The following is a 57,671-nucleotide window of genomic DNA, read 5'->3' as shown; positions in this document are numbered from 1 at the left end:
TGGGTAGTAACGAACCACAATCTATGGATTACGAACCTGATCCTGGTTGCGATGCCATTGTATTTACATCCTCTGATGGTGGCGATAACTTTAAAAAGACAATATTGGGTAAAGGGGTTTGTGAGCGCGTTGTATTTATTGATAGCACTTATTATATTACGGTTGCTACTGGTGATAAAAATTGGTCATCTTATTTGGTGAAGGCTGATGCTGATTTTAAAAAGTGGAAAATCGTAAGTAATTATGATAAGATAAATATAGATAACCTATTTTTTATAAATAAAAAGGTAGGTGTAGCTAGTTTTTTTAGTTTCTACAATCGAATCTCAGAAAATAAGTACACTTATGATGGTGGTGTGACTTGGCATGATTTTAAGTATAGTCCTGATTATTATATAAATATATCGAGATTGGTTTCAGAAACAGAAGTGGAGTATTTGCACAATAACAACTATATGAAATATGATTTTATTACCGGGGAAGAAGAAATTTTAGCTAAGGATATATACCCTAAAGGGTGTAAACAAAAGCTATCTGTTAATATTAGCACTTGCAAAAAGCAACTGTATGTAAGTTTCACAAAAGAACAATCGGATTACAAAACACATATTAAATTTATAAAAACCAACGAAATAATAAAACTACCAAAGGGCATAAAAATGTATACCTATGTAGCAGTGCATGGCGATTATATTCACGCCATGAATCACGATGGCCCTTGGTATAATTACATATATAGCACGGATAGAGGAAAAACCTGGCATACCGAAAAACTACGCGATTTCTTTGTTACGCCAAACCCTATCGCCTATTATGGTAAAGGTCAGGTTTATGCAGAAATTGATTACATAAGAGCCGAGCAAGAAGGCAGAGGTGCACGACTTGGTATACGCCAAATAACAGAATAATAAAAGTAGCGTCTATCTTAGTTAGTGGCTGCAAGGAAACGACTGTTTTTTCTGTCTTTGATAAGAAAGCTTCAAAGACAAGGCTTTCGATATTTTTGAAACCAAGGAGTTTACTGATTGTAAATGACTGTTTCAAAAATGAGAATAACGCAGTATTTGGAGTTTTCTTGCAAAGACTAGTTAAGATGGACGCTTTTTCCTGCTGATTAATACAAGATTTATTGCGTATTTTGGCTACACCCGAATTGAAGAAGTGGGAAGTCTATTATCTCTATTAATCGTTTGTGGAATTCAAATATACGTCATCTCTTTTTACGGTTCTTTATAAGTGTTCTATGTATATATTATTCAAGGCTCTTTTTTATTATTCACGCTGTTTTAATCACCTTGAATTTTAGTGCGTTAATTCATTTTTTCAGGTAAATTGCGCCCCTTGATCTGAATTAGCAATCTCTGGTTCACCTTGTTAAAATTTGTATCAATAATATAATAATAGCCGCATGACGGGGTGTTAATATGTAGGGTTCTGTGAGAGGCTTAGTGTGAAACTCCCTTTGTTTACTCGGCTGCGCGTACTTATACGCATGCATATAACCAATATAGTAACAACAGAAAATCATACTATCCTTTTTGACTGTTATTGTGTAATTTGAAAACTGTATATATTTTTGGCACTATAAAAATTATAGTTTAACATTAATTATTTACAGAAATGAAAAAAGGGATTTTAATTATAGCAACTATCGTGGGAGTCTTAAGTGCTTGTACTTCAAAAGAAAAAGAAGAATCATCAACGATTTCTCTGGATCATCAAATCATAGAAGACCTAAACCAACGCTATACAGCAAAGGCTTATGATAAAACAAAACGTGTTTCGCCCGAGAATTTAGCAACCATCGAAGAAGTGTTGCGTTTATCACCTTCCTCTATTAATTCACAACCTTGGAAATTCATCGTTATTAAAAGTGATGAAGCAAAACAACGTTTGGCCAAAACTTTTGAAAGTTATAAATTTAATCAACCACACGCTACCAATGCTTCAGAAATTATTCTTTTTGCCAATAAAGTTCATTTTGACAAAGAGGATTACAAAAAACGATTAGATGCGAGCGTAAAGGCCGGCCGCATGAATCAAAAAGGATATGACAAAATGCTAACAAATGCATTCAAATTTGCTGAAAAGGCGGCCGATGAAAACGGAAATAATAGTAACTGGACAAAAGCACAGTCTTACATTGCGTTAGGTAATGTGTTACACGCATTATCACGTTTAAAGATTGATTCCACACCAATGGAGGGTGTAGATGCAGAGGCGATTGGGGAGGAGTTTGCCAAAGAATTAGGCGATGATTACAAATGTACTTTTGCCTTAGCGATTGGTTATCATGATGATAAAAAAGATTACAATCGTAAATTGCCAAAAGCACGTATGGCAAAAGAAGATGTAATTATTGAACTTTAATTAGTTTTCATGACAAAAGGCACTTGGGAAATTAGCAAACTAATATGACACGAATAAAAATAACACTTGCTGCACTATTTATTTCCATCACAATAATTTGGTTTTTAACAAATACCTTACTGTATATTCCATTCGATTACGACTTATTTACCAAAAGTTTAGATCAATTTACTGGAGTTATTGCTTTTTCTGCGATGACGTTTTCAATGATATTGGCAACGCGTCACCTGTGGCTTGAAAAGCGTTTGAATGGGCTTGATAAGATCTATCGCTTACATAAATGGCTTGGTATTATTGCTTTTTCGTTTTCCATTATGCATTGGTTGGTAGCAAAGTTGCCGGATTGGTGGTTGCGTTTAGATAATCTCATAACTTTAGATGCTATCTCAGGTGCCACTGTTTCTGATACTGAACCCTCCGCATTCGAGCAGCTTTTAGAAACTCTTGAGGTTTCGGCTCACCAAGTAGGGGAGTATGCTTTCTATTTAACGGTCCTATTTCTTATTATGGCATTGCTAAAGAAAATACCTTATCACATATTTGCGAAAACGCATATTGTGATGGCGGTAATTTATTTGGCGTTGGTTTTTCATTCTTTTGCCTTAATGTATATTGAGTATTGGACGGAGCCTATTGGTATTACTATGGCAATTTTAATGGTACTAGGAACCGTTTCTTCGGTTATAGTACTTTTGGGACAAGTGGGTAAAAAACAAAAAACGGAGGGATTCATTCAATCTATCAAGTCTTATTCCGATATGAATATGTTTGAATTAATAGTAAGAAGCGATAAGTGGAAAGGACATAATGCGGGGCAATTTGCATTTTTAAAATTAGAAAAGAGAGAACCATCCCATCCTTTTACCATAAGTTCGGCTTGGGATAGAAACACCCCAAATATAAGTTTTACGATTAAGGCTCTTGGTGATTATACCAATACATTGGCTAATAAATTAAAAATCGGCGATTCGATAGTTGTTGAAGGTCCTTATGGTAATTTTACGTTTAACGATAACAAAGAAAGTCAAATATGGATAGGTGGTGGTGTTGGTATTACTCCGTTTTTGGCACGAATGGAAGGCTTGGGACAACTGAGTAATATGCAAAAAATTGATTTTTTCTACGCAGCATATAAATTAGATGCTACTTTAGAGGGACAATTACAGCAACTCGCAACAGCAGCTAACATCAATCTACATTTGTTTGAAGCCTCCAAATCTGCTTTAATTTCAGGAGAACATATCCGAAATACTATTTCAGATTGGGTGTCTGCCAGTGTTTGGTTTTGTGGTCCTTCGAAAATGGGGAAATCAATAAAAAAAGACTTTAAAACAAATGGATTTAAAGCAAAATTTCATCAAGAATTATTTGAAATGCGTTGATTTGATTTATCAAGAATGTAAATAAAACTAGGCCATAAAACGATAATGTGCCCCGTAGTTGTGGTTATACAGCAGGAGTAAATTATACCTAGCTAATTTTTATTTTGAAAAGCCATGCATTAGGATAGGAAAGTTTCCTTAAACTCATTTAATATGAGTGAGTGGTCAAATGCCAGTGTTGGTATTTTTTCCAATGAAAACCATTTCGCCTTGCTGGCATCGTCTCCAGGTTGAACCATTAGCACATCCTCTATAAAAGCATAAAAAACCACAGATATTGTTCTGCCCCTTGGGTCGCGCTGAACTCCACCGTAACTTTTAAATTGTTTTATTTGGATGTTTTGTATATGTGTTTCTTCTTGCAGTTCACGCAAGGCGGCTGTTTCCAGGTCTTCATCCATATCTAAAAATCCTCCGGGAAAAGCCCAGCACCCTTCGTAAGGTTCATGCTTTCTCTCGATGAGGAGTATTTGTGGCTGCTTACCTTTGGTGATTAGGATGACATCTACAGTTACAGCTGGGCGGGGGTATTTATAGGTGAAACGCATAGTTTTAAGCTGGTATGATTCGTTTGATGACTCTTAATTTATGAGAGTACTTATTGGTGTCATGGTTAAAGATACCTTGGTGATCCAAAGAATCCACTCTTACTTCGCCATGGGCATGGATGATTTTGCCGGAGCCCAAACAGATTCCTACATGAACAATATGTCCATCCTCATTGTCGAAAAAGGCGAGGTCACCAATTCTGGCTTCTTCCACAAAACTTACATTGGTACCTAGCTCCATTTGTTGATAAGCATCTCTGGGAATACGGGTTCCGTTAATTTTAAAAACTATTTGGGAAAGCCCTGAGCAGTCAATGCCAAAGTATGATCTTCCTCCCCATAGGTAAGGGGTGTGTAGTAGAGAGGTAGCTACTTCTCTAATGCCTAACTCTTTGTGGGATGGGATTTGACCGGAGATAAAATAGTCATTTTTTCCAATGGAAAAACTATTTCTATCGTGGCCATTAAAAACAATGCGACTGCCGGCAGGTATGGTAATAGTGGTACCAGAACCGTCTTTTACGATGTTTATTTTTGGTGTAGAAACCATCCATGCATCGGTATTTTTCCAAAGCTCATATTCTGTTTCGGCCATTGAAAAAATTAGTTTAGCATCAATCCAGCCCTCATAACCATCAAAATCCATCTTGATTCTTGCCCACTTTTTGTCTTTTTCAAGAACCACAAAGGTTTCTCCAAAAAGAATTTGTGTAACAAGTTCCGATGCTTCTGATGGTTCTTTCCTTACTGGAATAAAACTATATACGCTGATAGAACCGTTCATATACCTTAAATTTTAGTGCTGCGAATATACCAAAATATGCCTAAACAAAATTGAGCCTTGTGTAAAAATATCATTATACCATCATGAAGGCCTGATTATGTGACTGATTTTACGCATATTTGTTGTTGTATTATTTAAGTCATTTAGTATTTATGAAAGAGTTTCTTCAACGGTTAAAAAAATATTCTCAAGCATCCTATAGAATATTGTTGTTTTTGGCAGCTGTACTTATTATTGCCAACTTGATGCCTCGGGAACGAAAGTTTAGATATGAATATAGTAAAGGCGAACCGTGGCGCTATGAAGTGTTAATTGCCCCATTTGATTTTCGAATTTTTAAGACCAGCCAAGAATTGGATGTGGAGCGCGATAGTATACTTAAAAATTTTAGGCCGTATTTTTTGTATGATAGTACTGCTGTAAAAAAAGTAGCACAAAATTTTCATCTAACCTTTGAAAAAAAATTACCGGATTACATCAAGAAGTATAAGTTTTTAAAACGTAAAGTCCGTAATAAAGAAAATACAAGATTGGTGAAGGAATTGGTTGATACTGTTTTGTGGCAGGTGTATGATAAAGGTATTATTGCGATTCCTGAAGAGTATGCTTCAAGAAAAGAAAAGCTGGAGCTAATGGTGGTGAAGGAGAATCTGGCAGAACCTTTTATGGCTAATGAGTTTCTGACTTTAAGATCATCATACCAGTTTATAATTAAAGAGGTGGCCAAGGGATTGGCTTTTGCTACCAATGACTTTACGGGTGTTGAGAATTTTATTTCGGAACTGCAGCTCAATGAATTTTTGATCACGAATATTGTGCTTGACGAGGAAAGAACTGTGAAAGAGCGGGATAGAGTACTTAAAAATATGGCACTTACAAATGGTATTGTTTTAGGTGGGCAGCGTGTTATTGACAAGGGGGAAATCATTGATGAGAATGGTATTAAAAAATTGGACTCGTATAAACGAGAATATGAATCCCGGGTAGGAACTTTGTCGCAATATAACCAGATTTGGGCTGGGCATGTGTTGATTACACTTATGTTTATGACCGGTTTGTTTCTATTTCTCTATTTTTATAGAAAAGATGTGTTCTTAAATCTTAAGTATGTGACTTTTTTATTGTTGATGTTATGTACGGTGATTATGATGGCATTTATTTCTTATCGTATTGCTGATGTCCCTATTTGGGTTATTCCCTTTACCATATTACCACTGATTGTGAGAACTTTTATGGATTCACGACTTGGTTTCTTTATGTTCGTTGTGGCCATGGTATTGGCTTCTTTTTTTAGTGATAATAGTTTTGAATTTCTTTTCTTGCAAATTCCTGGAGGTATTGCGGCTATCTTTAGTTTGTATAAGATGGCCAGAAGGGCTCAGATTGTTCGTTCTGCTATTTTTATATTTCTTACCTACAGTGTTTTTTATACAGGACTGCATCTGATAAGGGAAGGGAATATTCAAACTATTAATTATAGGTATTTTATGTATTTTGGAATCAATGGAATATTGATTTTTATTGTGTATCCATTGATTTATATTTTCGAAAAGCTTTTTGGCTTTCTTTCGGATGTAACGTTGGTAGAGTTGTCAGATACGAATCATCCATTGCTTCGTAAGTTGGCAGAAAATGCTCCGGGTACTTTTCAGCATTCCATACAGGTGGGTAATTTGGCACAAGAGGTAGCTTATGAGATTGATGCGAACCCTCTTTTGGTAAGGGCTGGAGCTATGTATCATGATATTGGAAAAACAGCCACTCCATTGTATTTTACTGAGAATCAAACTTCGGGTATCAATCCGCATGATAATATGGATTATGAACAGAGTGCAAAATTAGTGATTGACCATATTGAGGGAGGTGTTAAAATTGCTCGGAAGCATAAATTGCCACAAAAAATTATAGACTTTATTGCTACACATCAGGGCACTACGAAAACAAGGTATTTTTATAATTCATTTATTAATGAGCATCCGGATAAAAAACCGGAGGAAAAGAACTTTACTTATCCTGGCCCAACGCCTTTTACCAAGGAAACCGCCATATTAATGATGGCTGATTCAATAGAGGCGGCCAGTAGGAGTTTAAAGAATTATACGGATGAGGCGATAGATAAATTAGTGGAGAATATTGTGAATGCTCAGATAAAAGAAGGTCAGTTTTTTAATGCGCCCATTACTTTTAGGGAAATCACTACGGCAAAATCTGTGTTTAAGAAAAAACTAAAAAATATATATCATGCCCGGGTTTCTTACCCTGAGGTAAAGAAGAAAAAATAGGTCAAGAAAAAAAGGATGGTATCTTGGTTCGCTGTTTGTTGATAAAGATACCATCCTTTTGTATTAAGTAGTGATGTGTTAGAATTTCTCGTAATCATCACCGTCTATGTCTTTCCCTAAGTCGATGATTGGTTTATTAGCAGAAATACCACCTGAAGTTTTTTGTTTTTTGTTGATGTGATTTTGTTTGTTTGTTGTTTTCGGTTGCGCATTTTGGTTGGTGTTGACTGTGTTTTGGTCATCAACATTGAAAACAGAGATGGATTTTTTTAGCATCATTGAAAGTTCTTCCAGTTCATGGGCAGCAGAGCTGATCTCATCTGAATTGGAAGCATTGCGCTGTGTTACTTGATTTAATTGTTGTACGGCATTGTTGATTTGTTCCACGCCTGATACCTGCTCCAGTGATGCGCTGGTGATCTCCTGTACCAACATGGCTGTTTTCTCTATTTCAGGAGTAATTTGTTTTAAGTTATCATTGGCTTCTTTGGAGCTGTTGATGGTGTTTTGAGAAGAGGCATTGATTTCGTTGGCTGCTTGTTGGCTTCTTTCGGCCAATTTACGTACTTCTGCTGCAACTACAGCAAATCCTCTACCTTCTTGTCCTGCGCGAGCTGCCTCAACAGCGGCATTTAAAGCCAAAATATTGGTTTGGAAAGCAATGTCACCGATGATGGATATTTTTTCGGTAATGGTATCTAAATGTTGTTTGGCTTCTTCAGAACTGGTGTTGCTGATTTTCATCCCTTCCACTGCCTGCACAGCAATTCGTTCTGTTTCTTTAGAATTTTCGGTGTTTTGCTGGATGTTCGCGTACATTTCTTCCATAGAGGATGAAACTTCTTCTGCTGCCGATGCTTGCTCACTGGCTCCTTCACTTAGTTCCATCGATTCTTTACTAAGCCTTTCGCTGGCATATACCATCTTATTGGCGCCAGCGCTTATTTCGTTCACTACATTTTTTATATTGCCTACCATGATGTTCAAGGCTGTAGATAGGCGTCCAACTTCATCTTTGCTGTTGGCCGCAAAAGAAACATTTAAATCGCCTTTGGCCGCTTGTTCAGCCATGGCGATACCTTTAACAAGTGGTTTGCTGATGGATGAGGCCAATAGGTAGCTGAGACTTATTCCAAAAACAAGAATCAGGATGATGGAGATAATGAGGATTTGCTTTTCCTGAGTAACAATATGTGCACTGTCTTCACCCATCTCCAATAAATAGTCGAGTCCTAGCTCTGATGATTTTCTAACTTCCCACATCAATTGTTGGGCCATCTGGTATTTTTTAAGTTCAAGCCTTCTGGTTAAACTGTAGTGGGGGATGAAGTCTGTGGCTGAAGTTTGGATCTGGTCAATAATTTCTTTTATCTCTCGTCTTACTCCTCGTATTTGTGCGAGCTGATCAAGGCTATTTTGTACGTCGGATAATAGAAGAACATTTTTGGAATGTATGCATTGTAGCAAATTTACCTGAAGTTGGTTGGCAGCAGCAAGTGCTTTTTGTGTGGCAAAAGAGCCGCTTGACTTTTTAGTAAGTTCGTTCAAGCTTGCAAAAAGACCATTTAACTTATTGATTTGTTCCCCCTGTTCTGTTTCTTTTTGTACAAATTCTTTTTTAATCTTTTTAAAGGAGTTGGCAAATTCTTGAAGTGTGACTAAATTAATGCCTCTGGACGCGAGTTTGTTGTTGGTGGTGTCAGACATTAAAATCAGTTTTTCCAAGGCCTGCATATAGCTTTCCAGTTGTTGATCAGCCATACTATTGTAGTGAGAATTGCCCGATAAATCAAAGGCATTCATATTTCCGTTGGCCCGCTCCCAATAGTGATCCATTTTTGATGATTCGTTCACCGAAGGAATGTATTGGTTGGACAATGATTTAATCTCCTTGTCCACCTTTAGCAGGTTTATAAGTAATATTGTGCTGGAAACAATCGTCATTAAGATGATAATACCAAATCCAGTTCCAACTTTGTTTCTAATTTTAAGATCTCTCCATTTCATGAAATAACAATTAAGAAGTAAGCTTGATTTATTTTCGCTATGCATCGGGTAGGGTGTATTGTTTAACGTATGATATGCATAAATGTTACTAAAAAAACATAAAAAGTAAAACATTTTTTTGTTAATAGGAGAGCTGTTAAAATAGTGTTTTTTTACTGAGTAAAATTATTAGCTTTGTAACAAATACAACCGTTTTTTTTGTCAAAATAATAATAATTTTGGAGATGAAACGAATCATAAGTAAGTCTTTCTCAAAAATGAAAAAGATGAAGGTGGCGCGTTTCTGATGGCCTTGAAAATTAATTATAATCATTATGAAAAATATTATTAGTGTCATGCTTCTTTCTGTCATCGTCCTTTTGGGGGGATGTAAAGAGAAAAAAACAATGTCAATCGGCTTTTTATATCCTTCTGATTTAACTGTGCGATTTAATAAGGAAAGTGCTTTTTTTAAAGACTATTGTCAAAAACAAGGTGTGGAAGTCATTGTTAAAACAGCATCTAACGATGAGTCTTTGCAGATAGAACTAGCCAATGAGATGATTGAACAAGAGGTGGATGCACTTGTTCTTATTGCTGCCAATGTTAATACTGCAGCTGTTATTGTTCGTAATGCGCATGCCGAAGATATACCTGTACTGGCATACAATAGGATGATAAAAAATAGTGATGTAGATTTCTTTGTGGCCAGTAATAATGATCAAATAGGTAAAATAATGGTGGATGCACTGCTCAAAGAAAAACCTTCGGGTAATTTTGTTATTTTGGGCGGAGATAAATTTGATAAGAATGGTGAGGAGTTACAGGCGGCCGTAAAAAAATATTTAAAACCTAAAATAGATCAGAAGCAAGTGGAGATAGTTTACGAAACATTTGTGGAGAAGTGGGATGCAAGTACAGCTGCTTTTGAAATGGACAAGGTGATATCTTTATATGGTTCAGATATTGATGCCGTAATTGCTGGTTATGATGGAATGTCTGCATCGGTGATTGATGTGCTTAGAGCCAATGGTCTACTGGGTAAGGTGGCCGTGACCGGACAAGACGCTGAATTGGCCGGGTGTAAAAATGTGATCGCGGGTAATCAGTGTGTTACCGTTTTTCACCCATTGAAAACCATTGCCGAAAAAGGTGCTGAGATCGCTATTGAAATGGCTCAGGGAAAAAATCTGGATCGATTTGTTAATAGCTCCGATTTTAACGGTTTAAGTGAAATTCCTACGCATAGGGTGAATTCTATTGCGGTTACAAAAGATAATATTGATCAGGTGCTGATAGGTTCAGGTTTTTATACGCATAAGGAATTGTATGAATAAATTTTAAATTAGACTCTCTTTGCATAGTCGGAGAGATCTTAAATAAAAAAGGGATGTTTCGTCAGAAACATCCCTTTTTTATTTATCATGATTGAAAATAGCAGGTAACTATTTTACCAATCCACTTCTTTCAAGCAATGCATCGGGTGTAGGTTCTTGTCCTCTAAAGGCTACATATAATTCCATTGGATGTTTGGTGCCGCCTTTTGATAATATGTTTTTTCTAAAGGACGCAGCTGTTTCTTTGTTAAAAATGCCGTTCTTTTTGAATGCTTTAAAGGCATCAGCATCCAATACTTCAGCCCATTTGTATCCGTAATAACCGGCTGCATATCCTCCCGAAAAAATATGGGAGAAGGCTGTGCTAAAACATGTACCTTCCACTTGAGGGAATAATTCTGTTTTTGCCATGGCCTCTTTTTCAAACTCAGTGACCAATCCTTTAAAGGGAGTGTTGATGGAGTGCCAAGCCATATCATTCATGCCAAATGATAATTGACGTACGCTGAGGTAGCCACTCTGGAAATTAGAGGATGCTAAGATTTTATCTACTAACTCATCAGGTATGACTTCTCCTGTTTTATAGTGTTTGCCGACCAATTTTAACCATTCTTTTTCGGTACCCCAATTTTCTAATAATTGTGATGGAAGTTCAACAAAGTCGCGATAAACATTGGTGCCGCTGAGGCTTTGATAGGTTGTGTTGGCTAACATGCCGTGTAAGCCATGACCAAACTCATGTAAAAATGTGGTTACTTCATTATGTGTTAGCAGAGAAGGTGTGTCTTCTGTTGGTCGACTGAAATTACATACCAAAGAAACAAATGGACGAATATTTTTGCCATCTTTGATGTATTGTTCTCTATAATTGGTCATCCATGCACCACCTCTTTTTCCACTGCGAGGATGGAAGTCTAGGTAAAGAACGGCTAAAAATGAACCATCTTCATCAAGTACCTCATAAGCTTTTACTTCTTTATGATATACAGGAATATTTTTGTTTTCCTTAAAGCTAATGCCGTAAAGCGAGTTGGCTAAACCAAAAACACCATCAATTACCTTTTCCAACTGAAAGTAAGGTTTGGTCATTTCTTCGGTGAAGTCAAATTTTTCCGCTTTTAGTTTTTCAGAATAATAACTGAAATCCCAGCGCTGTAGTTGATCTTTGAGTCCATTCTTTTGGGCAAATGTTTCAACTTCAGCGATCTCATTTTTGGCGAAGTCTATCGAGCGCGCAAATAGTTCGTCTAAAAAAGTATTTACTTTCTCGGGGGTTTGGGCCATACGCTCCTCCAGTATAAATTGAGCATGATTTTCATATCCTAGTAATTTTGCTTTCTCTAAGCGTAGATTAACGATTTGCGTAATGATCTCTTTATTGTCGTACTCGTTGTCGTGATTGGCTCTGGTGGAATAGGCCATGTACATCTGCCTTCTTAGCTCTCTGTTGTCAGCATATTTCATGAATGGAACATAGCTGGGAAACTGAAGTGTAAAAATCCACCCTTCTTTATTTTCACTTTTAGCTACTGTGGCAGCTGCTTCAATTATACCTGCAGGTAATCCCGAAAGATCTGCTTCATCTGTAATGTGAAGTTTATATCCATTGGTTTCTGCTAATATATTTTCGCCAAATTGTAAGGTTAGTTGACTTAGCTTCGATGTAATAGAGCGGTAGCGTTCCTTGTCTTCTCCTTTTAATAAAGCACCTTTTCTTTCGAAGCCTTTGTAAGAATCTTCTAAAAGTTTTAATTGTTCTTCGTTTAAATTTAGCTTGTTGCGAGAGTCGTATACTGTTTTTACTTTCCTAAATAAGGTCTCGTTCAGTACAATGTCATTGGAATATTCTGTTAACAAGGGAGATACTTCGCGAGCGATGGCTTGAATTTCTTCGTTGGTTTCTGCCGAGTTTATGTTAAAGAATATGTTGGACACGTCGTTTAATTGTTTTCCAGCATATTCCAGTGCTAAAATAGTGTTCTCAAATGTAGGCTCTTCTGTGGAGCTCACAATCTTGTCAATGTCTGCCTTGGCCTTGATAATAGCTTCTTTAAAAGCCGGTAGATAATGGCTGGATTGGATTTGATCAAACGGTGGTGTATTGTGCACCGTGCTAAATTCTTCTAATAATGGATTGGTGTTCATAGTACTTTTCTGATTACAACTGTCCATAAATATGGAAATGCAAAGTAAACAACTAATAAATAAACTTGGTTTCATTGGTTTAAATTTATTTTTAAATGGTTTGACGTAATTTATTGATGAGTGAGCTTATCTTCTTGCTTGTCAGATTGGAGCATCGAATTTAAGTGCAAGTGTTTATTTTGAGTGATTATTATTGCAATGACGATATCGTTTATTGGTAAAGTTGGTGTTGAAATGTTAAATGGGTATAAAAATAAGGGGTGTTTGCTTTGTAAACAATGATAATTATTACTATTGGATAGTTGGGGTGAGTATTGGGGACGTATATTATGCTTTTGAAGCGTTTGTTTTATTAATTTATGGTGAATTTTCCTTTAAAATGAAACTTAAGTGTAACATCCATTCATCTTTTATAGTAGAAAGAATCGAACATTTTGTGGTAGAGACAGCGAATTGTTTGAAGATGCCTTTTTTTGAGGTGTTTGTCTTAAATGTAGTGTTTTGATAGTCTCTCATTAAATAACTTATAGTGTATGAAAATAGTAATTTTGGGTGTTTTGCTTCTTTGTGGATTGAATATGATTGTAGGAGGACAAAATACAGAAGTGCTTAGTCCACGTGATAATAGAAAGATCGATCGTGCGGAGAAAAAAATTAAAAAAGGGGATGCCATTGTAGCAAAAACGGAAAAGTATACCCGTGAAATTGAGGAAATAGAAGCCGAAGGAAAAAAGAGAAAAGGTAAAATAAGGAGGTTGAACAAGAAGACGAATAAAATTTTGGTAGGCTCTTCATCTTATTATAAAGAGGGATACGGAAAGAAATATTATGTTTTTAAAAGAGTGGTTTCTAAAGGACTGAAAGCGGGAAGCTTTGATGCAAACATAGAAACGTTTTTAGCCGATGCCAAAGATGAATTTAGAGGAGGTAGAAAACTTCGAAGGAAATCGATTAACTATTCTAATGCCAATAAGGCAGCGCCTTTATTGTTGGAAGCCAATGAAAAAGAGGGAAAGGCAATCGAAATATTAGCCAAAGCAACCGGGTATATACATTCGGTAGATACCGAGGAAGAGAATGCAGTAGTGCCAATTGAAGATTCTATGGTAGTTACGTCGGATACTCTTTTAATATTGGCGGGTTCTTCTGCGGGTATCGTGTCGGATTCTTTACTTCTTGATTCCATAGGAAGTCACTCTTTAAGTTTATCTGATACCCTAAGTAGAGTTGATAGTATAGCTTTTCAGGATACAAGCTTGATAATGACTGCGGATACAGCGCTTGTTACGGCTTCTGCTGTAGCTGCAGAGTCAACATTGGTGGATGGCGAAAATGAACTATTAGAGGACAAGGTGGTTCAAGAAAAGGTGCCAGGCCTTTATTTTACGGTGCAGTTTTTGGCTGAAGAGCAACCAGTACCTAAGGAAAAGTTACTTTCTTTATATGATGGACCTTTTGAAGTGATTAAACATGAGGTGGATGGCTTGGTTAAATATAGTTTTGGTAAATTCACGAGCATCGAAGAAGCTAATACCATGAAAGATAGATCTGGAGTTCAAGGGTTTGTTGTTGCCTATCTAAATGAAATGAGAATTTCAATGAGTAGGGCTGAAGAAATGAGTGCAAATTAAAATACACAATACACATACATTTTTATTATGAAAAAGATTTATTTATTGATAATGATTGCGTTGGTCTCGTTCAATGCGATGGCGCAGGAGGACGTGGTTGATTTTTTGAAGGCAGGTGCTCATGATGCCAATGTGTTGGCGAAACCGTATTTAAAGCCCTTTGGTGAAATGTTAGGAAAGGGTATGAACAATGGCTGGTATAATTCGGCTAAACCTCATAAATTGTTTGGCTTTGATCTGACTGTTACAGCTAGTTTAATACAAGCTCCTTCCAGTGCAGCCACCTTTGATATTGCTAAATATGAGGATAACTTACAAGAATTTGAACTGAAAAATCCTAATAATTCTATTTCTCCCACCGTATCTGGAGATATGGAGAATCTGCCTGTTTTAACAGATAAGGCCACTGGCTTGTCAGAAATTACCATGCCCAATGGTACCGGAATGGACTTTCTTCCGATTCCAATGGTTACAGCTGGTGTTGGTCTTCCGATGGGTTTTGAGTTAAAAGGTCGCTTTATTCCAGAGATCGATATTGAAGATGCTGGTAAGGTAGGTCTTTGGGGATTGGGGGTTCAAAAGGATATCAAGGATTATATTCCGGGAGTAAAGCATATTCCCATTTTAAATGTCTCGGCTTTGGTGGCTTATACCCATTTCTCAAGTGAGATAGATATAGAAGATGGTGGCCCTGACGGAAAACTGGAAATATCAGCTGGTGGTTTAAGTACGCGTTTGATTGTGGGAGCCAACCTTCCTGTTGTTGCTTTTTATGCCGGCATGGGATATGGAAAATCAAACAGTGATTTTAATTTGTTAGGTACCTACAACGTAGGTGATGATATTCCTGTTGTTCTGAAAGACCCTATTAAATTGGGTTATTCAACCAGTTCCTTTGATGCCAATGTGGGTATGCGAATTCGTCTGGGAGTAATTGCTTTGCATGCTGATTATACTTTAGGTGAATATAGTGCGATTACTGCTGGGTTTGGTTTGAGTTTTAGGTAGTTATTGTAAGGGATAGAATTGTGCTTTGAAATTTTTGTTAATACATATGTGATGGATTTTTTCCGATTCAGAATGCTGGTTGTGCTTTTGTTTTTATTTTGTGGTATAAATGCGCAGAATATGATGGAGAGAACGCACTCAGTGGTATCTGAAAGTGATATGTCAAAAATTTTAAAAGCACATTCTTATATTGCCCAGGGCAATGAAATATTGTTTGCTGATTTCGTTTACCCTAAGGATAGTTTATTCAGACAAGGTCTTACTTATGTTGAACTTTCTGAAAATTTATACGCAGGCAAACGGGTGAGCAGGTTGTTGTTCGAAACCAAGGATTATTACCGAACAGGTTTTGAAAGTATGCTGACTGTGTATGGACGGTATATAAATCAATATTTAGGTGAAACAAACAGTCTGTATTATAAAAAGATAAGCGCATTGAAAGATTCTGTGGATATGTATGTATCTCATGCAGAAGAGATGCGAGGTAAAAGTCTTGTAAGCGCCCAATTGAGAAAAGGGGGAGAGCAGATTCATGTTTCTAATATTCAATATCAACAGGCAGTGCTGTTTTGCCTACAAGCACTTGATTTAATAGAAAAAGAAAGTGCGCTCCAAACGCAGAAAAAAGGATCTGCTGTTGTTCAGGATACTGTAGGTGCGAAAGTGGTTCGTCAAGCACCCACCCCTGTGAAGGAGGAAAAAGGAAGGTTTTTAGAAAGTTCAGGAACAGAAAAAGTGTATACAGATTTGCTCTTGGTGTCAGAAGAAAAGGAAGTTCTTGCGGTTGAAAAAGAAGATAGAGCTGAATCTTTAGTTGAGGAGACCAGGCAGCAGAAGCAAGTGGTGTATTATACGGTGCAGATTATGGCGGATAAGGCTCCTGTCTCAGAATCACGTATCAAGCAGGTCTATTCTGGAAAATATCCGATTGTTGAAAATAAAGGTGACGGTTGGTATCGGTATAGTTTTGGAAAGTTTGGAACTTTCAGTGCAGCAAAAAAGGCTTTAGTACAATCTAATACCAAAGGTTACATTGTTGCTTATAGAGGAGGTGACAGAATTTCATTAAGTGAAGCAAAGGCCTGGTTAATACAATAAAGGCAGTAGTTGGATATTTAACAATGCTAAAAGAACTACCATGAGAAAAACTTTCATATTCTTATTGTTGGCTGTGGGTGTATCTATTGTAAAGGGACAAAAGGAAGTGGTTACTTTTCTTCAGGTGCCGGAGCTTTCGCAGGGCTTAGCCATGGAATATCTGAGTCCTATGGGTGAAATGATGCATGGTAATCTGCATTCCGGTTGGTATCGAACTGCAAAAACACACCGTTTTTTAGGATTTGATATTTCGTTGAGTATGTCAGCAACAACTACTCCTTCTGATCAGAGAGGTTATTATATTGATCAGATCCCTGATTTTCAACAAAATTATATCCTCAAAGATGGTAGTTTCTCAATAGCCGCCAATATGGCGGGTCAAACCACTGACTTCCCTGTTATTAGAAATAGAACAGATGGTAGAGAGATACAATTGCCCAAAGGTAAAGGGGAAGACAGAATCTCACTTCCTGTGCTATCGGGTGGAATAGGTTTACCATATAATTCTGAGCTGAGGGTGAAGTTGATGCCTAAGCTAGATATGGGTAATACGGGTGAAGTTTCGCAATATGGGGTTGGCCTTAAACACAGTGTTAAAGAGTATATTCCTGTTTTAGCGAATGTACCAGTACTTTCGTTGGCTGTATGGGGATCTTATGCTTTTATGTCAAATGATATAAAGATAGACTATCCGAATATGGGTAGCCCTGGTCAGTCGTTGGAAGGCGTGATGACTGGCTTAAGTGCTAAACTGTTAGTCGGGATAGATGTGCCTGTTTTTTCAGCATATATGGGCCTTGGCTATGTTTCTTCAAATGTTGATTATACTTTAAAAGGAAATTATTATGTGGGTGACCCTGCTGCTCTCTTGGAAGAAACAAACCCGCTGTCAGTAAAGTATGAATTCAGTAGGATGGCGTTGGATTTCGGTGTGAAAGCGAAAATAGGAATGGTAGAGTTGTTTGCCGGTTATGCACCGGGTGAGTACGGAACCATGAGCTTGGGGGCTGGAGTGGCTTTTAGATAATGACGTTTGTGTAAAAAATAAGCGTGTTTGCCTATCGAATAAAAGTAGGGCTCGTAGCTGTATAGTGCAGTCGTACTAGGGCGTTACATACGATGTACAAAGAATGCCTTCGTTACTTTTTTTAGGCCGTATGTCAATATTTTCCTATTAATATAAATCATCTTGTTATTTTTGAGCGAGCCAATAAAACTACTTTTACTTAATGCAAAACGTAAAAACTACAAAAACCAATTCCAATGGTGTAAATTTAAAAGCCATAGATGAGCATGTGGGGCGACAGCTCAATATGTATAAAAATAATTTGATTAAGCGTATGTCGAAGAAGGTATATGGGTTTATCTCTCAAACTGTACCTTTATACTCTGATAAAGTAAGAGTAGAGGAATCATATTGTCCTCAAAATTATTATACAATAGAAAAACCATTGTTGGGTATTGTGGATGTGGCTCCCATTAACTCAGCAGGTAATATTAATCAATATTTATTTCAATTAAATGACCATATTCCTGAAGCCACTATTTTTGTAGGGTGTTGCGCTATTGCTGACTTGAAGAATAAAAAAGATAAGCATTTTAGAGATCAAAATCCATATCTGAAGAGTTTAAAGCATAAGAAGTTTATTGGTAAAGCCGAAGCATTGGGTCGTTTGGTTTATGCAGGATTTTCTATTATAGACTTTAAAGAAATTGAGGGACTGCTTTACTTTATGACTATGAAGGTGAAAAAAGCACCAGAGAAGCAAGAAGGATGTAGCAGTGGATTTTTATTTTCCATGACCAGGGTTGGGCGTGAAGGAAAAGAATTGAAGGTTTTTAAGATTAGGACAATGCATCCTTATTCGCAATACCTGCAGGATTATGTGGTTCGTTTAAATGGATATAACGCTGTTGGAAAGCCTGCTGGTGATTTTCGCCTTACTTCGTGGGGAAAATTCTTTAGGAAGTATTGGTTGGATGAATTGCCTCAGCTGGTTAATCTTTTTAAAGGGGAGCTTGCTTTGGTAGGCGTGAGACCATTAAGTCGTACGCGTTTTTCAGAACTCCCTAATGAGGTTCAGGAGTTACGGGTGAAATTTAAGCCTGGTTGTATTCCTCCGTATGTATCCCTTTTAATGCCTGATTCTTCAGGTAATATAGAAGCGGAAAGGATTTATATGAGCGAAAAACTAAAAAAAGGTTTTAGAACCGATATTAAATATTTCTTTTTAGCCATGTGGAATATTCTTACTGGTCGTATTACAAGCTCTTAGTTTAGGTATTTTTCTTACAGGAGGGTCAGTGGTGGAGATTGTTTTTTAGGTTTCACCTCTTAGAACCACTGCCCTGCGAGTCGTACCCTATTTCCTGTATGTATTAAATGCATCAGCCTGTTGGCTAGGCATAATTAAAATATCGTTGATGTTTACATGCGGTGGGCGGGTTACGGCAAACTCAATAGCTTCGGCTATGTCTATTGCGGATAAAGGGGTGATTCCCTGGTAAACATTTTTAGCCTTTTCTTTATCGCCATCGAATCGAACCAATGAGAACTCCGTGTCTACCATACCCGGCGAGATGGAAGTGACTCTGATGTTATGTTTTAAAAGATCAACACGCATCCCCTTGGTGATCGCATTCACAGCATGTTTAGAGGCGCAGTATATGCTCCCACCCTCGTAAACATTGATGCCTGCAATGGATGATATGTTTACGATATGGCCATGTTGGTTTTTGACCATCCATTTTATAATTTCTTTCGAAAGGAACAATAATCCTTTTACATTGGTGTCAATCATCTGTGACCATTTGTCCCAGGCATCTTCATATATTTTTTCGGTTCCCGCAGCAAGACCTGCATTGTTTATTAAAATATCAATATTTTTCCAAGCATCCGGAATAGAGGCCAAGGCTTGGGTTGTTTCTTCTTCGTTCCTAATGTCAAAACATAGACTTAATACTGAGTTGTTGAATGTAGCTTCAATATTCTTCTTGAGATGTTCTAGCCGTTCGGCTCTTCTACCTGTAATAATGATATCATAGCCTTGTTTGGCAAGCATCTTAGCTGTTGCCTCTCCTATTCCGGAAGTGGCTCCGGTAATGAACGCAATTGTCTGCATGTGTTAAAAATTTGTTTTTATAATTGATCAAAAACTGAATGACCAGAGTAAATGAGTAATCTGGTCGTATATGTTCGATAACTGTTTCCCTATCTGATGTAGACAAGTGGTTGTGCCGATTTTATAAATGTATATTTGCTTTCAATTTACATCGCTCACTTTTGTACTTAGGTATTTTTTTTATACTTTCAAAAAGTCAATAATCACATGTGCTTTTGTAATGTCGTACCATATAAAATGTGAAGATATGACAATATTTTTGTAAAGTTATAGATCTGTAAATACAGCACCAAAAAAAGATATGATGAATACACATAACCCTAATATTAAAAGTTCAGAAAATTTAAGTCTGACACAGTCTGAACTTGAATTAATTTCTGAAATATTACAAAGAGAACCCAATGAGTTAGAGTTGGATATTTTCTCGCGTCTGTGGACAGAACATGCCTCATATAAAAACTCTTTGAAATGGCTGGGCAAATTGCCCAAATCAGGTGAAAATGTAATTGTTGAAGCCGGTGACGAATCGGCTGGGGCCATTGATATTGGCGACGGTTATGTATGTGTGTTCAAGATGGAGTCGCATAATCATCCTTGTTCAATTCAACCGCGATTAGGTGCTTTAACGGGTTTGAGAATTGTAAATCGGGATGTTTTTTCTATGGGTGCTAAACCAGTTGCATTTCTGGATTCATTGAGGTTCGGTGATGCAGAAAGAGATACTGCACGATGGCTTTTTTCAGAGGTGGTGAATGGCATTAAGGATTTTGAAGAAAATATGAAAGTGCCGGTTATTGGAGGCGAGGTTTGTTTTGATGCCGGTTTTAATTCTAATCCTATTGTAAATAACATGACCGTGGGAGTGGCCAAAAAAGAGGATCTTATATCCGGCGTTGCCACCAACGAAGGTCAGATCATATTGCTATTGGGTTCTCTAACGGGTAAAGAAGGAGTGGATAATGATGCCTTTTCTGCTGATTTTATTTCTGATAAGCTGTCATCTAATTTTACCATGGAGCAGATGATGGATTCAACAGTGGAACGTAGTCTGTTGGAGGCCGTGAAAATTTTGAATAGAGAGAAACTGGTCGTGGGTATTCAAACCGTTGGAGCAGGGGGTATTGTGGGCGCTGCTACTGAAATGGCAGCCAGAGGGAATGCAGGCATGGAGTTGAAGGGAGATAAAGTGCCTACCCGTGATGAAGGTATGACCATGCGTGAAGTGTTGCTTTCTGAATCATGGGGAAGGATGTTGCTTTGTATTGACCCTGAAAATATCACTAGGGTTTCTGAATTATTGCAGCCTATGCAATTGTCATTTGCTCAGATAGGTGTCGTGGTCAAGGGAGAGTTTTTACAATGTAAAGAAGGAACTAATACCATTGCACAGATTCCTGTTTCCTATGTGGGATTGGGGGGTAAAGCGCCTATTTATGAGCGGGAAGTATTGGAGCCTGAAAAAAATAAAATAAAAGAATTAAAGATAGAGGATATCCCGGAACCGGATCATTACCAAAAGGTGGTTCATAAAATGATGACTAACTTAAACCTGGTCTCCAAAGAATATCTTACTCAAATCTTTGATCAGTCGGCACAACAAGACTCTGTGAGTAATCAGTTTCCATCGGATGCTTCTTTTGTTAGTATTGAAGAAACCAATAAAAAATTAGCTTTAACGGTTGACTGTAATTCGAATTATGTGGAGGCTGATCCCTATGTGGGTGCTCAGATTGCGGTGGCCGAAGCGGCCCGTAATATCATTTGTGGGGGTGGGGTGCCACTGGCAGTAACCGACTGTTTGAATTATGGTAATCCCTATGATCCTGAAGTGTTCTGGCAGTTTACTAGATCGGTTGAGGGATTGTCGGAGGCTTGTAAGAGATTTAATACGCCAGTTGTTAGTGGAAATGTGAGTTTTTATAACCAACGCTCGGTGGAAGGTCGTTTAACACCTATTACCCCGTGTCCGGTTGTGGGGATGGTTGGTACTGTGGATTCTATTGATCACCATACAGTATTGTCCTATAAGAGTAAAGGGGATATGATCTTTTTAATAGGTCAATCCAGAGATGATATTAATGCGTCAGAATATCTGAACTTTTATCATCAGAAAAAAAGTCACGCTGCACCATATTTTGATATAGACGAAGAGTTAGAGGTGCAGGAGTTGGTGAAGCAAGTGATTCGTAAAGACTTGGTGCGTTCTGTGCATGATGTATCCTCCGGGGGGTTGTTCTTTAATTTGTTAGAATCGGGTATTCCATTGGGCTTTGGCTTTGATATAACAACAGATGCCGAGGTTAGAAAGGATGCCTTTTTATTTGGAGAGGCACAAAGCCGAATTGTGGTATCTGTGGCTCCGGAAAAACAAGATGATTTTGTGGATTTTATGTTGGAAACAGGAGCCGTATTCTCAGTGTTAGGCCATGTAACAAAAGGAGAAATACGAATTGATGATGAAACATTTGGTTACGTAGAAGATTATAAGAAAAAATTTGCAGGGTATTTAAAATCATGGATGGATGGTGAAAATTAATAAGCTGTTTACGATAAAATTACTGGCTCTGGGATTTATATGGGCGGTTCTTGTGTCGGAATGTTTAGCGCAAGACAGTGCCTCTTTGGTTAAGGTGGATGATGACATGCCTTCTTTTGTTCTGAAATCAACGAGTGGTCATGTGAATTCAGTAGATCTGAAAGGTAAGGTGGTGCTGATTAATTTTTTTGCAACTTGGTGCCCCCCTTGTATGAAAGAGCTTCCGTACATTAAAAGTCGTATTGCTGATAAGTATCAAGAACGTCAGGATTTTGTTCTGTTGGTGGTGGGACGTGAGCATAGTCAAAAGGAAATGGATCAGTTTAAGGCCAATAAGTTTGATTTGCCATTATATCCAGATCCCCAAAGAGCTGTATATGGTAAGTTTGCCATAAATACAATTCCTAGAAACTATATTGTAGATAAAGCGGGTAAGGTAGTTTATGCTTCAACCGGATTTGCACCCGATGAGTTTGAAAAAATGCTTCAAGTATTGGAACGGTCATTGGAAAATTAGTGCGTTTGAGGAGTAGCTTGTGGGTGGTGCAATGTGGTAATGATGCATTATCTAGTTTTTCGGTGCTTAAAAACTTCAGAATTATTGCCAGAGTTTAATATCTATTGTATTTTTGACAACCGATTAAATTTTTTAAATAGTATTATTCATTGGCATATTAACAACTTGTTTATAAAATAAGCCTGCGATGAATATTGCACGAATCCACTAACTACATGACGGTTAAGCCATATAAATCTTCAGAAGAAGGTAAGAAGAATCAGATAAAAAGCATGTTTGATAATATCGCACCCAAATATGATTTTTTAAATCACTCATTGTCATTGGGAGTCGATAAAATATGGAGACGGAGAGCCATAAATCTGCTGAAAGGAATGGATTCTCCTGTGATTTTAGATATAGCCACCGGAACAGGTGATTTGGCGATTGCATCCTTGCGATTGAAGCCGCAGAGAGTTGTGGGGCTGGATTTATCGCCAGAGATGTTAAAAGTGGCAGAAGAAAAAATTAAGCGGAAGAACCTTCATAATATTATCTCTATGATAGAGGGCGATTCCGAAAACCTTCCTTTCGATGATGCCGAGTTTGATGCTGCGATGGTTGCATTTGGGGTGCGTAATTTCGAAAACCTACAAAAAGGATTGGTTGAAATTAATAGAGTGCTTAAAAAAGGGGGCAAGTTCATGGTGCTGGAGTTTTCAAACCCATCAACGTTTCCTGTTAAACAAGTTTATAAGTTTTATTCTACTAAAATATTACCTTGGTGGGGAGGACTTCTGTCTAAGGACAAGGCTGCCTATACCTATCTGCCTGAATCTGTGGCTGCTTTCCCTGAAGGACAGTCCTTTGTGAATGAATTAAATCAGGCTGGCTTTAAAATAGAAAGGGTGTGGAAGCAGACTTTTGGCGTGGCAACGATTTATTTTGCCACTAAGTAATCCTCTTTTGTAAACAATAAACCATAAAATATATAGTTATTGAGTTTAGAGGTCTGATCCTATGATATATTTGAAGGAAGATAAATTACGTATTTATGATACTTGGATTTAAGCAATTTTTTGTGTTTTTCGTGCTCTTGTGTTTGATGGGGGAAATCAATGCACAAAACGATAAGAATAAAAATGTGCCTAACCTGAAAGGTTTCGACGAAAAACCGATTCATTTTGGTTTTTTGATTGGATTCAATACCATGAATTTCAATGTGCAGCACTCGGGTGCTGCTACGCCAGAAAATGGAAATAATCCTCGGTATGCAGAGCTATTGTCTTTGCAACCAGGAATTAATTTGGGAATAATTGCCAGTTTGAGGATCAGGAAAAATTTAAATCTGAGGATGTTGCCGGGTATTTCCTTTGGTCAACGAGATCTGACTTTTGTTGACTCAAAGGGAGTCAAGGAGGATGAAGCTCTTCAGTTAAAATCTACCTTTTTGGAAATGCCTATTATGTTAAAATATGGGGCTGATAGAAACCATAACTTTAAGCCTTATCTGGTGGCTGGTATTAATCCCCGTTACGATCTGGCCAAGAAAAATCAATCCGGGGTAGTGCTAAATGCGCTGGATTTTTATTATGAGTTTGGAGCCGGGTTTGATTCTTATCTCAATTACTTTAGGTTGTCCACCGAACTTAAAGTCTCTATCGGTATGCGCGATGTACTCAATCATGATGGTACTGGGGAGTCCTTGGATATGCCCTATACCCAAGCAATTGACAAATTAACGTCGCGAATTTTTGTATTGAGCTTTTATTTTGAATAAAAGTGATTTTTTTGCATTTATTAAGTGTTTTGTTGTCAGTCACTTATGGTCTTATTGAGTGGTGGATAAATGAAGGTGTAAGCTCTTTATGAATCCATTGTCGAAGTAATAGCGTTGTAAATTGATAATTCATTATCTTTGCCCCGTTATTAAAAAACGGATGAAGAAAGACATTGCATTAAGACTTACTCCTCAGGAGGCATCGAACGAAAAATATTATAAGGATATCGTAGCTAAAAAGATGAAGGTACATCCTGATAAGATTACCGCTATCAGGGTGCGCAAAAGATCTATTGATGCCCGTCAGCGTCAAGTTATGGTTCAGCTTCATTTGGAAGCCTTTGCCAATGCGCCGGCGCCGGAAAAGGAATTTGTAACGTTTGAATACCAAAATGTAAGTGATAAGCCTGAGGTGATAGTAGTTGGTGCTGGTCCCGGAGGATTATTTGCAGCTCTGCGCCTAGTGGAGTTAGGCTTTAAGCCTATTGTATTGGAGCGGGGTAAAGATGTGAACGAACGGAAAAAGGATATTGCGCTGTTAAATAGGAATAATCCTGTGGATCCGGAATCTAATTATGCTTTTGGTGAAGGAGGAGCAGGTACTTTTTCTGATGGTAAGTTATACACACGAAGCACCAAAAGAGGAGATTTTAATAAGGTATTGCATGTTCTGCATTTTCATGGGGCTCAGGATGATATCCTGGTTGATTCTCATCCACATATTGGGACCGACAGACTGCCGGGGGTGATAAAAAAGATGCGGGAATCTATTATTACCGCAGGAGGAGAGGTTTTGTTTAATGCCACTGTTACTGACCTTGTCATTGAAGATTCTTCTGTCAAAGGGCTCGTTTTAAAGGATGGAACTAATATTAAAGCCAAAGCAGTAGTGTTGGCAACAGGGCATTCTGCTCGTGATGTGTACACCATGTTAGATAATAGGGCTATTGAATTGGAAGCTAAGACATGGGCCATGGGGGTACGGGTTGAACACCCGCAAGAACTGATTGATCAAATCCAATATCATTCGCCGGATGGGAGGGGCGAATATTTGCCCGCCGCATCTTATAACTTCTCGTGTCAGGTGCAGGAGCGAGGTGTGTATTCGTTTTGTATGTGTCCTGGTGGTTTTATTGTGCCTGCTATGACTGGAGAAAATGAAATGGTGGTAAATGGTATGTCACCATCTAAACGTAATTCACCATATGCAAATTCGGGTATGGTAGTGGAGGTTCGTCCCGAAGATATTCCAGATGAGTTTAGGAAGCAGGGAGTGCTGGCAGGCTTAGCGTATCAAAAAGAAGTAGAGAGACTTTGTTATATTAATGGAGGTAAAAATCTGATTGCTCCTGCGCAACGATTAACTGATTTTGTGGATTCTAGATTGTCTTTTGATTTGCCACCTACATCCTACGTACCCGGAACCATCGCTTCTCCACTTCATTTTGTATTGCCCTATGGCATAAGCAATAGGTTACAGGAGGGGTTTAAGCAATTTGGTAAATGGGCCAATGGTTTTCTTGATCCTGAAGCGATTATCTTGGGAACCGAATCGCGAACTTCATCACCCCTTCGTATTCCGAGAGATCCTTTATCTTTGCAACATGTGCATATAGGAGGGCTGTTCCCTTGTGGTGAAGGTGCCGGTTATGCTGGAGGAATTGCCTCTTCGGCCATTGATGGAGAGAAGTGTGCCGATGCAGTTGCTCGGATGTTGGGAGAGTAGTTGTATCCGAAAGATTACGAGTGTACTGTTCTCGATCTTTTGGTGGTCTTCGGGGGGCATGACGATAAAGCAAAGCTTGGTCAAATGGAGGGATGAAAGTATACTTGTCCGAATGAAAAGTAATATTTCAGTAAGGCTCAATCTTAATGACTTGTGTAAATTAAACATCGAAAATGATAATTTACGATGTTTAATATTTTGGAAGCAACTTGTCGATGCGATGCCTCCTTTTGTAATACCTTTTTTATCTTCTCTTAAATTCAGACATGATGATGGCTGTGGCTGTTGATACATTGAGCGACTCTGACTTGTCTTCATGTGAAGAAAAAGAGGGAATTAATAGTTTTTTATCCACACAAGTCTCTATATGGCTCGAAATTCCTTTGCCTTCGTTCCCCATTACAATTATTCCGGCTTTTGATAATTCTTGTCGGTAAATGTTCTCCCCATCTAAGAAGGTTCCGTAAATAGGTGTCTTGTTCTTTTTTTGCTGTGATAAAAACGCATGCAAATCTGTACTGTGAATAGTTACACGTGCAATAGCTCCCATTGTGGCTTGTATAACTTTGGGGTTGTATGTGTCTACTGTGTTTTGAGAACAAACAATATGTTCTATCCCGAACCAATCAGCTAAGCGTATGATGGTTCCCAGATTTCCGGGGTCCTGAATGTCATCAAGAGCTAGGATTAGTTTGTCATGCCACGAATATTGCGCTATTTCATTCTCGGGTATCTTGCATATCGCTATTACCGGTGGAGGGGTTTTTAGTTGTGTGATTTTTTTTAAATATTGCTCAGTTGTCACCGTATAAGGAATAGAAGCCGGCAAATGATGAATTTCCGACCATCCTTCCCTTATAAATAATTCGGAGATACCTGTGTTTCCTTGTATGAGATCAAGAACTAGTTTTTCACCTTCGGCTAAAAAAAGTTGATGTTGCTCCCTAAATTTCTTTTTAGTTAGGGAGTTAATGAGTTTAATTTTGCTTTGACTGATCATTTTTATAATATAGTTCGTCACAAATTTACTTTATTACAATGTAATTAGATACTTTTGCGTAAAATTTACCTAATCGGATCAAAAATTGCTGGGTAAAGTTTTAAGTTAAAATACTTTTGTACGATAAAGTTTAGATAACATTGAAATATATTTTATATTATATAGCACTCTCTTTGGCTCTGCTGGTAAGTTCATGTAGTTCGGTTAAAAACGTGCCTGAAAATGAGTATCTTCTCCAAAAAGTACTTATCAAAAATAATCCACGGGATATTTCCAAGGAAAGGTTCATGCCTTATGTGAAACAGCGTGAAAACTTAAGGATTTTTGGAGTTCTAAAATTTCATTTGGGCTTATACAATTTTGCGGGAAAAGATACGACTAAAAAGATCAATAAATGGTTGCGTCGGGTGGGGGAGGCTCCTGTTTTGTATGATGAGTTATTGGCTCACCAATCAGCTGATCAGCTGGAAGTGTTCTTGAAAAATAAGGGCTATTTTCATGCCAGTGTTCATGACAGTTTGGTGGTGGTCTCTAAAAAAAAAGTAAAGGTTAGATATGTCATTGACCAAGGCAGGCAATTTAAGTTAGGAGACATTACCTATGGTGCCGTAGATTCAACCATTGGTAAATTGGTTCTGGAAGATAGTCATCGTAGCTTGCTCAAAAAAGGCAAAGCCTTTGATGTGTCATTGCATGATGCTGAAAGAGAACGGATCACGCGTAGTCTGAGAAATAAAGGTTATTACAATTTTTCTAAAGAGTTTATCTATTTTAAGGCTGATAGTTCTGTGGGCGGATTTATGGTCAATGATTCTGTAATTGTAAAAAATGCCCGTAAGGAGTTGGGGAGAGATAAAGATACCACTTTTGTACATCCTACCTTTCGTATCAAAAATGTGTATTATAGAATGGGCTATAATACGCATAAGGCATTGGCTGAGAAAGAAACTTATTTCTCGGAGTTCGATACTCTCATGATTCATGATTGTTATTTTCTGTACATTGATAAGGTGCGGGTTGACCCAGATGTACTGTATAATTCTAGTTATATACAGCCGGGGCAGTTATACAGAGTCGACCTGGTGGATCGTACACAGACTTTGTTATCCAACTTAAAAATATATCGCTTCGTCAATATTCGTTTTGATGAAGTAAGTGCTCCGGATACCGCAAGTACTGATGATAAATGGCTTGACTGCCATATTCAGTTGGTGCCTGCTAAATATCAGTCGTATTCCATAGATATAGAGGGTATTAATTCTTCTGGAAACCTGGGTGCAGGAGGTAATTTTAAGTATCAACATAAAAATTTACTGAAGGGAGCAGAAGAATTTAGCTTTAACTTTGGAGCTTCTATGCAAAATCAATTCGACAGACAGGAAGATCCATTTAGTACCTTAGAGATAGGTGGAGAGTCTGAAATTATATTTCCAAAATTTTGGATGCCTTTTAAAATTGAACGATTTCGCCAAAGGTATAATCCTAAAACATCCTTGTCGCTTGCTTATAATCATCAGCGTCGACCTGATTACACCAGAACGATTGCCACCGGAAAAATAAGTTATCTGTGGAAATCCAATAGAAATACTTCTCATATATTAACTCCATTGAGTATGAATTATGTGGGTATACCAACGGTTGATGCAGCCTTTGATTCTATTATTAGCGATACCTATTTAAAGTATTCTTATGAGGATCACTTGATCTCCAGTACCTCCTATTCAATTGTATATAATCAACAAGAGGTCAATAAACGTAAGGATTTTTGGTATGTCAATTGGAATGTTGAAGAAGCGGGAAATGTGTTGAACGTTTTTTCAAATACCTTAGGCGAGAAGGTGCAGGATGCGGAGGATGGCGATTATTATGAAGTGCTGGGAGTAAGGTATGCGCAGTATGTTCAGAGTGATATCGATATTCGGTATCACCATTACATGAACCGGATTAATAGTATGGCATATCGTTTTTATCTGGGTGTGGGGTATCCCTACGGAAATTTGAATGTGTTGCCCTTTGAAAAAAGATATTTCTCTGGTGGAGCTAATAGTATTCGAGCCTGGCCTGTACGTGGTGTGGGGCCTGGTTCGTATGATTCTGATGATGCCAACTATTACAACCAAACGGGTGATATAAAGCTTGAAATGAATGCCGAATATCGCTTTAAATTATTTTGGATGCTGGAAGGTGCTTTCTTTTTGGATGCAGGTAATATCTATACCATTCGAAAAGATATTAGTCCGGAAGGTGGATTGTTTAAGCTGAAAAATTTTAGTGATAAGCTGGCTGTAGGAACCGGATTAGGAATGCGCTTCGACTTAAAGTATTTTATCTTTAGAATGGATACTGGTATTAAGTTACGCGATCCTGTGGAGTCCGCTGGTAAACGGTGGCTTGTGGGAACCAGACCTTATACGTGGGGTGATGTGGCTTTTAACTTTGCCATTGGATATCCATTTTGATATGAGTACAGGCGTCGTGAAGGTGTGTTTGGGTAACACGGGTGCTTTTTTTGTTAAAAAACCTAACGTTTATCATTTTTGTTGTTAAACCAGTCTGGTTTACGCACGTAAATGAGTTTTATTTTGTACTTTTGCGGAATAATTCTGAATTAGTATATTTTATATAAAAGATTGCCTGTTAACTATTGCAGGAAAGGTCTCTAAAATTTTAAAAATAGACACAATGAAACAAAGAGTTTTGGATGTAGTAAAGCCAGGCGTTGTAACTGGTGACGACGTAAGCAAATTATTTAAAGTTGCAAAAGAGAACGGTTTTGCGTTACCAGCGGTAAACGTAGTAGGTACTGATTCTATAAACGGGGTTTTAGAAGCTGCGAAAGTGGTTAATTCTCCTGTAATCATCCAGTTGTCAAATGGTGGTGCTGCATTTTATGCAGGTAAAGGTATTGGTCTTGAAGGACAAGAAGGTGCAATTTTAGGAGCTGTTTCAGCTGCTAAACATGTACATATGGTAGCCGAAGCTTATGGTGTACCTGTGGTTTTACATACTGACCATGCTGCTAAAAAATTACTTCCATGGATCGACGGTCTTTTGGATGCTGGTGAGAAATATTTTGAAGAAACAGGAAAACCTCTTTTTAGCTCTCATATGCTAGATCTTTCTGAAGAGCCTCTTGAAGAAAACTTGGCGCTTTGTAAGAAATATTTTGAGCGTATGAACAAAATCGGTATGACCATTGAAATAGAACTTGGTATTACTGGTGGAGAAGAAGATGGCGTTGACAACTCTGATGTGGATAATGCATTGCTTTATACACAACCAGAAGAAGTAAACAAAGCATATGAAACATTGAAAGAAGTAGGAAATAACTTTACTATTGCTGCTTCATTTGGTAATGTGCATGGTGTTTATAAGCCAGGTAACGTTGTGTTGACTCCAAAAATTCTTGATAACTCTCAAAAATTTATTGAAAAGAAACATGGTTTGACAAATAACCCTGTGAACTTTGTATTCCATGGTGGATCAGGTTCTTCTTTAGAAGAAATTCGTGAAGCTATCGGTTACGGTGTGATTAAAATGAATATCGATACAGATACTCAGTGGGCTACCTGGGATGGTATTCGTAAATTCGAAGCTAAAAATCATGACTATCTTCAAGGACAAATCGGTAACCCAGAAGGTGACGATAAACCTAATAAGAAATTCTATGATCCTCGTAAGTGGTTGCGTGAAGGACAAGCTTCTTTAGTGGAAAGATTAAAAGTGGCATTTAACGACCTTAATTGCGTTGATGTACTTTAAAAATACAAGCCTTTTATAGCTTATGGCCCTCATCGTTTTTGGTGGGGGCTTTGTTTTTATGTGCATTTTTAGTTTTTTTACAGGCTTAATGATAAAATATACTATGAATCAAAAAAGAGATAGCTTTAGTGATAAGTTCGGAGTGATAGCCGCTGCTGCAGGATCGGCAATAGGCTTAGGTAATATTTGGCGATTCCCTTATGTGCTAGGAGAAAATGGAGGAGGGGCATTTCTTTTGATTTATTTGTTTTTTATTGTTGCCATTGGGGTTCCGGTGATGCTGTCTGAACTTTTGATTGGACGTAGAGCCCAACGAAGTGTGTTTGGCGCTTTTAAAATCTTGGCTCCCGGACTTAAGTTCTTTAAAGTGGTGGGGGTAATGGGGGTTTCGGCAGCTTTTTTGATACTTTCATTTTATGCCGTGGTAGCTGGGTGGACTGTTGAATATACCATGTTGGCTGTTGGGAATCAGCTGGTGGATAAAACCCCTGTGGAGTTATCGGATATGTTTGCTGATTTCTCTAGCTCTGTCTGGCGGCCTATTTTGTACCTCTTGGTTTTTATGGCTATGACAGCAGGTATTGTGATTGGTGGAGTGAAAAATGGTATCGAAAAGTATACAAAAGTATTGATGCCAATTTTGTTTGTGATTATTCTTGTGCTGTGTGTGAATGCCCTATTGTTGGATGGAGCTGTTGAAGGTTTGTCATTCCTTTTTCAACCTGACTTTTCAAAAATAAATGGAATTGTGGTTCTGGAGGCCTTGGGGCAAGCATTCTTTTCTTTAAGTATTGGGATGGGAATCATTGCTACCTATGGCTCATATATTCAGAAGAAAGAGAATCTATTAAATACGGCCATCTCTGTTTCTGTGGCTGATACATTGATTGCTGTCCTGGCTGGTGTAGCTATTTTTCCAGCAGTTTTTGCGTTTGGGATACAACCCGATGCAGGACCAGGTCTCGTATTTGTTACCTTGCCTAATATTTTTAACCAGATGTTTGGTGGCTATTTCTTTGCAATTGCTTTTTTTGTGTTGCTGCTGATCGCTGCATTAACTTCGTCTGTTTCGTTGTTGGAAGTTGTTGTAGCTTATATTACTGAGGAAATTCATCTGAGTAGACAAAAGGCTACCTTATTAGCTACTGTTATGGTGACTTTTCTGGGAGTGTTTTGTGTGATATATCCTTTTTTGTTCGATTCCTTCGATTATGTGACTTCTAATTTCATGTTACCCATTAGTGGAATACTTATATCTGTTTTTGTGGGGTGGATTATTGGTAAACAGCATACAAAGGAAGAATTGGAAGCGCATGGCGGTTCGGTGAAAATTGTAGGTGTATTGATTGTAATATTAAAAATTGTTGCTCCTTTTGCTATTGCCCTCGTTTTTATGAAAAATCTTGGATTATTGGATTTGTTTATTCGTTGATCTTATTGTTAATCTGTATAGTGTAGTATATGAGCAAGCGTGACAGCTTTAGTAGTAAGTTCGGCGTAATAGCAGCTGCTGCCGGGTCGGCTATTGGTTTGGGAAACATCTGGCGTTTCCCGTATGTGTTGGGTGAAAACGGAGGAGGTGCATTCTTTCTGATTTATCTTTTTTTTATTGTATCTATCGGTATACCTGTTATGTTGTCAGAGTTGGTGATTGGGAGGAGGTCGCAGAGTAGTATTTTTGGTGCATTTAAAGTGTTGTGTCCTGGGGTGAGTTTCTTTCAAGTGGTGGGGGTGATGGGCGTGGCAGCCGCCTTTCTTATTTTGTCTTTTTATTCTGTTGTGGCAGGGTGGACTGTTGAGTATACTGTTCTGGCAATTGGAAATCAACTTTCAGATAAAACGCCCGAGCAGCTTTCTGTTTTATTTCAGGATTTCTCCACCTCGCTTTGGCGCCCCATATTTTACCTGGTGGTCTTTATGTTTCTTACTGCTGGAATAGTCATCGGTGGTGTGAAGAATGGGATTGAGAGATATGCAAAAATACTAATGCCTGTTTTGTTTTTGATTATCATTATCCTTTGTGTGAAATCGGCTTCTTTATCTGGAGCCGTGGAGGGCTTTAAGTTTCTGTTTCAACCAGATTTTTCTAAGATAACCGGTAATGTGGTGCTCGAGGCGTTGGGACAGGCCTTTTTTTCTTTGAGTATTGGAATGGGGGCCATCGCAACTTATGGGAGCTATGTGCAGAAAAAGGAAAATTTGGTGCATGCAGCTGTGTCGGTTTCAATGGTAGATACACTGATAGCCGTTTTGGCGGGAGTGGCTATTTTTCCAGCTGTCTTTGCTTTTAATATTCAACCAGATGCGGGTCCAGGATTGGTTTTTGTTACACTGCCTAATATCTTCAACCAAATGGGGGGAGGCTATTTTTTCTCGGTGGCTTTTTTTGTGCTCCTATTAATTGCTGCGTTAACCTCTTCAGTTTCCTTACTAGAGGTGGTGGTGGCCTATTTTACTGATGAGTTAAAAATGTCTCGTAAATATGCCACACTTCTGGGAACTATATTGATGATTGTTTTGGGAGTGTTTTGTGTGATTTATCCAAAATTGTTCGATGCTTTTGAATGGACTTCTTCTAATTTGTTGCTGCCCCTGGGTGGTATACTCATATCTGTATTTATAGGGTGGTTTTTAGGCAAGGATAAGGTGAAAGAAGAAATAGAGGCACACGGTGGGAAAGTTGTAATACTTAATGTCTTTATGGTTATCGTTAAGATATTTGCCCCCATTGCCGTAGCTTTGGTATTTATGAAAAATATAGGTTTATTGGGCTAGTGTTCATACGTGTGCTGTGCTTTCTTTTCTATTGTTTTATGTGTGAAGTGATGAAATTAATAACTGTTTTTTCCTTTAATCCAAATGATGTTTTAGAACTTCGTAATAGATTTTCTAAAGTATTTTTAGGATTTAATAAGAAATTATTAAATTGATGGAGCAAACTTAAGTATTTATATTTCATGTGGAACGGCTTCTTTTTATACACGCGTAGCGAGCAAAAAGGGATTGTAGTTCTTCTTTCGTTGATACTGATTGTATTAGGCGTACGTTTTTCTATGCCATATTGGATGAGGTACCTTGTTTCTGAGGAGTTTGATGAGGCGTTTTTGCAAAAAGTGCAGGCCGTAAATGAACAGGTGAATAACGAAGGGTATCAGGAAAAGGATGATTCGCTTTTTTTCTTTAATCCGAATACCATATCTTCAGAAGGGTTGTTGGCCTTAGGATTTAATACTTATCAGGCAAAATCGTTGATTAGATATAGGAATAAGATAGGACCTATCCGCGATAAAGAGGATATGTTACAGGTGTACGGAATGGATTCATCCACTTATTTTAGTATTGAGGATTTTATCATCTGGCCGGATAATCTTGTTCGCAATGATTCTGAGATGCCCGGGAATATGAAGCCGTCCCAAAAGATGGAGTGGGTCAATTTTAATAGGCAAGATGATGATTTTTGGCAGAAAAATGTACACTCAGGGCCAATCCGGCAAGAGATACAAAGGCTTCTTCAAACCCACTATATATCCAAATCACTCCCTTATACTAAAGTTAAAAACTATAACGACGAATATCTGCTTCGTTGGCTTAGGAACAATAGTAGTCCTAAAACTAAGTTCCATTTCAAAAAAGAGGCTGCAGCACTGCCCGTGGTAGAGCTAAATTCAGCCGATACATCACAGCTGAAACAACTGCGCGGTATTGGAAGTAAACTGTCAGTTAGAATCGTCAAATTTCGTAATTCTTTGGGAGGCTTCTATTGTAAGTCACAATTGGGAGAAGTGTATGGTATTTCGGAAGACCTATATAAGAGTTTGGTAAAGCATATTTCAGTTGACACCACCTTGGTTAAGAAAATAAAACCTGGACAGCTGAAGATAGAGGAAATAAGTAAGCATGCTTATATTAACTATGAGCAAGCCAAAGAACTGAAAAATCTATATCGGAAAATAAGTCAGCCCCATAAAGAAGACGTTTTGAAGCTGGAATCCATAGAAGAAAGGGATTGGGAAAAGATTAAATTCTATCTGGATGGCTCATGATACATATATTGGTGCTATACGATATGTGTATTGAATAGATGGAGCGGATTGTGATGTCGCAGTGCTGGCGACGAAAGAACTATGTTTGTATTAGACCCGAAAAATGCAGTGGAGAACCTATTGCTGGTTAATGCCGACTGCCAACTTATTTTGAGTAACTTACAAAAAAATATTATCCAATTATTTGCTGCAATGAATAAACTTTAGTTTCTTTGTACCCGCAAATAATTGAGGTGTTGCCAAAAGTTCTTTGGAATAAGTTGATTGTTTGGATGTTAGTAAATAAATTTGTACGCAAATAATAAAATAAAAAGGAAAAAATTATGATTGTTATTCCAATTAAAGAGGGTGAAAACATCGAGAGAGCATTGAAAAAATTCAAAAGAAAATTTGAAAAGACAGGTGCTATGCGTGAGTTACGTTCTCGTCAGGCTTATACAAAACCTTCTGTTGAGAGAAGAGAAGAAGTAAAAAAAGCGATTTACGTTCAGCAATTGCAACAAAACGAGGAATAGTAAAAAATAATCGGGTCATGTTACGGTAAATTTTGTATATTCGTTTTTACGATAAAGTTAGATGTGACCCTGGATGATTACAATTCAATCGTTTTTTAAATATTTAGAGTTCGAGAAGCGCAGTTCACAGTATACACTGAGCGCATATCGCTGCGATCTCGAACAATTTTTATCTTTTTGCGAAGATAAAAATATACATGAGTTAGGCGCAATAACGACTAAGGTTGTGCGTAGTTGGGTGGTTAAGTTAGTTAATGACGGAATGGCTCCCAAAAGTGTAAGTAGAAAAGTAACGGCCTTAAAATCCTTTTTCAAATTTCAAATGAGAGAAGGGGTTGTGGAGGTCAGTCCTGTTGATGGAGTTGTCACTCCAAAAATTCCCAAGAGATTACCGGTTTTTGTTCGTGATTCAGAAATGAATCATCTGTTGGATGATGTTCCCTTTCGTGATGACTATGAAGGAGTACGTGATAAAATGATTTTAGAATTGTTTTATGGCTCTGGTATGCGTTTGTCGGAATTGGTTCATTTAACGGATCGCAATTTTGATTTAAGGGAAGGTGTTGTTCGGGTGACAGGTAAGTTTAATAAGGATCGTATTATTCCCATGTATAATGAGTTGGTAAGTATGGTGCGGGAATACCAAAAAGTGAGAAATCGTGAGTTTGGTATGAACAAGGTGGATGCTTTTTTTCTGACAGTAAAAGGTGCCAAAGTTTACCATAAGCTTGTTTATCGGGTTGTGAATAAATATTTGGGTCTAGTGACTACATTGCATAAAAAAAGCCCCCATGTTTTAAGGCATTCTTTTGCAACATCATTGCTCAATGCTGGCGCCGACTTAAATGCTATTAAGGAGCTTTTAGGGCATTCAAATTTAAATGCTACAGAAGTTTATACGCATAATAGTTTCGAAAAAATTACCGATATATATAATCAGGCCCATCCGCGGTCTTAATAAAAGGAGGATTTCATATGAACGTAACAATTCAATCAGTAAAATTTGATGCTGCTGATAAGTTGAAGGGATTTATCGAGCAAAAGGTAAACAAGCTGGATGTTTTTTTTGATAGGATTATCGATGCAGAGGTAATTCTGAAGCTTGACAAATCAGAAACTGCTGAAAACAAGGTGGCGGAAATCGCTTTGAAGGTACCTGGCTCGGAGTTGTTTGCCAAAAAACAAACCAAAACATTTGAAGAAGCAGTAGACCTTTGTTGCGAGGCGCTTCGGAAACAGCTGATCAAGAAAAAAGAAAAAGTGAAGTAAAGGTAGATCTGTCAATCATTGTAGTTCATTTTGTATTGGTTCAATGTATTGTTAGATAGTGTTTTATTGAAAACGGGCAAGTGTTTGTAAATGTAAGTTTAAAAAAAAACATATTTTTTTGTGGTCTTTTAAAAATATATTATACATTTGCACACCGTTTTAAGAACGTAAAATAAAATACCTAAAATAAGCTAAAGATAGGCTGGTTGTTGAAAAGTGATCAGCCTATTGAATGTTAAATATGCAACCTTTTAAAGAAAAGGATGTTTAGGGGGAGATACCAAAGTGGCCAACTGGGGCGGACTGTAACTCCGCTGACTTTCGTCTTCGTAGGTTCGAATCCTGCTCTCCCCACAAGAACCGGAAAATATTGAAAATTATCCGGGGTTTTGCGAAGTTTTTGATTAATAAATCATTACCTTTGTAGCCCCGAATCAAAAAAAAGCGGGAGTAGCTCAGCTGATAGAGCATTAGCCTTCCAAGCTAAGGGTCGCGGGTTTGAATCCCGTCTCCCGCTCATTCGCCGATGTAGCTCAGGGGTAGAGCGTTTCCTTGGTAAGGAAGAGGTCATGGGTTCAAATCCCATCATTGGCTCTATTCTGGTTCGGAATTTTAAAAAATTATAAGTTAATATCTAATTGTCTAATTATTCGAGTTATGGCTAAAGAACATTATGACAGGTCAAAGCCTCACGTGAACATCGGTACAATTGGTCACGTTGACCACGGTAAAACTACTTTAACTGCTGCAATTACTAAAGTGTTGGCAGATAAAGGTTTTTCTGAAGCAAAGGATTTTGATCAAATTGACAATGCTCCTGAAGAGAAAGAAAGGGGTATTACAATTAACAGTGCGCACGTTGAGTATGCAACGGCAAATCGTCACTATGCACACGTTGACTGTCCAGGTCACGCCGATTACGTGAAGAACATGGTAACTGGTGCTGCGCAAATGGATGGTGCAATCATCGTAGTAGCTTCTACAGATGGACCTATGCCTCAAACTCGCGAGCACATCCTATTAGCACGTCAGGTAAACGTACCTAAATTGGTCGTTTTCATGAACAAAGTTGATATGGTTGACGACGAGGAGCTTTTAGAGCTTGTTGAGATGGAAATTCGTGAGCTATTAGACTTCTATGAGTTTGATGGTGACAACACTCCAGTTATCCAGGGATCTGCTCTTGGAGCATTAAATGGTGAAGAAAAGTGGGTTGAGAAAATTATGGAGTTAATGGATGCCGTTGATACTTGGATTCCAATTCCTCCACGTGATGTTGATAAGCCTTTCTTGATGCCTATCGAAGACGTATTCTCTATTACTGGTCGTGGTACTGTAGCTACAGGTCGTATCGAAACAGGTACTATCCACACTGGTGACGAAATGCAAATTATTGGTCTTGGTGCCGAAGGTAAAAAAACTGTATGTACTGGTGTTGAAATGTTCCGTAAGATTCTTGATGACGGACAAGCTGGTGATAACGTAGGTTTATTATTACGTGGTATCGATAAAGATGAAGTAAAAAGAGGTATGGTTCTTGGTGCGCCAGGACTAATCACTCCACATACTAAGTTTAAAGCTGAGGTATATGTATTGAAGAAAGAAGAAGGTGGTCGTCACACTCCTTTCCACAACAAATACCGTCCTCAATTCTACCTACGTACGCTTGATGTAACTGGTGAGATCACTCTTCCAGAAGGTACTGAAATGGTAATGCCTGGTGATAACGTTACTATTAACGTTGAGCTTATTTACCCAGTAGCTATCGATCAAGGTCTTCGTTTCGCTATCCGTGAGGGTGGTAGAACAGTAGGTGCTGGTCAGGTAACTGAAATTATTGAGTAATCAATAAATAGTATAAAGTCTTAATGGAAGGATTTATTCCTTCCATTATTACACGGGATTAGCTCAGTTGGTAGAGCACTGGTCTCCAAAACCAGGTGTCAGGAGTTCGAGTCTCTTATCCCGTGCTAAGCCGGATGAAAATCGTTCAATCGATGGTTATCCGGCAAGTTAGTGAAAGGAATCAAGGTGTTAAAAACATCAGTTTACACAGGAACCTGTCGGAGATTTTGTACCTTTGATAGAAATTAAAGAATAAACTAGTGAGCAAGATTGTTAATTACTTTAAAGACGTTCAAAACGAATTAGTAAATAAAACGTCATGGCCAACTTGGTCCGAATTACAAAATAGTGCTTTAGTAGTAATGGTTGCAACTGCAATTATTGCCACAATTGTTTATGGAATGGATTTTTCATTTGAGAAAGTACTAGATTGGATTTATAAGAAACTTTACTAAGATTTGGAGCAAATGAGTAACCTAGAAAAAAAATGGTATGTGCTTAGAGCCATTGGGGGTAAGGAAAAAAAAGTAAAGGAATACGTTGAAAATGAAGTTGAACGTCTGAATTTACATGACTATATCGCTCAGGTTCTGATACCGCAGGAGAAGGTTTATCAAATACGTAATGGAAAAAAAATTAGCAAAGAGCGTAATTATTTTCCTGGATACGTAATGATTGAAGCTGCTCTCGTGGGTGAAGTACCACATATCTTAAAAGGTATCCCTAATGTTATTGGCTTTTTGGGAGATCGTGATAATAGTGCGGTGCCTTTACGCGTGTCGGAAGTAAATCGTATTTTGGGTAAAGTAGATGAGCTTTCCGATAGCGAAAATGAGGAACTGAACGTACCGTATTTTGTAGGTGAAACCGTGAAAGTAATTGATGGTCCATTTAACGGTTTTAATGGCATTATCGAAGAAGTAAATGAAGAGAAAAGAAAACTACAGGTTATGGTTAAGATTTTCGGAAGAAAAACACCATTAGAACTAAGTTTTCTTCAAGTAGAAAAAGAACAATAAGTCGCTTTATCTTGTATGTTTAAGCTTCCATAAAAGACTTGTCTTTTATCACTGCAGGAACAAAAGAGACTGAATTCTTATATATATATTAATTTTAATACGAATTGCTACATGGCTAAAGAAGTAGAAACTTTTATCAAGTTACAGATAAAAGGTGGAGCGGCAAACCCTTCGCCACCAGTAGGGCCTGCATTAGGTGCTAAAGGTGTGAATATTATGGAGTTTTGTAAGCAATTCAACGGCAGAACTCAGGAAAAAGCAGGTAAGGTTTTACCAGTTGTTATATCGGTGTATACAGATAAGTCTTTCGACTTTGTTATTAAAACACCACCAGCAGCTGTTCAACTTTTGGATGCTGCTAAGCTTAAAAGTGGTTCAGCAGAACCTAACCGTAAAAAGGTAGGTTCAGTATCATGGGATCAAGTGAAAGCAATAGCTGAGGATAAAATGGCTGATTTGAATTGTTTTACAGTTAGCTCCGGTATGAAGATGGTGGCCGGAACTGCCAGAAGTATGGGTATCACCGTTGATGGTGAATTCCCTGGTGATAATTAATTAAATACCATTTTGGAGATATGACAAAACTAACAAAAAATAAAAAGTTAGCGTTAGATAAAATCGAAGCCGGAAAGCAATATACGCTTGAGGATGCAGCCAAATTGGTGAAAGAAGTCACAAACACAAAATTTGATGCTTCGGTAGATGTTGACGTACGGTTAGGTGTTGATCCAAGAAAGGCAAACCAGATGGTAAGGGGTATTTGTACTCTGCCTCATGGTACAGGTAAAGATGTTCGTGTGCTTGTTTTGTGTACCCCCGATAAAGAGGAAGAAGCAAAAAGTGCAGGTGCTGATTACGCCGGATTGGATGAATACGTGGAAAAAATCAAAGGCGGATGGACCGATATTGATGTAATTATTACCATGCCTAGTGTAATGGCTAAAGTAGGACAATTAGGACGCGTTTTGGGTCCTCGTGGTCTGATGCCAAACCCTAAGAGTGGTACCGTTACAATGGAGATCGGAAAAGCCGTGAATGAAGTGAAAGCCGGTAAAATCGACTTTAAAGTTGATAAGTATGGTATTATTCACGCTTCAATCGGTAAAGTATCCTTTGATGAGAACAAAATTGTTGAGAATGCAAAAGAATTTATTAATGTGATTAATAAACTTAAACCTTCTTCAGCAAAAGGTACTTATATTAAAAGCATTAGTCTTTCAAGTACCATGAGTCCGGGTATTAGGATTGAGGCCAAATCGGTTGAAGCCTAAATGTTTAATTAACAGAAAAGAAAGGAATCATGAAAAAGGAAGATAAAAGCTTACTTGTTAAAGAACTCGCTAAAAATATAGCCGCTTATAATCACTTTTATGTGGTGGATGCCGGTGAATTGGATTCGAGTAAAACAAGCGACCTTCGTAGACTTTGTTTCAACAAAGAAGTGAAAATGATGATGGTGAAAAATACCTTACTCGTTAAAGCACTTCAGGAGTCTGAAGGAGAATATGAAGAATTGTATGAAACGTTGAAAGGTTCTACTGCAGTTTTCTTTTCAAATACTGGTAATGTGCCTGCTAAATTAATCAAAGAGTTTAGCAAAGTAAACAAAAAACCTGTGTTAAAAAGTGCGTATGTAGAGGAGTCTATTTATGTTGGCGAGAATCAATTAGATGCCCTTGTTAGCATTAAATCTAAAGACGAACTTATCGGCGATATTATTGCATTATTACAATCACCTGCAAAAAATGTTATTTCTGCGCTTCAGTCGGGTGGTTCTACAATACACGGTGTGCTACAAACACTAGCAGAAAGAGAGTAAATAAAATAGTAAAAAAACAATATTTTAATAATAGAAAAAATGGCAGATTTAAAGAAGCTTGCAGAGGAATTAGTTAACCTAACAGTAAAAGACGTTAACGAACTTGCAGAGATCCTTAAAGAAGAATATGGTATTGAACCTGCTGCTGCAGCTGTTGCTGTTGCTGGACCTGCAGCTGGTGGCGAAGCCGCTGCTGCTGAAGAGCAAACAGAATTTGACGTGATTCTTAAATCAGCTGGTGGATCTAAATTAGCTATCGTTAAGTTAGTGAAAGAGATGACTGGCGTTGGTCTTAAAGAGGCTAAAGAATTAGTTGACAAAGCTCCTGCACCATTGAAAGAAAAAGTAACTAAAGAAGAGGCTGAAGCACTTAAAACTCAGTTAACAGAGGCTGGAGCAGAAGTTGAACTTAAGTAATTATTACTACCTTTTATAGGGGACGGTTTAGGGACTTATCGGAGATAAGTTCCTAGACCTTTTTATGCATTTATGTTATAAGTTCAATTAATTTTTGTTGATAGATGACTCCAAATACCACAAGCGAAAGGATTAGCTTTGCTTCTATTAAAAATCAACTAGAGTATCCCGATTTTTTAGAAGTGCAATTAAAATCGTTCCGTGAGTTCTTTCAACAGGGAGCTACTCCTGAAGAAAGAAAAACAGAAGGTTTGTTTCAAGTTTTTGAAGAGAACTTTCCCATCACGGACACAAGAAACAATTTTGTACTCGAGTTTCTTGATTTCGGTATAGATCCGGCTAGATACTCAATCCAAGAGTGTACTGAGCGTGGACTTACCTATAGTGTACCTTTAAAGGCTAAACTTAAATTGTATTGTACCGATCCGGAACATGAGGATTTTGATACGGTTGTACAAGATGTTTACCTGGGTACTGTGCCATATATGACAGATAAGGGTAGTTTTATTATCAATGGTGCGGAAAGGGTTGTTGTGTCGCAGCTTCACCGTTCTCCCGGCGTATTCTTCGGTCAGAGTACCCACGCTAATGGTACAAAATTATATTCTGCACGTATTATTCCTTTTAAAGGTTCGTGGATAGAATTTGCCACTGATATCAACAGTGTGATGTATGCTTACATCGACAGGAAGAAAAAGCTGCCAGTAACTACATTGCTCCGGGCAATTGGTTATGAAAGCGATAAAGAAATTTTAGAGATCTTTGACTTGGCCGACGAAGTGAAGGTTTCCAAGTCTGGATTAAAGAAAGTAGTAGGTCGTAAACTTGCTGCTCGTGTCCTGAAAACATGGATCGAAGATTTCGTGGATGAGGATACCGGTGAAGTTGTTTCCATCGAGCGTAATGAGGTGATCATTGACCGTGAAACTATCATCGAAACAGAGCACATTGAAGAGATTGTTGATTCAGGTGCCAAAACTATTCTGCTGCATAAGGAAAATCAGAACCTTTCTGATTTCGCTATTATATATAATACGCTTCAAAAGGATCCTTGTAACTCCGAAAAAGAAGCTGTCTTACATATCTATCGTCAATTACGTAACGCTGAGCCACCTGATGAGTCTACAGCACGTGATGTCATCGATAAATTGTTCTTCTCTGATAAACGTTATGATTTAGGAGAAGTGGGACGTTATCGTTTGAATAAAAAATTGGGTCAGGATACCGATATGGATACCAAGGTACTGACTAAACCTGATATTATTCAAATTATCAAGTACTTAATTGAACTGATTAACTCAAAAACAGAAGTTGATGATATTGATCACCTGAGTAACCGTCGTGTACGTACTGTAGGTGAACAATTAGGAAATCAGTTTGGCGTTGGTTTAGCTCGTATGGCCCGTACCATACGTGAAAGAATGAACGTTAGAGATAATGAGGTGTTTACACCGATCGAATTGATCAATAGTAAAACTTTATCTTCTGTTATAAATAGTTTCTTCGGAACGAATGCCTTGTCTCAGTTTATGGATCAAACAAATCCTTTGGCTGAGATTACACATAAGCGTAGGATGTCAGCGTTAGGACCTGGTGGTCTTTCTCGTGAAAGAGCCGGTTTTGAGGTTCGGGATGTTCACTATACGCATTATGGTCGTTTATGTCCGATTGAAACACCTGAAGGACCTAACATTGGTCTGATTTCTTCATTGTGTGTGTTCGCTAAGATAAATGATCTTGGTTTTATTGAAACACCTTATCGTAAGGTGAATAATGGTAAAGTTGATTTGTCTCCAGAGGGTGTGACTTATTTGAGTGCAGAGGAGGAGGAAGAGCTGACAATTGCGCAGGCTAATGCACCGCTCGATGAAGAAGGAAACTTTGTAAATAATAAAATTAAAGCCCGTTTAGAAGCGGATTATCCTTTGGCTACTCCTGAGGAGGTTCACTTAATGGATGTGGCTCCTAATCAGATTGCCTCTGTGGCCGCATCACTAATTCCATTCCTGGAACACGATGATGCCAACCGTGCATTGATGGGATCTAACATGATGCGCCAGGCCGTTCCTTTATTACGTCCTGAAGCACCTATCGTTGGTACCGGTCTGGAAGGAAAATTGATTAGCGATTCAAGAACCAATATCGTCGCTGAGAAGGATGGAGTTATTGAGTTCTGTGATGCCGAAGAAATCGTTATTCGTTATGACCTGACGGAAAATGAGAAATTCGTAAGTTTTGATTCTGAAACAAAACGATATAAAATACCTAAATTCCAGAAAACGAACCAGAATACTTGTATTGACTTAAAACCAATGGTGGTTACAGGTCAACGAGTGAAGGCTGGCCAAATTCTGACACAGGGGTATTCAACAGAAAATGGAGAGTTGGCCTTAGGACGTAACCTGAAAGTGGCATTTATGCCTTGGAAAGGTTATAACTTTGAGGATGCGATCGTTATTTCGGAACGTGTTGTGCGTGAAGACGTATTTACCTCTGTTCATATTGATGAATATTCTTTGGAGGTTCGTGATACTAAACGTGGACTGGAGGAATTGACCTCTGATATTCCCAATGTTAGTGAAGAGGCTACCAAAGATCTAGATGATAATGGATTGATTAGAGTGGGTGCCCACGTGGAACCTGGTGACATCTTGATAGGTAAGATTACACCAAAAGGAGAGAGTGATCCTACGCCTGAGGAAAAATTATTGCGTGCTATCTTTGGTGAAAAAGCAGGTGATGTGAAAGATGCATCATTGAAAGCTTCTCCATCATTGAAAGGTGTGGTGATTAATAAAAAGCTTTTTTCTCGTATCATTAAAGATAGAAAAGCTAGGTCTTCTGATAAACCTTTGATTGCGAAAATTGACGAGGAATTTGATCGCTCGGTAGCTGATTTAAGAAATCGTTTGGTGGATAAATTATTTACCGTTGTTAATGGCAAGACTTCACAGGGTGTACAGGATTACTTTGGTGTAGATATCGTTTCTAAAGGTACTAAGTTTACCCAAAAGATATTGAGTGATATCGATTACCATAATATCGATCCAAATAAATGGACTACCGATAAGGATAAAAATGAATTGATCCAGAAATTGATTCATAATTATCTGTTGAAGTTCCAAGAATATGAAGCGAAAGAGAAACGTCAAAAATATAACCTGACCATTGGAGATGAACTTCCTGCTGGTATCGTTCAATTGGCTAAAGTTTATATTGCCAAAAAACGTAAAATCACCGTTGGTGATAAAATGGCGGGACGTCATGGTAACAAAGGTATTGTATCTAGGATCGTTCGTGTAGAAGATATGCCTTTCTTGGAAGACGGAACACCCGTTGATATTGTACTTAACCCATTGGGTGTGCCATCAAGGATGAACTTAGGTCAGATCTATGAAACCGTACTTGGTTGGGCCGGTAAAGAATTAGGTGTTAAGTTTGCTACACCTATTTTTGATGGTGCCAAGTTCTCTGATATGGATGAATGGACTACCAAGGCTAATGTACCTGCTTATGGTAAAAGTTATTTGTATGATGGAGGAACAGGAAATAGATTTCACCAGCCAGCGACGGTAGGTGTGATTTATATGCTTAAACTGGGACACATGGTTGAGGATAAAATGCATGCCCGTTCTATCGGACCTTACTCGCTGATTACTCAGCAACCATTAGGTGGTAAGGCTCAGTTTGGTGGTCAGCGTTTTGGAGAGATGGAAGTTTGGGCATTGGAGGCCTTTGGTGCTGCCAATATCTTACAGGAAATATTAACCGTTAAGTCTGATGATGTAATGGGTCGTGCGAAAGCTTACGAGGCCATCGTAAAAGGAGACCCAATGCCGAAACCGGGAATCCCCGAATCACTTAATGTGTTGTTGCACGAGCTTAGAGGTCTTGGTTTAAGTGTAAATCTTGATTAAAGCCTTTTTATCATTGGGTAATGCCTCGCATTATTCAATGATTGCCTTATTTGTTTTAAATTTAATAGAAGTCGACATATGGCATTCAGAAGAGATACGAAAGTAAAGAGTAATTTTACAAAAATCTCTATCGGATTAGCTTCACCAGAAGAAATTTTAGAAAGATCAAGCGGTGAGGTTCTTAAACCGGAGACCATCAACTATAGAACTTATAAACCTGAACGTGACGGGTTATTCTGCGAAAGAATATTTGGTCCTGTGAAGGATTATGAGTGTCACTGTGGTAAATATAAAAGAATCAGATATCGCGGTATTGTTTGTGACCGATGTGGAGTCGAGGTTACAGAGAAGAAAGTACGTCGCGAAAGAATGGGACATATCTCTTTGGTTGTTCCCGTGGCCCATATCTGGTACTTTAAATCGCTTCCTAATAAAATTGGTTACTTGTTAGGATTGCCAACTAAAAAATTAGATTCCATCGTTTATTATGAACGCTATGTAGTTATACAAGCGGGTATCAAAGAAGAGGATGGAATTAAGTATATGGATTTCTTAACGGAAGAGGAGTACCTGGATATACTAGAGACACTTCCTAAAGAAAATCAATATTTAGAGGATGACGATCCTAATAAGTTTATTGCCAAAATGGGAGCGGATGCGCTGCACATGATTTTGTCAAGACTGGATTTGGATAGTTTATCCTATGACCTTAGACATAAAGCCAATACCGAAACGTCGCAGCAACGTAAAAACGAAGCGCTGAAACGTCTTCAGGTTGTTGAGTCATTCCGTGAGTCTGTGGGACGAAATCGTCCTGAATGGATGATCGTAAAAGTGGTTCCTGTTATTCCACCTGAACTGCGTCCTCTGGTGCCATTGGATGGAGGTAGGTTTGCTACTTCCGATTTGAATGACCTTTACCGTAGGGTTATCATTAGAAATAACCGTCTAAAAAGATTGATCGAAATTAAAGCACCGGAAGTTATATTACGTAATGAAAAACGTATGCTTCAGGAGTCGGTTGATTCGTTGTTTGATAACTCGCGTAAAGCCAATGCCGTTAAAACGGATGCTAACCGACCTTTGAAATCACTAAGTGATAGCTTAAAAGGTAAGCAAGGTCGTTTCCGTCAAAACCTGTTAGGTAAGAGGGTTGATTATTCGGCTCGTTCGGTTATTGTGGTTGGTCCAGAGTTGAAAATGCACGAGTGTGGTATTCCTAAGGGAATGGCCGCTGAGTTATATAAGCCTTTTGTAATTAGAAAGCTCATCGAGCGTGGTATTGTTAAAACAGTGAAGTCCGCAAAAAAAATCGTGGATAGAAAAGATCCTGTCGTATGGGATATTCTTGAAAACGTACTGAAAGGACACCCTGTTATGTTGAACCGGGCTCCTACTCTTCACCGTTTGGGTATTCAAGCCTTCCAGCCTAAGTTAATTGAGGGTAAGGCAATTCAGTTACACCCCTTGGCTTGTTCGGCTTTTAATGCTGACTTTGATGGTGACCAGATGGCAGTTCACTTACCTCTTGGTAATGCAGCCATCCTGGAAGCACAAATGTTGATGTTGGGTTCGCAGAATATTCTTAACCCCGCCAATGGTGCTCCCGTAACAGTACCTTCTCAGGATATGGTTTTGGGTCTGTATTACATGACTAAAGCACGTGAAGGCGCCAGAGGTGAAGGACTGACTTTCTATGACTTGGAAGAGGTGAAAATTGCCTATAATGAAGGAGTTGTTGATTTACACGCGAATGTGAAAGTTAAAGGTTACGATCTGAATAAAGATGGTGTTCCTGAAATTCAAATAATAGAGTCTACGGTAGGTCGTATCTTGTTTAATGAATTTGCACCAAGAGAAGCAGGTTTTATTAACGATGTATTGACTAAGAAGGCCTTACGTGATATCATTGGTAAAGTACAGAAAATATGTGGTACTCCGCGTACGGCTGCTTTCCTTGATGATATTAAAAACCTGGGTTACCGAATGGCATTCGAAGGTGGACTGTCGTTTAACTTGGGTGATGTAATTATTCCGGAAGCCAAAAATAAAATGGTGGAAGAGGGATATGCCGAAGTAGAGGAAGTGTTGAATAACTATAATATGGGATTCATCACGAACAACGAACGTTACAATCAGATCATTGATATCTGGACGCATGTAAATGCACGTTTGACGAATACTCTGATGACTCAGTTAAGTTCCGATCAACAAGGATTTAACTCTGTTTATATGATGCTTGATTCTGGAGCAAGGGGTTCTAAAGAACAGATTCGTCAGCTGTCTGGTATGAGGGGACTGATGGCTAAACCTCAAAAATCAGGTGCTACCGGTGGACAGATTATTGAAAACCCAATTCTTTCTAACTTTAAAGAGGGTCTATCTGTACTGGAATACTTTATTTCTACTCACGGTGCTCGTAAGGGTCTTGCGGATACGGCACTTAAGACAGCGGATGCCGGGTATTTGACCCGTCGTTTAGTGGATGTGTCTCAGGATGTTATCATTACAGAGGACGATTGTGGTACATTAAGAGGGCTCTCGGCTTCGGATGTTAAAAATAACGAGGATATTGTTGCCACTCTTTATGAACGGATTTTGGGTCGTGTTTCGGTACATGATGTTTATCATCCATCAACGGGTGAGTTGATTGTAAAATCAGGTGAAGAAATTGATGAAGAAAAAGCTAAGATATTAAATGATTCTCCGCTGGAAAGGGTTGGAATTCGTTCAGTATTGACATGTGAATCTAAAGTAGGGGTATGTGCCAAATGTTATGGACGTAACCTTGCCACAGGTAACTTTGTTCATATTGGAGAAGCTGTAGGTGTTATTGCTGCTCAGTCTATTGGAGAGCCAGGAACACAGCTTACGCTTCGTACTTTCCACGTTGGGGGTACAGCAGGTAATATCTCTACAGAAAGTAGTATCACAGCTAAGTATGATGGTATCATAGAAATAGATGAGCTACGTACTGTTCCTACTAAAGATGAAGAAGGAAGAGATGTGGATATCGTCATTGGTCGTTTGGCTGAATTACGTATCATAGATAAGAATACAGGTATTGCATTGGCTAATCAACCGATTACTTATGGTTCTAAATTGTTTGTTAAAAACGGAACTGAAGTTAAGTCTGGAGATTTAATCTCAGAATGGGATCCTTACAATGCGGTAATCGTATCTGAAAAATCTGGTTCCGTAAGCTTTGATAATATGCTTGATGGTATCACTTACAAAGAAGAATCTGATGAACAAACAGGATTTAAGGAAAAGGTTATCATTGAAACCAGGGATAAAACCAAAAACCCTGCTTTGAGGATTGTTGATGATTCTGGTGAGATTCTTAAAACTTTTAACCTACCGGTTGGGGCGCACGTCTCAGTGGAAGAAGGCCAAAAAGTAAAAGTAGGTGAGATTGTTTCTAAAATCCCTAGAGCAGTTGGTAAAGCTGGTGATATTACAGGGGGTCTTCCAAGGGTAACAGAACTCTTTGAGGCTCGTAATCCTTCTAATCCGGCTGTAGTTTCTGAGATTGATGGCGAGGTGACATTTGGTAAGATTAAACGGGGTAACCGCGAAATTATTGTTACTTCTAAGAATGGTCAGGTGAAGAAATACCTGGTTCCTCTTTCTAAACAGATCTTGGTACAAGAAAATGATTATGTGCGTGCCGGTATTCCATTGTCTGATGGAGCTACAACTCCTTCTGATATTCTTCATATCATGGGACCTACGGCTGTACAAGAGTATATTGTGAACGAAGTACAGGATGTTTACCGTCTGCAGGGAGTGAAGATCAATGATAAGCACTTTGAAATCATCGTTCGTCAGATGATGCGTAAAGTAAATATTGTGGATCCGGGTGATACTAAATTCTTGGAAAAACAAATTGTTGACAAGTTGGAGTTCATGCATGAAAATGATGATATCTTCGATAAAAAAGTCGTAGTGGATCCGGGTGATTCTGAAAACTTAAAGGCTGGTCAGATTGTTACAGCTCGTCGTTTAAGAGATGAAAATTCTCAGCTGAAACGAAAAGATCTTAAGCTAGTGGAGTCTAGAGATGCCATTCCTGCTACTTCCAGCCAAATTCTACAGGGTATTACAAGAGCTGCGCTTCAAACCAAGAGCTTTATGTCGGCTGCTTCCTTCCAGGAAACAACCAAAGTATTGAATGAAGCTGCTATCTCTGGTAAAGTAGATTTACTAGAAGGATTGAAAGAAAACGTAATCTGTGGCCACTTGATTCCTGCCGGAACAGGTCAGAGAGCTCTTAAAAATCTGGTAGTGGGTTCTAAGGATGAGTATGATAGATTGGTGGAGAATAAAGTAGTGGAAGAAGAACAAGAATAGTTTATTCTAATTCATATAAATTTAAGGGAAGTATTTTTTATGCTTCCCTTTTTTTATGCAATGGTAAATAAATTATATATTTTAGAATGATTTATAATTTGTAATCGAAGTAAAATGGAAGATAAAAAAAACAAGAATCAGTTGAATATTGAATTAAATGAAGAGGTAGGACAGGGGATTTATTCTAACCTAGCTGTTATAACGCACTCAGCATCGGAATTTGTGATGGATTTTATCCGTGTGATGCCGGGACTGCCTAAAGCTCAGGTGAAATCAAGGGTGGTTGTTACACCTGAACATGCTAAAAGGTTAATGATGGCTTTACAGGATAATATAAAACGTTATGAAGCCATGCATGGGCCTATTAAAAATATTGATGAAGGACAACCTGGAGGTAATATTCCGATGAATTTCGGATCTACGCCCCAAGCGTGATTTTTTAACTCGGATGCATTAGAACTTAGTAATATATCTTCTAATGCATCAATGGGGTTTAAGGGTAGGACTACTTTGTGGATGGTAGGGAATGAATGCTTTTTATGAATTTATAGTGCGCATTTTTATGTTTCGAATATTTATATTTATTGTGATTCTTTTTTGTGATTTTTCTTGTTCAGCGCAAGGAGAGAAAGCTATAATAAAGAAGATTCAACCAGCAGCTGCTTGTTTTGAAGATTATCTTTATCTGTTAAAGGGTAAAAAGGTAGGTTTATTGGTGAATCATTCTTCGTTGGTGGAAAGAACTCATTTATTGGATACCCTGCTTAGCCAAGGCATTCGAGTCACCAGAATATTCGCACCAGAACATGGTTTTAGAGGAAAGCATGATGCAGGTGAGTCAGTAAAAAGTGAAGTGGATCTTCAAACAGGTATTTCTATTGTTTCGTTATATGGTGATCATAAAAAGCCAACAAAAGAGCAACTGGAAGATCTTGACGTGGTTGTTTTTGATATTCAAGATGTGGGAGTTAGGTTTTATACCTATATCAGTTCAATGCATTATATGATGGAAGCCTGTGCCGAAACGTCTACTAAGATGCTGGTGCTTGACCGGCCAAACCCCAATGGTGATTACTTTGATGGTCCTATTCTGAAGCCCGCATTCCGATCTTTCGTAGGGATGCATCCTATTCCTGTGGTTCATGGTTTAACAGTTGGAGAACTGGCTCTAATGATCAATGGTGAAGGCTGGTTAGCCGAAGCTCAAAGATGTCCTTTGGAAGTGATTAAAGTTAAAAACTGGAAGCATAGCTTGCCTTATGTTTTACCACTTAAACCGTCTCCTAATCTTCCAAATAATCGTGCTATTCGTCTTTATCCGTCGCTATGTTTCTTTGAGGCTACAAAGGTGAGTGTTGGACGAGGTACTTATTTCCCGTTTCAAGTGATAGGATATCCCGATAGTGCTGCGGGAGATTTCATTTTTATGCCACAAAGTATTGTGGGTATGGCAAAAAATCCTCCGCAGAGAGGTAAGAAGTGCTTCGGTATTGATCTTAGACAAGGTGATTTGGCACACCGTTTTACCCTTTCTTATTTTATCTCTTTCTATAAGCAGTTCGGACAAGATGATGGGTTTGGATTAAATGACCGTTGGTTTAATTTATTGGCAGGAGATGACCAGTTACTTAAGGATATTCAGGCTGGTTTGTCGGAGGATGCCATTCGAATAAAATGGAAGCCTGCTTTGCAAAAGTATGCAAAATTAAGGGAAAAGTATTTGTTATACCCGATGGCTGAGTAGTTCCTTACTATACCTGTTTCATCCTTAATTTCTATCATAGGGGGTGTGGTGTTTATCCAGATTCTCTGACAAGGTATAAAATACTTGTTTCTCTGTAATGTGAATCTGAATTATACGCATACACAGTAGACTTACTAATATTCTTTCTGCCCTAAATCTTGGTATGTTCGCCTGTTTCTGAAAGCGGCTAAGTGTTATTGAATCATGATTAGAAAGGAATTGTAATAAAAATTTCTCCGGTTTATTAAAGCGGAGTAAATGGCTTTTGTTTTTTTGCTGCGCCTTCCAGTACTCCAACAGTATTTTGTTAGCTAATAAGTTTTGGTCTTCAACCCTCACATATACCATGTATTTGCCATCTTTAGTCGGGGCTTTGTGTGGTTTGTTTGCACTTTTAGGAATTTTTATTTCAAGTACAGTTTTTCCATCGCTTTGCCATTCCAAGGTTTCAAATTCAACAGGTGGTCTGCAATACATCTGTGCCGCTGCTTCAATCATATAAAATTCTTCTTCGGACGAAATACCTGCTATTTTCCCATTGTCCTTTACGCCTACAAGTAAACAGCCTCCATCCGTATTGGCAAAGGCAGCCAATGAACGCGCTATCTTCTTAGAGTCATTGATGGCATATTTAAAGTCCTGTTGTTGGTGTTCCCCCTCGTCTATTTTTCGTTGAAGCTCTTTGTTTATCATTCTTTATTCTTTGTTGCAAAAATAAAGTTTTTAAGTGATATTGTTTTGGGATCACTTATTTAGTGGCTGCAAGAAAACGACTGTTTTTTCTGTCTTTGATAAGAAAGCTTCAAAGACAAGGCTGTAGATATTTTTGAAACCAAGGGAGTTTATTGATTGTAAATGACTGTTTCAAAAATGAGAATAACGCAGTATTTGGAGTTGTCTTGCAAAGACTATTTATGCCTGCGTTGTCTAATGCTATGCCTATCTTCTTGGTTAAGTCTTATTTAGACTTATTATGTATTGCCATTTGCTGATATTCTGCTTTTTTTTTTCAATTCATACATTGTATTTTGTAGTTAATTATTGAAAAAAATCATTAATTAATGATAATAAATAGGGTTGGATTTTACTTAAGCCTCATTCAATGAAAATAAAGGAAATTGTTGCTATTCTGGATGCCGAAATAGTGTGTGGTGATTCCAACATGGATGATGAAATAACTTGTGGATTTGCCAGCGATTTAATGAGTGATGTGCTTACACTGGATACTGATAAGATGGTATTGGTAACAGGTCTGGCTAATATGCAAACAATTAGAACTGTTGAAATGGCAGATATAAATTGTATTGTGTTTGTACGAAATAAGAAAGTGACGCCGGAAATGTTGGCCTTGGCCAAGGAAGAAGGGGTGGTGGTGTTGCAGTGTAGGTATTCTATGTATAATGCGGTAGGTAAGTTGTTTACTGCCGGATTATCACCTGTTTATTAAGCGCCATGGAATTTATTTATGAAGTGGATGGAGGGGATTTTGGCAAGGCAGGGAATGCTTCCAGCGCAGTGAAAAAAATATTGAAGCAACTAAATGTTCATCCAAAAATTGTTAAACGTACGGTGGTTGCTTTATATGAGGCTGAAGTAAATATTGTAGCACATGCCTATAAGGGCATAATACGTGTTAATATTACGCCGGAATATATAGAGATTGTGTTGGATGATAAAGGACCTGGAATTCCAGATATTGAATTAGCTATGAAGGAGGGTTTTTCTACTGCGTCTCCTAAGGTTAGGGAGATGGGGTTCGGTGCAGGGATGGGGTTACCTAATATAAAGAAAAACGTGGACGAGCTAAATGTAAGTAGTGAAGTGGATCATGGAACCATCGTTGAAATGAAAACTTATCTGTAGAATGTTGATAGTCTGAATGAAGATGATACAAATATATCACGCCCTAAAGGTCGACAAAGATATTTGTTATGGTTGTACACATTGCATGAATGTGTGTCCTACTGATGCCGTTCGTATAAGTGATGGAAAAGCTTTGATATTGAAGAAGCGGTGTATCGATTGTGGTGAGTGTTTAAAGGCTTGTCCTGTGGATGCTATTTATGTGGAGCAGGATGACTTGGATAATATTTTTGAATATCAATGTCGTATTGCCTTGGTTCCTGCAGTATTTACTGGCCAGTTTCCTACTTACGTTAGTGAAGAAGAGATATTTAGTATGATGAAAGAGCTTGGTTTTACCCATGTTTTTCAGGCTGAATTTATGGTAGACGTGATTAATGAACTTATGGATGAGCAAATGAAGATTAACAATGAGAAACCATTGATCTCCACTTTTTGTCCTTCAGTGATGAGATTGATACAGGTTCGTTTTCCAGCTTTAATTGATCATATTGCTTCTGTTAAACCACCGGTAGATGCCTCGGCAGCTTTCTATCGGAAAATGCTCCAGAACCAAGGTGTACCAGATTGTCAAATTGGAATTTTTTATGTGACACCTTGTGCGGCTAAAATTGCAGCTATAAAAGGTTGGAGCGAAGATCAAGGGGCCGTGATCAATGGAGTGATTAATATGCGTTATCTTTATAATAAACTCTATGCTAAGATTAAAAATAACAAGGATAGAGACCGTGAGTTACCCATATTGCCGCATCTTTCGAGCAAAGCCATTCAATGGAGTTTGACACGCGGCGAGGCTGATAATATGAAAGGAAGATGTTTGGCTGTGGATGAAATTCATAATGTAATAGAATTTTTGGAACGCTTGGAAAATGATGAAATACCAACAGTGGATTATCTGGAATTGAGAGCCTGTGATCAAGGCTGTGCTGGTGGGGTGTTGTTGCATGGAAATCGTTTTATGACGGTTGATAGAATGAAAAGAAGAGCTTATCAGCTTGAGAGTGTAGCAGGAGATGTGGACTGGAAAGAGTATGCGGAAATTATTGAGGACCGAAATCTGTTTGTCAGTAAGATAGATCCGCTTCCGACGATTTCCTTAGATCAGGATTTTCAGGAAGCACTGAAGAAGATGGAGCGTATTCGTAATTTAATGTGTTATTTGCCAGGTATTGATTGTGGGGCTTGTGGATCGCCGGGGTGTCAAGCATTGGCTGAAGATATTGTGCAAAAAAAAGCGAACCTCTCTAACTGTGTGTTTTTACAACGGATGATGGAGAAAAATAAAAAATTGAGTAGTGAACATGCAATACGAATTATAGAAAGAACATGGGGAAGGGATAGGTTGGATAAGGATTGTAAGAAAATAGGAGCAAAAAATGAGGGTATGTGATTTGGTTGGACAACTCAACTTAAAGGTCTTTTGTGGGGAACAAGGACTTCAAAAAAAAGTGACAGGTGCGTATGTGTCAGATTTGATGAGCGATGTGATGGGTAATGTGAAGGAAGATGAATTGTGGATAACCCTGCAAACACATAAGAATATTATGGCCATTGCTTCGCTTAAAGAAGTGGCGGCTGTGGTTTTAGTGAAGGGTTATAGGCCTGAACAGGCCACCATCGATCAAAGCAATAAGGAGGGGATTCCAATTTTGGGTACGCATTTGCAAACTTTTGAAATAGCTGGCTTACTGTATGACTTGATGAAAAATAGAGAATAGGTGTAGATACCTGAAGGGGATGGATTGAAATAATTGTTTTTTCTCATACTAAGTAGGCTTTTTTAAAATGGTGATAAAATGAATAGCTATCGGGTCGATTTACATATTCATACTGTGCTTTCGCCATGTGCAGAGCTGGAGATGAGTCCTGAGGCCATCATTAGAAAAGCCTTGGAAGAAAAATTAGATGTTATCGGTATTGCTGATCATAATAGTACCCGACAATGTGCAGTGGTTAAAGACTTAGGACAGGAGCTTGGACTAACGGTTTTGTGTGGTGTCGAGGTGAATACAAAGGAAGAGGTGCACTGTCTTGTGTTCTTTGAAAATATTGAAAAGCTGGACCTGTTTCAAGAATATCTGGATTTGCATCTGCCAATGGTTAAAAATAAACCAGTGTTGTTTGGGGATCAGGTATGGGTGGATCGGGATAATCATATTGTTGGCGAAGAAGAGAGACTGTTGATTGTAGGACTGGATGTCTCCATAGATCAGGTAGCTGCTCAAGTGAGAAAGATGGACGGATTGTTTATTCCAGCTCATATTGATAAGTTAAGATTTAGCGTCATCAGTCAGCTGGGCTTTTTGCCGCCGGATATACCGGTTGATGGTGTGGAAGTGAGTGCGCATGTTGAGATAGGTAAATTGGAGTATGTGCATGGCTGGGTGAAAAATTACACGAAAATAGCGAGTTCGGATGCCCATATGTTAAGTCAGATTGGAAGTCGTTTTACCACCATGGTGTTAAAGAGACCTTCGTTTAAGGAAATAAGAATGGCTTTAAAAGGAGAAGCGGGTAGAAAGGTGATGGATATTGAAAATTTATGATTTTTCATATCTATAAATGAGCATGGACTATGAAACTATCGATTGAAAAAGGAGGACAATATGCGTGACATATCGATGCACATATTAGATATTATCGGAAATTCGGTGAGAGCTGGAGCTTCTTTGGTGAAAATAGCTATTGTAGAGGATCGTGTTCGGGATTTATTGATATTGAAGGTGGAGGATGACGGCTGTGGAATGGATGCGCAAATGGCTAAAATGGCTCTAGATCCTTTTTTTACTTCCAGAAAAACACGTAAAGTGGGCTTGGGTATTCCTTTGTTAAAACAAAATACCCAATTGACGGGAGGTGACTTAGTGATTGAATCAGAGCCGGGCAAGGGAACACAGCTTAAAGCTTCTTTTGTTTATTCGCACATTGATAGACCACCATTGGGTGATCTGGGAGGAACTATTGGTATGGTGGTATCTGGAAATCCTAAGGTGGATTTTATATATACCCATCAATGTGATCAGGAAGTATTCAAATTTGATAGCCGAGACGTAAAAAAAATACTCGATGGAGTGCCCGTGTCAGATGTGGGAATATCCAATTTTATGCAAGAAATGATTCGTGAGAACCTGATTGTAATGGGGGTGAAGTGATGAAAGGAACAGGAGAGTCCTTTTTTGTGGACATGGTTGGAGCAAATTGTTGGATAGGCATGATGATGATTTGTTGGGCATATGAATATTTTATGAGATTTGAGTGTGAGAAGAAGATTTACAAACTATAATGGAGAAAATTATGGCACAAGTAAAAACCTTAGATGATCTAAAAAGGATGCGTGAGAATCTTCAAGAGAAGATTAGCTTGCGCGAAAATAGTAGCCGTCCGGAAAAGGTGGTTCAGATAAAGGTCTCCATGGCAACCTGTGGCATTGCTTCGGGAGCGAAGGAAACTATGTCTTATCTGATTGAAGAGTTGGATAAGCAGGGTGTTGATGCCGTAGTTACTCAGACAGGATGTATGGGGTATTGTCATTCTGAACCAACTATAGAAGTGCATATCCCAGGTGCTGATCCTGTGGTGTATGGCCATGTGGACGTGAAAAAAGCGAAAGAAATTATTGCCAGGTATATTGTGGGAGGTGAATTGGTGGATGGAATAATTCCAGCAGCTTACATCATGCCTAACTCAAAAGATAACTTAAAGTAAAAGGAAACCATGGCCAAGTTTATAAATCATATTTTGGTTTGTGGAGGTACGGGATGTCGTACTTCACAAAGTGAAGCTATTGTCGAAAATCTTAAGCAAGCTATTGTTGACAATAGTATGGAGAAAGAAATTCAAGTGGTGCGTACTGGTTGCTTCGGTTTTTGTGAGA

49 protein-coding genes and 4 tRNA genes (2 of these 53 running past the window's edge) are annotated in these 57,671 nt (G+C 38.3%); 46 read left to right on the top strand and 7 right to left on the bottom strand.

What is annotated here, in order from left to right; translation table 11 throughout:
- The 3 genes from CYTFE_RS0113030 to CYTFE_RS0113020 all read left to right on the top strand — a co-directional run.
- Nucleotides 1-908: the 3' portion of a hypothetical protein gene (locus CYTFE_RS0113030; RefSeq protein WP_027472152.1), read on the top strand. 127 nt of this gene lie to the left of the window's left edge; 908 of the gene's 1,035 nt are visible here — the last part of the coding sequence; its start codon lies beyond the left edge, outside the window; its stop codon occupies nt 906-908.
- 712 nt (nt 909-1,620) lie between these two features.
- Complete coding sequence (locus tag CYTFE_RS0113025) at nt 1,621-2,370, top strand: nitroreductase family protein (RefSeq protein ID WP_152541733.1); 750 nt, start codon at nt 1,621-1,623, stop codon at nt 2,368-2,370.
- A gap of 44 nt (nt 2,371-2,414) precedes the next feature.
- Nucleotides 2,415-3,752 (top strand): ferredoxin reductase family protein, encoded by a 1,338-nt coding sequence (locus tag CYTFE_RS0113020; protein WP_027472150.1) that lies wholly within the window; start codon nt 2,415-2,417, stop codon nt 3,750-3,752.
- A gap of 119 nt (nt 3,753-3,871) precedes the next feature.
- Here CYTFE_RS0113020 and CYTFE_RS0113015 read toward each other — a convergent pair whose 3' ends face one another.
- Both CYTFE_RS0113015 and CYTFE_RS0113010 read right to left on the bottom strand, forming a co-directional pair.
- Nucleotides 3,872-4,300 carry an NUDIX domain-containing protein gene (locus CYTFE_RS0113015; protein ID WP_027472149.1) on the bottom strand — a complete coding sequence of 143 codons (429 nt, stop codon included), beginning with the start codon at nt 4,298-4,300 and terminating at the stop codon, nt 3,872-3,874.
- Between the two features lie 4 nt (nt 4,301-4,304).
- Nucleotides 4,305-5,084 (bottom strand): C40 family peptidase, encoded by a 780-nt coding sequence (locus tag CYTFE_RS0113010; protein WP_027472148.1) that lies wholly within the window; start codon nt 5,082-5,084, stop codon nt 4,305-4,307.
- 152 nt (nt 5,085-5,236) lie between these two features.
- On the opposite strand from CYTFE_RS0113010, the gene CYTFE_RS0113005 reads away from it, so the two are divergent.
- A complete protein-coding gene (locus CYTFE_RS0113005) occupies nt 5,237-7,366 on the top strand; it encodes an HD family phosphohydrolase (protein ID WP_027472147.1) in 2,130 nt (709 codons plus the stop codon).
- A gap of 78 nt (nt 7,367-7,444) precedes the next feature.
- On the opposite strand, the gene CYTFE_RS0113000 is transcribed toward CYTFE_RS0113005, so the two are convergent.
- Nucleotides 7,445-9,373, bottom strand: coding sequence for a methyl-accepting chemotaxis protein (locus tag CYTFE_RS0113000; protein ID WP_027472146.1), 1,929 nt, complete (start codon nt 9,371-9,373; stop codon nt 7,445-7,447).
- 314 nt (nt 9,374-9,687) lie between these two features.
- Between CYTFE_RS0113000 and CYTFE_RS0112990 the strand changes: the two genes are divergently transcribed.
- Nucleotides 9,688-10,689, top strand: a complete 1,002-nt coding sequence (locus CYTFE_RS0112990; protein WP_081735983.1) for a D-xylose ABC transporter substrate-binding protein — start codon at nt 9,688-9,690, stop codon at nt 10,687-10,689.
- 108 nt (nt 10,690-10,797) lie between these two features.
- On the opposite strand, the gene CYTFE_RS0112985 is transcribed toward CYTFE_RS0112990, so the two are convergent.
- Nucleotides 10,798-12,909, bottom strand: coding sequence for a M3 family metallopeptidase (locus tag CYTFE_RS0112985; protein ID WP_081735982.1), 2,112 nt, complete (start codon nt 12,907-12,909; stop codon nt 10,798-10,800).
- Nucleotides 12,910-13,367: 458 nt separating this feature from the next.
- Here CYTFE_RS0112985 and CYTFE_RS0112975 point away from each other — a divergent pair, with 458 nt between their 5' ends.
- The 5 genes from CYTFE_RS0112975 (at nt 13,368) to CYTFE_RS28755 (ending at nt 18,847) form a co-directional block, all read left to right on the top strand.
- Nucleotides 13,368-14,465 carry a hypothetical protein gene (locus tag CYTFE_RS0112975; protein WP_027472142.1) on the top strand — a complete coding sequence of 366 codons (1,098 nt, stop codon included), beginning with the start codon at nt 13,368-13,370 and terminating at the stop codon, nt 14,463-14,465.
- Between the two features lie 27 nt (nt 14,466-14,492).
- Nucleotides 14,493-15,473 carry a DUF6588 family protein gene (locus tag CYTFE_RS0112970; protein WP_027472141.1) on the top strand — a complete coding sequence of 327 codons (981 nt, stop codon included), beginning with the start codon at nt 14,493-14,495 and terminating at the stop codon, nt 15,471-15,473.
- 120 nt (nt 15,474-15,593) lie between these two features.
- Entirely contained in the window at nt 15,594-16,571 is a 978-nt protein-coding gene (locus CYTFE_RS0112965) for an SPOR domain-containing protein (protein ID WP_152541734.1), read from the top strand.
- A 40-nt stretch (nt 16,572-16,611) separates the two neighbouring features.
- Nucleotides 16,612-17,598: a DUF6588 family protein gene (locus CYTFE_RS0112960; RefSeq protein WP_027472139.1), complete on the top strand. Its 987-nt coding sequence runs from the start codon at nt 16,612-16,614 to the stop codon at nt 17,596-17,598.
- A gap of 202 nt (nt 17,599-17,800) precedes the next feature.
- Nucleotides 17,801-18,847, top strand: a complete 1,047-nt coding sequence (locus CYTFE_RS28755; protein WP_052343185.1) for a sugar transferase — start codon at nt 17,801-17,803, stop codon at nt 18,845-18,847.
- A gap of 87 nt (nt 18,848-18,934) precedes the next feature.
- Here the strand turns inward: CYTFE_RS28755 and CYTFE_RS0112950 are convergent, their stop codons facing one another.
- A complete protein-coding gene (locus CYTFE_RS0112950) occupies nt 18,935-19,693 on the bottom strand; it encodes an SDR family NAD(P)-dependent oxidoreductase (protein ID WP_027472138.1) in 759 nt (252 codons plus the stop codon).
- A gap of 301 nt (nt 19,694-19,994) precedes the next feature.
- Between CYTFE_RS0112950 and purL the strand changes: the two genes are divergently transcribed.
- From purL to CYTFE_RS0112925, 5 genes are all read left to right on the top strand, one after another.
- The gene (purL, locus tag CYTFE_RS0112945) at nt 19,995-22,229 is read left to right on the top strand and encodes a phosphoribosylformylglycinamidine synthase subunit PurL (RefSeq protein ID WP_027472137.1); all 2,235 of its coding nucleotides are present in this window, start codon (nt 19,995-19,997) and stop codon (nt 22,227-22,229) included.
- The gene (locus tag CYTFE_RS0112940) at nt 22,216-22,746 is read left to right on the top strand and encodes a TlpA family protein disulfide reductase (protein WP_044212723.1); all 531 of its coding nucleotides are present in this window, start codon (nt 22,216-22,218) and stop codon (nt 22,744-22,746) included. The genes purL and CYTFE_RS0112940 overlap by 14 nt, the downstream gene beginning before the upstream one ends.
- A gap of 215 nt (nt 22,747-22,961) precedes the next feature.
- On the top strand, nt 22,962-23,684 hold the full coding sequence (gene ubiE, locus CYTFE_RS0112935) for a bifunctional demethylmenaquinone methyltransferase/2-methoxy-6-polyprenyl-1,4-benzoquinol methylase UbiE (protein WP_027472135.1): 723 nt from the start codon (nt 22,962-22,964) through the stop codon (nt 23,682-23,684).
- Nucleotides 23,685-23,779: 95 nt separating this feature from the next.
- The gene (gene porT / locus CYTFE_RS26390; protein WP_052343184.1) at nt 23,780-24,505 is read left to right on the top strand and encodes a type IX secretion/gliding motility protein PorT/SprT; all 726 of its coding nucleotides are present in this window, start codon (nt 23,780-23,782) and stop codon (nt 24,503-24,505) included.
- Nucleotides 24,506-24,665: 160 nt separating this feature from the next.
- Nucleotides 24,666-26,231: an NAD(P)/FAD-dependent oxidoreductase gene (locus CYTFE_RS0112925; protein ID WP_027472134.1), complete on the top strand. Its 1,566-nt coding sequence runs from the start codon at nt 24,666-24,668 to the stop codon at nt 26,229-26,231.
- A 244-nt stretch (nt 26,232-26,475) separates the two neighbouring features.
- On the opposite strand, the gene CYTFE_RS0112920 is transcribed toward CYTFE_RS0112925, so the two are convergent.
- Entirely contained in the window at nt 26,476-27,231 is a 756-nt protein-coding gene (locus CYTFE_RS0112920) for a TrmH family RNA methyltransferase (protein ID WP_027472133.1), read from the bottom strand.
- Nucleotides 27,232-27,371: 140 nt separating this feature from the next.
- Between CYTFE_RS0112920 and tamL the strand changes: the two genes are divergently transcribed.
- From tamL to CYTFE_RS26380, 23 genes are all read left to right on the top strand, one after another.
- Nucleotides 27,372-29,690 (top strand): translocation and assembly module lipoprotein TamL, encoded by a 2,319-nt coding sequence (gene tamL, locus CYTFE_RS0112915; protein WP_044212726.1) that lies wholly within the window; start codon nt 27,372-27,374, stop codon nt 29,688-29,690.
- 223 nt (nt 29,691-29,913) lie between these two features.
- Entirely contained in the window at nt 29,914-30,993 is a 1,080-nt protein-coding gene (gene fbaA, locus CYTFE_RS0112910; RefSeq protein WP_027472131.1) for a class II fructose-bisphosphate aldolase, read from the top strand.
- A gap of 103 nt (nt 30,994-31,096) precedes the next feature.
- On the top strand, nt 31,097-32,425 hold the full coding sequence (locus CYTFE_RS0112905; RefSeq protein WP_152541735.1) for a sodium-dependent transporter: 1,329 nt from the start codon (nt 31,097-31,099) through the stop codon (nt 32,423-32,425).
- Between the two features lie 29 nt (nt 32,426-32,454).
- Nucleotides 32,455-33,768 carry a sodium-dependent transporter gene (locus tag CYTFE_RS0112900; protein WP_027472129.1) on the top strand — a complete coding sequence of 438 codons (1,314 nt, stop codon included), beginning with the start codon at nt 32,455-32,457 and terminating at the stop codon, nt 33,766-33,768.
- 182 nt (nt 33,769-33,950) lie between these two features.
- Nucleotides 33,951-35,036: a helix-hairpin-helix domain-containing protein gene (locus CYTFE_RS28750; protein WP_052343183.1), complete on the top strand. Its 1,086-nt coding sequence runs from the start codon at nt 33,951-33,953 to the stop codon at nt 35,034-35,036.
- A gap of 323 nt (nt 35,037-35,359) precedes the next feature.
- The gene (rpsU, locus tag CYTFE_RS0112880; RefSeq protein WP_027472128.1) at nt 35,360-35,551 is read left to right on the top strand and encodes a 30S ribosomal protein S21; all 192 of its coding nucleotides are present in this window, start codon (nt 35,360-35,362) and stop codon (nt 35,549-35,551) included.
- A 73-nt stretch (nt 35,552-35,624) separates the two neighbouring features.
- On the top strand, nt 35,625-36,509 hold the full coding sequence (locus CYTFE_RS0112875; protein WP_027472127.1) for a tyrosine-type recombinase/integrase: 885 nt from the start codon (nt 35,625-35,627) through the stop codon (nt 36,507-36,509).
- A gap of 17 nt (nt 36,510-36,526) precedes the next feature.
- The gene (gene hpf, locus CYTFE_RS0112870; protein ID WP_027472126.1) at nt 36,527-36,820 is read left to right on the top strand and encodes a ribosome hibernation-promoting factor, HPF/YfiA family; all 294 of its coding nucleotides are present in this window, start codon (nt 36,527-36,529) and stop codon (nt 36,818-36,820) included.
- Nucleotides 36,821-37,091: 271 nt separating this feature from the next.
- Nucleotides 37,092-37,174, top strand: a tRNA-Tyr gene (locus CYTFE_RS0112865).
- Between the two features lie 90 nt (nt 37,175-37,264).
- Nucleotides 37,265-37,337, top strand: a tRNA-Gly gene (locus tag CYTFE_RS0112860).
- Between the two features lie 5 nt (nt 37,338-37,342).
- Nucleotides 37,343-37,414: transfer RNA gene (locus CYTFE_RS0112855), tRNA-Thr, on the top strand.
- A 63-nt stretch (nt 37,415-37,477) separates the two neighbouring features.
- Nucleotides 37,478-38,665, top strand: a complete 1,188-nt coding sequence (gene tuf, locus CYTFE_RS0112850; RefSeq protein ID WP_027472125.1) for an elongation factor Tu — start codon at nt 37,478-37,480, stop codon at nt 38,663-38,665.
- A gap of 52 nt (nt 38,666-38,717) precedes the next feature.
- Nucleotides 38,718-38,790: transfer RNA gene (locus CYTFE_RS0112845), tRNA-Trp, on the top strand.
- Between the two features lie 135 nt (nt 38,791-38,925).
- Nucleotides 38,926-39,120, top strand: coding sequence for a preprotein translocase subunit SecE (gene secE, locus CYTFE_RS0112840; RefSeq protein WP_027472124.1), 195 nt, complete (start codon nt 38,926-38,928; stop codon nt 39,118-39,120).
- A 12-nt stretch (nt 39,121-39,132) separates the two neighbouring features.
- Complete coding sequence (gene nusG / locus CYTFE_RS0112835) at nt 39,133-39,684, top strand: transcription termination/antitermination protein NusG (protein WP_027472123.1); 552 nt, start codon at nt 39,133-39,135, stop codon at nt 39,682-39,684.
- Between the two features lie 111 nt (nt 39,685-39,795).
- The gene (rplK, locus tag CYTFE_RS0112830; RefSeq protein WP_027472122.1) at nt 39,796-40,239 is read left to right on the top strand and encodes a 50S ribosomal protein L11; all 444 of its coding nucleotides are present in this window, start codon (nt 39,796-39,798) and stop codon (nt 40,237-40,239) included.
- A 20-nt stretch (nt 40,240-40,259) separates the two neighbouring features.
- Nucleotides 40,260-40,955, top strand: coding sequence for a 50S ribosomal protein L1 (gene rplA, locus CYTFE_RS0112825; RefSeq protein ID WP_027472121.1), 696 nt, complete (start codon nt 40,260-40,262; stop codon nt 40,953-40,955).
- Between the two features lie 29 nt (nt 40,956-40,984).
- Nucleotides 40,985-41,503, top strand: coding sequence for a 50S ribosomal protein L10 (gene rplJ / locus CYTFE_RS0112820; protein WP_027472120.1), 519 nt, complete (start codon nt 40,985-40,987; stop codon nt 41,501-41,503).
- Nucleotides 41,504-41,542: 39 nt separating this feature from the next.
- A complete protein-coding gene (gene rplL, locus CYTFE_RS0112815) occupies nt 41,543-41,920 on the top strand; it encodes a 50S ribosomal protein L7/L12 (RefSeq protein WP_027472119.1) in 378 nt (125 codons plus the stop codon).
- A gap of 104 nt (nt 41,921-42,024) precedes the next feature.
- Nucleotides 42,025-45,837, top strand: coding sequence for a DNA-directed RNA polymerase subunit beta (gene rpoB, locus CYTFE_RS0112810; protein ID WP_027472118.1), 3,813 nt, complete (start codon nt 42,025-42,027; stop codon nt 45,835-45,837).
- A gap of 78 nt (nt 45,838-45,915) precedes the next feature.
- On the top strand, nt 45,916-50,190 hold the full coding sequence (gene rpoC, locus CYTFE_RS0112805; protein ID WP_027472117.1) for a DNA-directed RNA polymerase subunit beta': 4,275 nt from the start codon (nt 45,916-45,918) through the stop codon (nt 50,188-50,190).
- Between the two features lie 114 nt (nt 50,191-50,304).
- The gene (locus CYTFE_RS0112800) at nt 50,305-50,625 is read left to right on the top strand and encodes a DUF3467 domain-containing protein (RefSeq protein WP_027472116.1); all 321 of its coding nucleotides are present in this window, start codon (nt 50,305-50,307) and stop codon (nt 50,623-50,625) included.
- Nucleotides 50,626-50,752: 127 nt separating this feature from the next.
- Nucleotides 50,753-51,934 carry an exo-beta-N-acetylmuramidase NamZ family protein gene (locus CYTFE_RS26380; RefSeq protein ID WP_052343448.1) on the top strand — a complete coding sequence of 394 codons (1,182 nt, stop codon included), beginning with the start codon at nt 50,753-50,755 and terminating at the stop codon, nt 51,932-51,934.
- Between the two features lie 24 nt (nt 51,935-51,958).
- On the opposite strand, the gene CYTFE_RS26375 is transcribed toward CYTFE_RS26380, so the two are convergent.
- Entirely contained in the window at nt 51,959-52,627 is a 669-nt protein-coding gene (locus CYTFE_RS26375) for an AlbA family DNA-binding domain-containing protein (protein ID WP_044212731.1), read from the bottom strand.
- 409 nt (nt 52,628-53,036) lie between these two features.
- Between CYTFE_RS26375 and CYTFE_RS0112785 the strand changes: the two genes are divergently transcribed.
- The 8 genes from CYTFE_RS0112785 to CYTFE_RS0112745 all read left to right on the top strand — a co-directional run.
- Nucleotides 53,037-53,381 carry a DRTGG domain-containing protein gene (locus CYTFE_RS0112785; protein WP_027472115.1) on the top strand — a complete coding sequence of 115 codons (345 nt, stop codon included), beginning with the start codon at nt 53,037-53,039 and terminating at the stop codon, nt 53,379-53,381.
- Nucleotides 53,382-53,386: 5 nt separating this feature from the next.
- Complete coding sequence (locus CYTFE_RS0112780) at nt 53,387-53,797, top strand: ATP-binding protein (protein WP_027472114.1); 411 nt, start codon at nt 53,387-53,389, stop codon at nt 53,795-53,797.
- Between the two features lie 22 nt (nt 53,798-53,819).
- Nucleotides 53,820-55,187 (top strand): [Fe-Fe] hydrogenase large subunit C-terminal domain-containing protein, encoded by a 1,368-nt coding sequence (locus tag CYTFE_RS0112775; protein ID WP_200871302.1) that lies wholly within the window; start codon nt 53,820-53,822, stop codon nt 55,185-55,187.
- On the top strand, nt 55,174-55,515 hold the full coding sequence (locus CYTFE_RS0112770) for a DRTGG domain-containing protein (RefSeq protein WP_027472112.1): 342 nt from the start codon (nt 55,174-55,176) through the stop codon (nt 55,513-55,515). Before CYTFE_RS0112775 ends, CYTFE_RS0112770 begins: the two co-directional genes overlap by 14 nt.
- A 78-nt stretch (nt 55,516-55,593) precedes the next feature.
- Nucleotides 55,594-56,343, top strand: coding sequence for a PHP domain-containing protein (locus tag CYTFE_RS0112765; protein ID WP_027472111.1), 750 nt, complete (start codon nt 55,594-55,596; stop codon nt 56,341-56,343).
- A 60-nt stretch (nt 56,344-56,403) separates the two neighbouring features.
- The gene (locus CYTFE_RS0112760; RefSeq protein ID WP_027472110.1) at nt 56,404-56,949 is read left to right on the top strand and encodes an ATP-binding protein; all 546 of its coding nucleotides are present in this window, start codon (nt 56,404-56,406) and stop codon (nt 56,947-56,949) included.
- A gap of 142 nt (nt 56,950-57,091) precedes the next feature.
- The gene (locus CYTFE_RS0112750; protein ID WP_027472109.1) at nt 57,092-57,502 is read left to right on the top strand and encodes a (2Fe-2S) ferredoxin domain-containing protein; all 411 of its coding nucleotides are present in this window, start codon (nt 57,092-57,094) and stop codon (nt 57,500-57,502) included.
- 9 nt (nt 57,503-57,511) lie between these two features.
- On the top strand, nt 57,512-57,671 hold the start of the coding sequence (locus CYTFE_RS0112745; RefSeq protein ID WP_027472108.1) for an NADH-quinone oxidoreductase subunit NuoF. The gene runs 1,634 nt beyond the window's last position; only the first 160 of its 1,794 coding nucleotides appear in the window; its start codon is at nt 57,512-57,514; its stop codon lies off the right edge, out of view.

It is taken from the genome of Saccharicrinis fermentans DSM 9555 = JCM 21142 (assembly GCF_000517085.1).
GTDB classification, from domain to species: domain Bacteria; phylum Bacteroidota; class Bacteroidia; order Bacteroidales; family Marinilabiliaceae; genus Saccharicrinis; species Saccharicrinis fermentans.
Note: the sequence above shows the minus strand (reverse complement) of the source record. Positions and strands in the feature narration are given on the sequence as shown.

What these genes read in the sequence shown, in the direction of transcription:
- rpoC (WP_027472117.1), top strand. Translation starts at nt 45,916, where the DNA reads ATGGCATTCAGAAGAGATACGAAAGTAAAGAGTAATTTTACAAAAATC.
- CYTFE_RS0112770 (WP_027472112.1), top strand. Translation starts at nt 55,174, where the DNA reads ATGAGGGTATGTGATTTGGTTGGACAACTCAACTTAAAGGTCTTTTGT.
- CYTFE_RS0112990 (WP_081735983.1), top strand. Translation starts at nt 9,688, where the DNA reads ATGAAAAATATTATTAGTGTCATGCTTCTTTCTGTCATCGTCCTTTTG.
- purL (WP_027472137.1), top strand. Translation starts at nt 19,995, where the DNA reads ATGATGAATACACATAACCCTAATATTAAAAGTTCAGAAAATTTAAGT.
- rpoB (WP_027472118.1), top strand. Translation starts at nt 42,025, where the DNA reads ATGACTCCAAATACCACAAGCGAAAGGATTAGCTTTGCTTCTATTAAA.
- rplL (WP_027472119.1), top strand. Translation starts at nt 41,543, where the DNA reads ATGGCAGATTTAAAGAAGCTTGCAGAGGAATTAGTTAACCTAACAGTA.
- nusG (WP_027472123.1), top strand. Translation starts at nt 39,133, where the DNA reads ATGAGTAACCTAGAAAAAAAATGGTATGTGCTTAGAGCCATTGGGGGT.
- CYTFE_RS28755 (WP_052343185.1), top strand. Translation starts at nt 17,801, where the DNA reads ATGCAAAACGTAAAAACTACAAAAACCAATTCCAATGGTGTAAATTTA.
- porT (WP_052343184.1), top strand. Translation starts at nt 23,780, where the DNA reads ATGATACTTGGATTTAAGCAATTTTTTGTGTTTTTCGTGCTCTTGTGT.
- CYTFE_RS26375 (WP_044212731.1), bottom strand. Translation starts at nt 52,627, where the DNA reads ATGATAAACAAAGAGCTTCAACGAAAAATAGACGAGGGGGAACACCAA.
- CYTFE_RS0112965 (WP_152541734.1), top strand. Translation starts at nt 15,594, where the DNA reads ATGATGGAGAGAACGCACTCAGTGGTATCTGAAAGTGATATGTCAAAA.
- CYTFE_RS0113015 (WP_027472149.1), bottom strand. Translation starts at nt 4,300, where the DNA reads ATGCGTTTCACCTATAAATACCCCCGCCCAGCTGTAACTGTAGATGTC.
- CYTFE_RS0112970 (WP_027472141.1), top strand. Translation starts at nt 14,493, where the DNA reads ATGAAAAAGATTTATTTATTGATAATGATTGCGTTGGTCTCGTTCAAT.
- CYTFE_RS0112765 (WP_027472111.1), top strand. Translation starts at nt 55,594, where the DNA reads ATGAATAGCTATCGGGTCGATTTACATATTCATACTGTGCTTTCGCCA.
- CYTFE_RS0113025 (WP_152541733.1), top strand. Translation starts at nt 1,621, where the DNA reads ATGAAAAAAGGGATTTTAATTATAGCAACTATCGTGGGAGTCTTAAGT.
- CYTFE_RS0112920 (WP_027472133.1), bottom strand. Translation starts at nt 27,231, where the DNA reads ATGATCAGTCAAAGCAAAATTAAACTCATTAACTCCCTAACTAAAAAG.
- CYTFE_RS0112780 (WP_027472114.1), top strand. Translation starts at nt 53,387, where the DNA reads ATGGAATTTATTTATGAAGTGGATGGAGGGGATTTTGGCAAGGCAGGG.
- CYTFE_RS0113010 (WP_027472148.1), bottom strand. Translation starts at nt 5,084, where the DNA reads ATGAACGGTTCTATCAGCGTATATAGTTTTATTCCAGTAAGGAAAGAA.
- CYTFE_RS28750 (WP_052343183.1), top strand. Translation starts at nt 33,951, where the DNA reads ATGTGGAACGGCTTCTTTTTATACACGCGTAGCGAGCAAAAAGGGATT.
- CYTFE_RS0112900 (WP_027472129.1), top strand. Translation starts at nt 32,455, where the DNA reads ATGAGCAAGCGTGACAGCTTTAGTAGTAAGTTCGGCGTAATAGCAGCT.
- CYTFE_RS0112960 (WP_027472139.1), top strand. Translation starts at nt 16,612, where the DNA reads ATGAGAAAAACTTTCATATTCTTATTGTTGGCTGTGGGTGTATCTATT.
- CYTFE_RS0112975 (WP_027472142.1), top strand. Translation starts at nt 13,368, where the DNA reads ATGAAAATAGTAATTTTGGGTGTTTTGCTTCTTTGTGGATTGAATATG.
- CYTFE_RS0113020 (WP_027472150.1), top strand. Translation starts at nt 2,415, where the DNA reads ATGACACGAATAAAAATAACACTTGCTGCACTATTTATTTCCATCACA.
- CYTFE_RS0113000 (WP_027472146.1), bottom strand. Translation starts at nt 9,373, where the DNA reads ATGAAATGGAGAGATCTTAAAATTAGAAACAAAGTTGGAACTGGATTT.
- rplK (WP_027472122.1), top strand. Translation starts at nt 39,796, where the DNA reads ATGGCTAAAGAAGTAGAAACTTTTATCAAGTTACAGATAAAAGGTGGA.
- rplA (WP_027472121.1), top strand. Translation starts at nt 40,260, where the DNA reads ATGACAAAACTAACAAAAAATAAAAAGTTAGCGTTAGATAAAATCGAA.
- CYTFE_RS0112985 (WP_081735982.1), bottom strand. Translation starts at nt 12,909, where the DNA reads ATGAAACCAAGTTTATTTATTAGTTGTTTACTTTGCATTTCCATATTT.
- rpsU (WP_027472128.1), top strand. Translation starts at nt 35,360, where the DNA reads ATGATTGTTATTCCAATTAAAGAGGGTGAAAACATCGAGAGAGCATTG.
- tuf (WP_027472125.1), top strand. Translation starts at nt 37,478, where the DNA reads ATGGCTAAAGAACATTATGACAGGTCAAAGCCTCACGTGAACATCGGT.
- CYTFE_RS0112800 (WP_027472116.1), top strand. Translation starts at nt 50,305, where the DNA reads ATGGAAGATAAAAAAAACAAGAATCAGTTGAATATTGAATTAAATGAA.
- CYTFE_RS0112750 (WP_027472109.1), top strand. Translation starts at nt 57,092, where the DNA reads ATGGCACAAGTAAAAACCTTAGATGATCTAAAAAGGATGCGTGAGAAT.
- ubiE (WP_027472135.1), top strand. Translation starts at nt 22,962, where the DNA reads ATGACGGTTAAGCCATATAAATCTTCAGAAGAAGGTAAGAAGAATCAG.
- CYTFE_RS0112950 (WP_027472138.1), bottom strand. Translation starts at nt 19,693, where the DNA reads ATGCAGACAATTGCGTTCATTACCGGAGCCACTTCCGGAATAGGAGAG.
- CYTFE_RS0112905 (WP_152541735.1), top strand. Translation starts at nt 31,097, where the DNA reads ATGAATCAAAAAAGAGATAGCTTTAGTGATAAGTTCGGAGTGATAGCC.
- CYTFE_RS0112875 (WP_027472127.1), top strand. Translation starts at nt 35,625, where the DNA reads ATGATTACAATTCAATCGTTTTTTAAATATTTAGAGTTCGAGAAGCGC.
- CYTFE_RS0112785 (WP_027472115.1), top strand. Translation starts at nt 53,037, where the DNA reads ATGAAAATAAAGGAAATTGTTGCTATTCTGGATGCCGAAATAGTGTGT.
- CYTFE_RS0112940 (WP_044212723.1), top strand. Translation starts at nt 22,216, where the DNA reads ATGGTGAAAATTAATAAGCTGTTTACGATAAAATTACTGGCTCTGGGA.
- CYTFE_RS0113005 (WP_027472147.1), top strand. Translation starts at nt 5,237, where the DNA reads ATGAAAGAGTTTCTTCAACGGTTAAAAAAATATTCTCAAGCATCCTAT.
- CYTFE_RS0112775 (WP_200871302.1), top strand. Translation starts at nt 53,820, where the DNA reads ATGATACAAATATATCACGCCCTAAAGGTCGACAAAGATATTTGTTAT.
- fbaA (WP_027472131.1), top strand. Translation starts at nt 29,914, where the DNA reads ATGAAACAAAGAGTTTTGGATGTAGTAAAGCCAGGCGTTGTAACTGGT.
- rplJ (WP_027472120.1), top strand. Translation starts at nt 40,985, where the DNA reads ATGAAAAAGGAAGATAAAAGCTTACTTGTTAAAGAACTCGCTAAAAAT.
- CYTFE_RS26380 (WP_052343448.1), top strand. Translation starts at nt 50,753, where the DNA reads ATGTTTCGAATATTTATATTTATTGTGATTCTTTTTTGTGATTTTTCT.
- CYTFE_RS0112925 (WP_027472134.1), top strand. Translation starts at nt 24,666, where the DNA reads ATGAAGAAAGACATTGCATTAAGACTTACTCCTCAGGAGGCATCGAAC.
- CYTFE_RS0112760 (WP_027472110.1), top strand. Translation starts at nt 56,404, where the DNA reads ATGCGTGACATATCGATGCACATATTAGATATTATCGGAAATTCGGTG.
- hpf (WP_027472126.1), top strand. Translation starts at nt 36,527, where the DNA reads ATGAACGTAACAATTCAATCAGTAAAATTTGATGCTGCTGATAAGTTG.